The sequence below is a fragment of the Lentzea xerophila genome (genome assembly GCF_051094245.1).
Lineage (GTDB): Bacteria > Actinomycetota > Actinomycetes > Mycobacteriales > Pseudonocardiaceae > Lentzea > Lentzea xerophila.
The window spans coordinates 564,483-619,890 of the sequence record NZ_CP194934.1; the positions used below are offsets into that span (position 1 = coordinate 564,483).

Annotated in this window: 64 protein-coding genes and 1 pseudogene (1 of these 65 running past the window's edge); 44 read left to right on the forward strand and 21 right to left on the reverse strand. The window is 68.5% G+C overall.

Annotated elements, in window-relative coordinates; translation table 11 throughout:
- The 9 genes from ACRSBM_RS02740 to ACRSBM_RS02780 form a co-directional block, all read right to left on the reverse strand.
- A protein-coding gene (locus ACRSBM_RS02740) for an ESX secretion-associated protein EspG (protein ID WP_434439374.1) crosses the window boundary here: on the reverse strand, positions 1–75 show its 5' end (the start). 678 nt of this gene lie to the left of the window's left edge; 75 of the gene's 753 nt are visible here — the first part of the coding sequence; it begins with the start codon at positions 73–75; its stop codon lies off the left edge, out of view.
- Positions 72–1,268, reverse strand: coding sequence for a hypothetical protein (locus ACRSBM_RS02745; protein WP_434439377.1), 1,197 nt, complete (start codon positions 1,266–1,268; stop codon positions 72–74). Before ACRSBM_RS02745 ends, ACRSBM_RS02740 begins: the two co-directional genes overlap by 4 nt.
- Before the next feature lie 91 nt (positions 1,269–1,359).
- On the reverse strand, positions 1,360–1,896 hold the full coding sequence (locus ACRSBM_RS02750; protein WP_434439380.1) for a DUF3558 domain-containing protein: 537 nt from the start codon (positions 1,894–1,896) through the stop codon (positions 1,360–1,362).
- Complete coding sequence (locus tag ACRSBM_RS02755) at positions 1,896–2,339, reverse strand: type VII secretion target (RefSeq protein ID WP_434439383.1); 444 nt, start codon at positions 2,337–2,339, stop codon at positions 1,896–1,898. Before ACRSBM_RS02755 ends, ACRSBM_RS02750 begins: the two co-directional genes overlap by 1 nt.
- 100 nt (positions 2,340–2,439) lie before the next feature.
- On the reverse strand, positions 2,440–2,604 hold the full coding sequence (locus ACRSBM_RS02760) for a DUF397 domain-containing protein (protein ID WP_434439385.1): 165 nt from the start codon (positions 2,602–2,604) through the stop codon (positions 2,440–2,442).
- A gap of 30 nt (positions 2,605–2,634) precedes the next feature.
- A complete protein-coding gene (locus tag ACRSBM_RS02765) occupies positions 2,635–3,438 on the reverse strand; it encodes a helix-turn-helix domain-containing protein (RefSeq protein ID WP_434439388.1) in 804 nt (267 codons plus the stop codon).
- Between the two features lie 65 nt (positions 3,439–3,503).
- A complete protein-coding gene (locus ACRSBM_RS02770; protein ID WP_434439390.1) occupies positions 3,504–4,697 on the reverse strand; it encodes a hypothetical protein in 1,194 nt (397 codons plus the stop codon).
- Positions 4,697–4,834 (reverse strand): hypothetical protein, encoded by a 138-nt coding sequence (locus tag ACRSBM_RS02775; protein WP_434439392.1) that lies wholly within the window; start codon positions 4,832–4,834, stop codon positions 4,697–4,699. The genes ACRSBM_RS02770 and ACRSBM_RS02775 overlap by 1 nt, the downstream gene beginning before the upstream one ends.
- 24 nt (positions 4,835–4,858) lie before the next feature.
- The gene (locus ACRSBM_RS02780; RefSeq protein WP_434439394.1) at positions 4,859–5,014 is read right to left on the reverse strand and encodes a hypothetical protein; all 156 of its coding nucleotides are present in this window, start codon (positions 5,012–5,014) and stop codon (positions 4,859–4,861) included.
- A gap of 605 nt (positions 5,015–5,619) precedes the next feature.
- Here ACRSBM_RS02780 and ACRSBM_RS02785 point away from each other — a divergent pair.
- From ACRSBM_RS02785 to ACRSBM_RS02860, 16 genes and pseudogenes are all read left to right on the forward strand, one after another.
- Positions 5,620–5,769, forward strand: coding sequence for a hypothetical protein (locus tag ACRSBM_RS02785; protein ID WP_434439396.1), 150 nt, complete (start codon positions 5,620–5,622; stop codon positions 5,767–5,769).
- Positions 5,766–6,302, forward strand: a complete 537-nt coding sequence (locus tag ACRSBM_RS02790; protein ID WP_434439398.1) for a DUF3558 domain-containing protein — start codon at positions 5,766–5,768, stop codon at positions 6,300–6,302. The genes ACRSBM_RS02785 and ACRSBM_RS02790 overlap by 4 nt, the downstream gene beginning before the upstream one ends.
- A gap of 346 nt (positions 6,303–6,648) precedes the next feature.
- Positions 6,649–7,299, forward strand: coding sequence for an L-threonylcarbamoyladenylate synthase (locus ACRSBM_RS02795; RefSeq protein ID WP_434439401.1), 651 nt, complete (start codon positions 6,649–6,651; stop codon positions 7,297–7,299).
- A gap of 80 nt (positions 7,300–7,379) precedes the next feature.
- Positions 7,380–8,519 carry a glycosyltransferase family 4 protein gene (locus tag ACRSBM_RS02800; RefSeq protein WP_434439403.1) on the forward strand — a complete coding sequence of 380 codons (1,140 nt, stop codon included), beginning with the start codon at positions 7,380–7,382 and terminating at the stop codon, positions 8,517–8,519.
- Positions 8,520–8,575: 56 nt separating this feature from the next.
- Positions 8,576–9,022, forward strand: a complete 447-nt coding sequence (locus tag ACRSBM_RS02805; protein WP_434439406.1) for a hypothetical protein — start codon at positions 8,576–8,578, stop codon at positions 9,020–9,022.
- Positions 9,023–9,172: 150 nt separating this feature from the next.
- Positions 9,173–9,949 carry a F0F1 ATP synthase subunit A gene (gene atpB / locus ACRSBM_RS02810; protein ID WP_434439409.1) on the forward strand — a complete coding sequence of 259 codons (777 nt, stop codon included), beginning with the start codon at positions 9,173–9,175 and terminating at the stop codon, positions 9,947–9,949.
- 64 nt (positions 9,950–10,013) lie between these two features.
- Positions 10,014–10,259 (forward strand): ATP F0F1 synthase subunit C, encoded by a 246-nt coding sequence (locus ACRSBM_RS02815; protein ID WP_191301339.1) that lies wholly within the window; start codon positions 10,014–10,016, stop codon positions 10,257–10,259.
- Between the two features lie 31 nt (positions 10,260–10,290).
- Positions 10,291–10,836: a F0F1 ATP synthase subunit B gene (locus tag ACRSBM_RS02820; protein ID WP_434439411.1), complete on the forward strand. Its 546-nt coding sequence runs from the start codon at positions 10,291–10,293 to the stop codon at positions 10,834–10,836.
- Between the two features lie 9 nt (positions 10,837–10,845).
- Complete coding sequence (locus ACRSBM_RS02825) at positions 10,846–11,673, forward strand: F0F1 ATP synthase subunit delta (protein WP_434439414.1); 828 nt, start codon at positions 10,846–10,848, stop codon at positions 11,671–11,673.
- A gap of 46 nt (positions 11,674–11,719) precedes the next feature.
- Positions 11,720–13,366: a F0F1 ATP synthase subunit alpha gene (gene atpA, locus ACRSBM_RS02830; protein WP_434439416.1), complete on the forward strand. Its 1,647-nt coding sequence runs from the start codon at positions 11,720–11,722 to the stop codon at positions 13,364–13,366.
- Between the two features lie 8 nt (positions 13,367–13,374).
- Positions 13,375–14,289: a F0F1 ATP synthase subunit gamma gene (locus ACRSBM_RS02835; RefSeq protein ID WP_319987399.1), complete on the forward strand. Its 915-nt coding sequence runs from the start codon at positions 13,375–13,377 to the stop codon at positions 14,287–14,289.
- Positions 14,282–15,718, forward strand: coding sequence for a F0F1 ATP synthase subunit beta (gene atpD, locus ACRSBM_RS02840; RefSeq protein ID WP_434439419.1), 1,437 nt, complete (start codon positions 14,282–14,284; stop codon positions 15,716–15,718). The genes ACRSBM_RS02835 and atpD overlap by 8 nt, the downstream gene beginning before the upstream one ends.
- A 191-nt stretch (positions 15,719–15,909) precedes the next feature.
- Positions 15,910–17,063 (forward strand): annotated as a pseudogene (locus tag ACRSBM_RS02845) (MFS transporter).
- 16 nt (positions 17,064–17,079) lie between these two features.
- Positions 17,080–17,862: an ABC transporter transmembrane domain-containing protein gene (locus ACRSBM_RS02850; RefSeq protein WP_434439422.1), complete on the forward strand. Its 783-nt coding sequence runs from the start codon at positions 17,080–17,082 to the stop codon at positions 17,860–17,862.
- A gap of 48 nt (positions 17,863–17,910) precedes the next feature.
- Entirely contained in the window at positions 17,911–18,585 is a 675-nt protein-coding gene (locus ACRSBM_RS02855) for an ATP-binding cassette domain-containing protein (protein ID WP_434439425.1), read from the forward strand.
- Positions 18,582–20,339, forward strand: a complete 1,758-nt coding sequence (locus tag ACRSBM_RS02860; RefSeq protein ID WP_434439426.1) for an ABC transporter ATP-binding protein — start codon at positions 18,582–18,584, stop codon at positions 20,337–20,339. The genes ACRSBM_RS02855 and ACRSBM_RS02860 overlap by 4 nt, the downstream gene beginning before the upstream one ends.
- A gap of 44 nt (positions 20,340–20,383) precedes the next feature.
- On the opposite strand, the gene ACRSBM_RS02865 is transcribed toward ACRSBM_RS02860, so the two are convergent.
- Complete coding sequence (locus tag ACRSBM_RS02865; protein WP_434439429.1) at positions 20,384–20,584, reverse strand: hypothetical protein; 201 nt, start codon at positions 20,582–20,584, stop codon at positions 20,384–20,386.
- 56 nt (positions 20,585–20,640) lie between these two features.
- Between ACRSBM_RS02865 and ACRSBM_RS02870 the strand changes: the two genes are divergently transcribed.
- Together ACRSBM_RS02870 and ACRSBM_RS02875 are read left to right on the forward strand one after the other, a co-directional pair.
- Positions 20,641–21,006 carry a F0F1 ATP synthase subunit epsilon gene (locus ACRSBM_RS02870; protein ID WP_434439432.1) on the forward strand — a complete coding sequence of 122 codons (366 nt, stop codon included), beginning with the start codon at positions 20,641–20,643 and terminating at the stop codon, positions 21,004–21,006.
- A 22-nt stretch (positions 21,007–21,028) separates the two neighbouring features.
- Complete coding sequence (locus ACRSBM_RS02875) at positions 21,029–21,460, forward strand: DUF2550 domain-containing protein (RefSeq protein WP_434439434.1); 432 nt, start codon at positions 21,029–21,031, stop codon at positions 21,458–21,460.
- Positions 21,461–21,512: 52 nt separating this feature from the next.
- On the opposite strand, the gene ACRSBM_RS02880 is transcribed toward ACRSBM_RS02875, so the two are convergent.
- Complete coding sequence (locus tag ACRSBM_RS02880) at positions 21,513–22,919, reverse strand: transposase (RefSeq protein ID WP_434439437.1); 1,407 nt, start codon at positions 22,917–22,919, stop codon at positions 21,513–21,515.
- Between the two features lie 186 nt (positions 22,920–23,105).
- On the reverse strand, positions 23,106–23,678 hold the full coding sequence (locus ACRSBM_RS02885; RefSeq protein ID WP_434439438.1) for a cob(I)yrinic acid a,c-diamide adenosyltransferase: 573 nt from the start codon (positions 23,676–23,678) through the stop codon (positions 23,106–23,108).
- Between the two features lie 35 nt (positions 23,679–23,713).
- On the opposite strand from ACRSBM_RS02885, the gene murA reads away from it, so the two are divergent.
- Positions 23,714–24,979 carry a UDP-N-acetylglucosamine 1-carboxyvinyltransferase gene (murA, locus tag ACRSBM_RS02890; protein WP_434439439.1) on the forward strand — a complete coding sequence of 422 codons (1,266 nt, stop codon included), beginning with the start codon at positions 23,714–23,716 and terminating at the stop codon, positions 24,977–24,979.
- Positions 24,980–25,019: 40 nt separating this feature from the next.
- On the opposite strand, the gene ACRSBM_RS02895 is transcribed toward murA, so the two are convergent.
- Positions 25,020–25,307 carry a hypothetical protein gene (locus ACRSBM_RS02895; RefSeq protein ID WP_434439442.1) on the reverse strand — a complete coding sequence of 96 codons (288 nt, stop codon included), beginning with the start codon at positions 25,305–25,307 and terminating at the stop codon, positions 25,020–25,022.
- 104 nt (positions 25,308–25,411) lie between these two features.
- Between ACRSBM_RS02895 and ACRSBM_RS02900 the strand changes: the two genes are divergently transcribed.
- The gene (locus ACRSBM_RS02900; RefSeq protein ID WP_434439445.1) at positions 25,412–27,406 is read left to right on the forward strand and encodes a protein meaA; all 1,995 of its coding nucleotides are present in this window, start codon (positions 25,412–25,414) and stop codon (positions 27,404–27,406) included.
- A 165-nt stretch (positions 27,407–27,571) separates the two neighbouring features.
- Positions 27,572–28,330, forward strand: coding sequence for an enoyl-CoA hydratase-related protein (locus ACRSBM_RS02905; RefSeq protein ID WP_434439446.1), 759 nt, complete (start codon positions 27,572–27,574; stop codon positions 28,328–28,330).
- Here ACRSBM_RS02905 and ACRSBM_RS02910 read toward each other — a convergent pair.
- A complete protein-coding gene (locus tag ACRSBM_RS02910) occupies positions 28,245–29,099 on the reverse strand; it encodes a helix-turn-helix transcriptional regulator (protein WP_434439448.1) in 855 nt (284 codons plus the stop codon). The two genes, ACRSBM_RS02905 and ACRSBM_RS02910, sit on opposite strands and share 86 nt — an antisense overlap.
- 102 nt (positions 29,100–29,201) lie before the next feature.
- Between ACRSBM_RS02910 and ACRSBM_RS02915 the strand changes: the two genes are divergently transcribed.
- On the forward strand, positions 29,202–29,900 hold the full coding sequence (locus ACRSBM_RS02915; RefSeq protein WP_434439449.1) for an SDR family oxidoreductase: 699 nt from the start codon (positions 29,202–29,204) through the stop codon (positions 29,898–29,900).
- A gap of 8 nt (positions 29,901–29,908) precedes the next feature.
- On the opposite strand, the gene ACRSBM_RS02920 is transcribed toward ACRSBM_RS02915, so the two are convergent.
- Positions 29,909–30,316, reverse strand: coding sequence for a hypothetical protein (locus ACRSBM_RS02920; RefSeq protein ID WP_434439451.1), 408 nt, complete (start codon positions 30,314–30,316; stop codon positions 29,909–29,911).
- Complete coding sequence (locus ACRSBM_RS02925) at positions 30,313–30,891, reverse strand: DJ-1/PfpI family protein (protein WP_434439453.1); 579 nt, start codon at positions 30,889–30,891, stop codon at positions 30,313–30,315. Before ACRSBM_RS02925 ends, ACRSBM_RS02920 begins: the two co-directional genes overlap by 4 nt.
- 109 nt (positions 30,892–31,000) lie before the next feature.
- Here ACRSBM_RS02925 and ACRSBM_RS02930 point away from each other — a divergent pair, with 109 nt between their 5' ends.
- A complete protein-coding gene (locus ACRSBM_RS02930) occupies positions 31,001–31,918 on the forward strand; it encodes a GlxA family transcriptional regulator (protein WP_434439455.1) in 918 nt (305 codons plus the stop codon).
- Here the strand turns inward: ACRSBM_RS02930 and ACRSBM_RS02935 are convergent.
- Positions 31,915–32,451, reverse strand: coding sequence for an NUDIX domain-containing protein (locus tag ACRSBM_RS02935; protein WP_434439456.1), 537 nt, complete (start codon positions 32,449–32,451; stop codon positions 31,915–31,917). The genes ACRSBM_RS02930 and ACRSBM_RS02935 overlap by 4 nt on opposite strands.
- A 54-nt stretch (positions 32,452–32,505) precedes the next feature.
- On the opposite strand from ACRSBM_RS02935, the gene nucS reads away from it, so the two are divergent.
- From nucS to ACRSBM_RS03005, 14 genes are all read left to right on the forward strand, one after another.
- The gene (nucS, locus tag ACRSBM_RS02940) at positions 32,506–33,165 is read left to right on the forward strand and encodes an endonuclease NucS (protein ID WP_434439458.1); all 660 of its coding nucleotides are present in this window, start codon (positions 32,506–32,508) and stop codon (positions 33,163–33,165) included.
- Between the two features lie 212 nt (positions 33,166–33,377).
- The gene (locus ACRSBM_RS02945; RefSeq protein WP_434439460.1) at positions 33,378–33,944 is read left to right on the forward strand and encodes a toll/interleukin-1 receptor domain-containing protein; all 567 of its coding nucleotides are present in this window, start codon (positions 33,378–33,380) and stop codon (positions 33,942–33,944) included.
- Positions 33,945–33,977: 33 nt separating this feature from the next.
- A complete protein-coding gene (locus ACRSBM_RS02950) occupies positions 33,978–34,583 on the forward strand; it encodes a hypothetical protein (protein WP_434439461.1) in 606 nt (201 codons plus the stop codon).
- Complete coding sequence (locus ACRSBM_RS02955) at positions 34,565–36,124, forward strand: hypothetical protein (protein ID WP_434439463.1); 1,560 nt, start codon at positions 34,565–34,567, stop codon at positions 36,122–36,124. Before ACRSBM_RS02950 ends, ACRSBM_RS02955 begins: the two co-directional genes overlap by 19 nt.
- The gene (locus ACRSBM_RS02960) at positions 36,121–37,128 is read left to right on the forward strand and encodes a hypothetical protein (protein WP_434439464.1); all 1,008 of its coding nucleotides are present in this window, start codon (positions 36,121–36,123) and stop codon (positions 37,126–37,128) included. Before ACRSBM_RS02955 ends, ACRSBM_RS02960 begins: the two co-directional genes overlap by 4 nt.
- Positions 37,128–38,105, forward strand: coding sequence for a protein phosphatase 2C domain-containing protein (locus ACRSBM_RS02965; protein WP_434439467.1), 978 nt, complete (start codon positions 37,128–37,130; stop codon positions 38,103–38,105). The genes ACRSBM_RS02960 and ACRSBM_RS02965 overlap by 1 nt, the downstream gene beginning before the upstream one ends.
- Positions 38,102–39,145 (forward strand): protein kinase domain-containing protein, encoded by a 1,044-nt coding sequence (locus tag ACRSBM_RS02970; protein WP_434439469.1) that lies wholly within the window; start codon positions 38,102–38,104, stop codon positions 39,143–39,145. Before ACRSBM_RS02965 ends, ACRSBM_RS02970 begins: the two co-directional genes overlap by 4 nt.
- Positions 39,142–39,831 carry a vWA domain-containing protein gene (locus tag ACRSBM_RS02975; protein WP_434439471.1) on the forward strand — a complete coding sequence of 230 codons (690 nt, stop codon included), beginning with the start codon at positions 39,142–39,144 and terminating at the stop codon, positions 39,829–39,831. Before ACRSBM_RS02970 ends, ACRSBM_RS02975 begins: the two co-directional genes overlap by 4 nt.
- Positions 39,832–39,842: 11 nt before the next feature.
- A complete protein-coding gene (locus ACRSBM_RS02980; protein WP_434439473.1) occupies positions 39,843–40,565 on the forward strand; it encodes a hypothetical protein in 723 nt (240 codons plus the stop codon).
- Positions 40,562–41,341, forward strand: a complete 780-nt coding sequence (locus tag ACRSBM_RS02985; protein ID WP_434439476.1) for a hypothetical protein — start codon at positions 40,562–40,564, stop codon at positions 41,339–41,341. Before ACRSBM_RS02980 ends, ACRSBM_RS02985 begins: the two co-directional genes overlap by 4 nt.
- Positions 41,342–41,487: 146 nt before the next feature.
- Positions 41,488–43,185: a sodium:solute symporter family protein gene (locus ACRSBM_RS02990; protein WP_434439479.1), complete on the forward strand. Its 1,698-nt coding sequence runs from the start codon at positions 41,488–41,490 to the stop codon at positions 43,183–43,185.
- Positions 43,186–43,196: 11 nt separating this feature from the next.
- The gene (locus tag ACRSBM_RS02995) at positions 43,197–43,433 is read left to right on the forward strand and encodes a hypothetical protein (protein WP_434439481.1); all 237 of its coding nucleotides are present in this window, start codon (positions 43,197–43,199) and stop codon (positions 43,431–43,433) included.
- Positions 43,434–43,660: 227 nt separating this feature from the next.
- Positions 43,661–44,671 (forward strand): hypothetical protein, encoded by a 1,011-nt coding sequence (locus ACRSBM_RS03000; protein WP_434439484.1) that lies wholly within the window; start codon positions 43,661–43,663, stop codon positions 44,669–44,671.
- Positions 44,672–44,749: 78 nt separating this feature from the next.
- Positions 44,750–46,255, forward strand: coding sequence for an aldehyde dehydrogenase family protein (locus ACRSBM_RS03005; protein WP_434439487.1), 1,506 nt, complete (start codon positions 44,750–44,752; stop codon positions 46,253–46,255).
- A 22-nt stretch (positions 46,256–46,277) separates the two neighbouring features.
- On the opposite strand, the gene ACRSBM_RS03010 is transcribed toward ACRSBM_RS03005, so the two are convergent.
- The gene (locus ACRSBM_RS03010; RefSeq protein ID WP_434439488.1) at positions 46,278–47,270 is read right to left on the reverse strand and encodes an ABC transporter substrate-binding protein; all 993 of its coding nucleotides are present in this window, start codon (positions 47,268–47,270) and stop codon (positions 46,278–46,280) included.
- 145 nt (positions 47,271–47,415) lie between these two features.
- On the opposite strand from ACRSBM_RS03010, the gene dhaK reads away from it, so the two are divergent.
- The 5 genes from dhaK to ACRSBM_RS03035 all read left to right on the forward strand — a co-directional run bounded on the left by dhaK (position 47,416) and on the right by ACRSBM_RS03035 (position 53,037).
- Positions 47,416–48,408 carry a dihydroxyacetone kinase subunit DhaK gene (gene dhaK / locus ACRSBM_RS03015; RefSeq protein WP_434439491.1) on the forward strand — a complete coding sequence of 331 codons (993 nt, stop codon included), beginning with the start codon at positions 47,416–47,418 and terminating at the stop codon, positions 48,406–48,408.
- A 1-nt stretch (position 48,409) separates the two neighbouring features.
- Positions 48,410–49,036: a dihydroxyacetone kinase subunit DhaL gene (dhaL, locus tag ACRSBM_RS03020; RefSeq protein WP_434439494.1), complete on the forward strand. Its 627-nt coding sequence runs from the start codon at positions 48,410–48,412 to the stop codon at positions 49,034–49,036.
- A gap of 106 nt (positions 49,037–49,142) precedes the next feature.
- A complete protein-coding gene (gene dhaM / locus ACRSBM_RS03025) occupies positions 49,143–49,850 on the forward strand; it encodes a dihydroxyacetone kinase phosphoryl donor subunit DhaM (RefSeq protein ID WP_434439495.1) in 708 nt (235 codons plus the stop codon).
- A gap of 780 nt (positions 49,851–50,630) precedes the next feature.
- Positions 50,631–52,406 (forward strand): 3-hydroxyacyl-CoA dehydrogenase family protein, encoded by a 1,776-nt coding sequence (locus ACRSBM_RS03030; protein WP_434439497.1) that lies wholly within the window; start codon positions 50,631–50,633, stop codon positions 52,404–52,406.
- Between the two features lie 43 nt (positions 52,407–52,449).
- Positions 52,450–53,037, forward strand: coding sequence for a DUF3558 family protein (locus ACRSBM_RS03035; protein WP_434439500.1), 588 nt, complete (start codon positions 52,450–52,452; stop codon positions 53,035–53,037).
- A gap of 32 nt (positions 53,038–53,069) precedes the next feature.
- On the opposite strand, the gene ACRSBM_RS03040 is transcribed toward ACRSBM_RS03035, so the two are convergent.
- On the reverse strand, positions 53,070–53,276 hold the full coding sequence (locus tag ACRSBM_RS03040) for an FmdB family zinc ribbon protein (RefSeq protein ID WP_434439502.1): 207 nt from the start codon (positions 53,274–53,276) through the stop codon (positions 53,070–53,072).
- A 33-nt stretch (positions 53,277–53,309) separates the two neighbouring features.
- Here ACRSBM_RS03040 and ACRSBM_RS03045 point away from each other — a divergent pair, with 33 nt between their 5' ends.
- Entirely contained in the window at positions 53,310–53,603 is a 294-nt protein-coding gene (locus tag ACRSBM_RS03045; RefSeq protein WP_434439504.1) for a hypothetical protein, read from the forward strand.
- Between the two features lies 1 nt (position 53,604).
- Here ACRSBM_RS03045 and ACRSBM_RS03050 read toward each other — a convergent pair whose 3' ends face one another.
- Positions 53,605–54,297, reverse strand: a complete 693-nt coding sequence (locus ACRSBM_RS03050; RefSeq protein WP_434439507.1) for an alpha/beta fold hydrolase — start codon at positions 54,295–54,297, stop codon at positions 53,605–53,607.
- On the reverse strand, positions 54,297–54,842 hold the full coding sequence (locus ACRSBM_RS03055) for a GNAT family N-acetyltransferase (RefSeq protein ID WP_434439509.1): 546 nt from the start codon (positions 54,840–54,842) through the stop codon (positions 54,297–54,299). The genes ACRSBM_RS03050 and ACRSBM_RS03055 overlap by 1 nt, the downstream gene beginning before the upstream one ends.
- Positions 54,843–54,856: 14 nt before the next feature.
- On the opposite strand from ACRSBM_RS03055, the gene ACRSBM_RS03060 reads away from it, so the two are divergent.
- Entirely contained in the window at positions 54,857–55,393 is a 537-nt protein-coding gene (locus ACRSBM_RS03060) for a histidine phosphatase family protein (protein ID WP_434439512.1), read from the forward strand.
- The last annotated feature ends 15 nt before the right edge of the window (positions 55,394–55,408 follow it).

The window sequence follows — 55,408 nt, forward strand, 5'->3', positions numbered from 1 at the left end:
CGGGATGCTCCCCGCCCGCAGGTCCTCCCAGAGGACCTCGAACGCGGGCAGGGAAAGCTGCGCGATCTGCTTCATCCGCCGATCACCGGCGGCGCGACCATGCGATCGTCGTCGAAGAACTCATCGGTGGGGATGAGGTAGTTCGACTTGTGTTCCTTGTCCTCTTCACCGCCCCTGCCGGCACCAGCGCCGGCGCCACCGGCGCCCATACCGCCCGCGGCACCCGCACGGCCTGCCGCACCAGCCCCCGCACCCGCACCGGCACCGCCTGCCGCACCAGGTCCGCTGCCCATGACTCCGGCGCTACCACCGGGGTTGGCGGGCCCGAAGCTGCCCATGCCGCGCCCCGCACCCATGCCACCGGCGCCCATCCCGCCGGGCCCCATGCCGCGGCCGCCGGCCGAGCCACCGCCCCCTCCAGGGCCGCCGCCCGGGCGCATGCCTGGACCGCTGCCCGGAGGCCGGTTCTGCATGCCGCCGCCGGGCGGTCGCATACCGGGAGGAGGCAGCATGCCGGGCGGAGTGAACGGGGGCCGGTTCTGACCGCCGGGGTTGTTCTGGTTGTTACCGCCGGGTTGCAGCGACGGGTCCTTGACCTGAGGCGCGACCCACGCGGTGTTGGTGGTGCCGTTGTTGGTTCCCGGAGGCGTCGACGGCATGCCGGTGCTGCTGTTGTTGCTGAACCGCTGGTTGGTGTTGACGTTGCTCAGGCTGCTCGTGCTGGTGGTGCTGCTGGTCTGCGTGACGCCCTGGTCCTGGGTGACCTGCGGGGTGGATTCCATGGTGGGCATGGACATCGCGGCGGCCATCATCGTGTTGTCACGCGTCTGCATGACCTGGACGGCTTCTTCTTTGGCGCCCTGTTGCTTGTTGTACGTCGACATCATTTCGATGGGCGCACCCACCATCATGATGGGGCTCACCATTCCGCCCTTGTTGGTGAACCAGTCACCGGCGATCGCCATAGGATCGAACTTGACCGGGTCGGGCATGCTTTTGTTCGCCTGAACCGCCGCGTCCCGCTGTTGCTCGATGGCGGTCGAGGTGCGCGTGAAGCTTTCGCCGGTCTGGTCCGCGAACGTGCCCACCTTGTTGAGTGCGGCCCGAACTCCCTCGGCGGCCTTGCCGGTCCACGCCGTCTGCGAGCCGTTGACCAGGATGTTGAAGTCGGTGGCCAGTTCCTTGAACGTGTTGCCTATCGTCTTCCACGCGTCGCTGACCGCGGTCGCCGTGTCGGGAGCGTAGTTCTGGGTGACCTGAGCCTTCATCTGCTCATGAGGCTGGCCTGGATAGTTCGCGTTCGGCGTTGGAACAGTGGGCTGGACGACGGGTGCCATGAGAATCCCCCCTCGGGCGTCGTTACGGCAGCTTCGGTGCGATCAGCTCGGCGGCCTTGGACGACCGTTGGCAAGCGGCTGCGGTGTCCTCTGAGGCGGCAGTCAGGTTTCCGATCACCACGATTGATGACGTCTCGCTGACCGAGATTGCGAACGTGCAGATGTTCTTCGCTCCGTCCTGCGCCTCGACCTTGGTTGCGTCGTATTTGCCGACTCTGGTCTGCGAGACCTTGTCGCCGTCGAGGTTCAACTCTTTGAGACCAGAGTCGGTGCGGATGCCCACGCGGAGCCCTCCGTTGCCGCTGACCGCCCAATCGCAGCCATCAGAGGTACCAACCTTTTCTGCTTCGCCTGGGTACTTGAGGCCGAGGCTGGTGACCTCGGCTTCGGTGAGCAGGTCGCACGGCTTGACCGCCTCTAGGCCTGAGGCCGTGTTGGAGCTGCTGGTCGGAGTTGCGCTGCCGTTCGTCGGCGTCGGCGTACCCGTCGTACCAGTGCTGCTGCAGCCAGCGGAGAGGACAGTCAGGCTTACCGTCGTGGCGATGAGGATGCGCTTCATTAATTCCCAATTTTCTTGAGCGAGTCGGCACCTGCTTGGTCGACGTTCTGATAGGTTGCCCGGCTCTTCTCGATCTGCGTCTTGAGGTCGTTGATCGCCTTGACGAGGTCCTTGATGGTCTGCTGAGCCGCGGTGCCGAACGTCCTGTTGCCTTGGCTGATCGCTTCGGCGTATCCCCCGCCGAGCTTGGTTTGCGTGCTGAGATCCGCTGACTTCCGGCCGACTTTGTCGAGCTCGTCCTGCATCGCGGTCAGCTTTTTGATCATGGCGTCGACCAGTTGTGGATCGACGGACAGTTGCTGCGTCTCCACGGCCACCGCCACGGCCTTGCCGGCGTCCATGATGGCGCTCAAGCCGCCACCGAAGATGTTGTCCCAGGTGCCCCCGGCGGCCTTGTCGGCGAAGCTGCCCACCTTGCCGCTTGTCACCACTTCTTCAGACACAGAAGCTCGACCCTCCCCGATTGCGCTCCGTGGTCGGCTCATGACCATACCGAAGCGCGTCCGTTCGGGGGATGCGTTGAACTACTTAGCCCTGTTTGGGTTAAAACTTTGTCCTGGTCAGGAAGGCTCTGAACGCGCTAAGTGAGAACGAAAGCGCAGGTCCGGAGGGGTGCTTGGAGTCGCGGACACCGGCGTGGGCGGTGGTCAACGCCACCTCGACGCAGTTCTCCTGGCTACCGCTGTAGCTGCTCTTACGCCAGTTCACCCTGTTCCCATCGACGTGCCAGCTTGGTGATCACCTCCATTGATCTTCCGCAGGCAGCGCACGCCGGACCAGAAGCCGAATGGCTGTCTCGTACGACTCGATCTCGTGCGGCTCTTCGAGGAACAGGCTGGACGTAAGGTTCTCCAGGTAGACGACCTTGTGGCCGCCATCTCGCTTGAGTAGCACGAACGCGCCGTTCACGCCCGCGTGAGCTCCGAGGTTGTGAATCACGCGCAACGAGACGTTTGTGAGCTGCGCGGCCTCCACGAGATGGATGAGCTGGCGGTGCATCAAAGCAGGGCTGCCGATCCGCCGGGTCAGCACCTGCTCATCGATGATCGCGAGCAGACGCGCCGGCTTCGGCGGTAGCAGGATCGAGTGGCGTTGCGTGCGGACCGCAAGACGGTTGGGGATCTCGTCGGCGGGGACCAGTTCGCATTCGTGCAGCAGAGCTTCGGTGTAGTCGGGGAGCTGGAGCAGGCCCGGGACGTTCATGCACTCGTAGTTGACGATGAGGTCCGCCTTCTTCTCCAGGTTGAGGAGGGTGCGGACGCGTTCGTCGAACGTCGGCTTGGTGCGCTGCCACCAGCCGCGCCGGTCCACCTCGCGGGCGAGCGTCAGCAGCTCGGCGCGGAGTGGGCCGACGCAGCCGTAGACGGCGAGAAGGGCGGCTACGTCCTCAATGGAGCCTTCGCGCAGGCCGTTCTCGATGCGGCTCATCTTCGCGGCGGAGGCGTCGATGCGTTCGCCGGCTCGTTCCAGCGACAGTCCTGCGGCCTCACGGAGGCGGCGCAGGCCGTCTCCCAGCTCCTCGGCTCGCACGGTGAGGTTCATGCGGAGCATGGTGCCGGGTCGTTCCGGGGCAAAGGTTAGTTGCGCGTACGGCAAACCCGATCGGGTCAGTTCGCGACACCTGCTGCCGCTATCGCCTGTGCCGCAGGCAGGAGCTGATCGCGTCGTTGTCCGGCCGTCAGCTTGTGGTCTCCGAGTGCTGCAGTGAGGCTGATGTTGACGTTGTCGAGCTGCAGGTCCAGCGCCCAGTTGATCTGCAGGTCGGTCATGCAGGTCGCTCCGGTTCCGACGGTGGGTGACACCGCGACCGGAGGTCCGGCGGGGTGTTTGTCCAGCGGATCGCACCGGTAGGCGTTGCGGTCGGCGGCTGCCTGAGGGTTGTCCCAGAATCGCGTCGTGAGGTCGAGTTCGCGGTACTCCGCGCGGTTCGTCACTCCGTCCGGCACGAGGTTGTGCCGCTTGCACAACATTCCGCCTTGCAGCGCGGACTCCGGATGACGGTCCATCGGGGTCATCGCGTGCCTGGGGTGAAACTGGGTCTTCACGGCCGCCGCAGAATGCGTTGAGAGGAAAGACTTGTAGAACGCCTCGGTGCCGGCGATCTCGCACGGGTGCTTCAGCCTGTCGAACGGTGCGGGGTAGGAGTGCCGCATCGGGGCGGTCGGTCCTCTCAGCACGGCGGCTTTGACGAGCGGTTCGAGTTTCGTGGCGAACGTCTTCGCGTCGAACGGGCCGTATGGGCCAGGCTTGTCGGTCGTCAACGACACCTGCACGAGCAGGCCGGACCGCCAGAGGTCGATGTCCCACGAGTCGGTGTCGTGCCACCGCGCGACTGAGAGCTCGTCCTCCACGCGGGCGTCGGCCTGCTTGCGGGCGGCTCGTCCGGACGCGGACTCGACGTCCCCGGCCGAGTTGTACGGCGTCTGATGCACCTCGATCAGCAGCGAGTTCCCGTTCTGCAGGTGGTGGGAGCAGGCGCTGGCGGGGTCGAGTGCCGGTTGGCTGACGGCGGCCGCCGGCGGGACGTCCCGGTCCAGGTAGTCGTGCGCCACCACCCAGCCGTCGTGGAGCGTGACGCCGAGCCGGTCGAGGTCGGCGATCGTGATCAACGAGCACGCGTCGTGGATCGGTGTGCCGCCGTATCTGGGCGCCGGGCCTTCGCCCACGCTCTGGCGCAGGGCGAGGGACGTGGTCACGCTCGTGGCCTTGCCCTGGGTACTGACGCTGTGCTCAGGCAACGGAACGAGTATCGCGATCACGATTGCGGCCACCAGTACCAGCAGGAGACCGAGGACGCGCATCAGTCGTCCTCATCGGACAGAAGCGCGCTGCCCAGGTCCCGGGCGAACTCGCCGGCCTTGTCCAGATCCGTGCCGGGCCACGCGGTGGCAAGCTCGATGATCTCCTCGCCGAGCTTGACGAGGTCTGTTTCGGGCATGAGAGGCCTCCAGTCGTCGAACGCTCAGCCCACGCGGCGGAAGTTCCCGGCACTGATGTGCACGACCAGCCGTTCCAGCAGGTCCATCGGCATCGTGTCGGTGGACCATGCGCAGAGGCACAGCCGGCAGATGGCGTCCAACCGGTCGGGCGGCTCGAACGTGCCGAACACGGCGGTCACGGGATGTGGGCAGAGCACTCGTCAAGAAAGCCCACGGACCGGTCCGTGGGGAAGGAGTTGCCCCGAGCGCAAAACCGATCGGAGGAACAAGCCGGATGTGGGAAGGTCGCCAGCGGACCTCGAACGTGGGCACGGAGCTCAGCGATGCGCTTCATCCGTCGATCGCCGGCGGCGCGACCATGTGACTTGCCGTCCTTGGGCACCGGCACCATGCAGAGCTTCAACCCAACAGAGCTGGTTAGTTCAACGCGTCCTCAATCGGACACGCAACTGTAAGATCATGCTCGACCACAGAGCGCGTTCGGGAGGGTCGAGCAGCTGCGTTAGAAGAAGTGATGACAAGCGGCAAGGTCGGCAGCTTCGCTGCGAAGGCCTCCGAAGGTGGCTGGGACAGCATCTTCGGTAGCGGGCTCCACGCCATCGCTGACGCGCGGCAAAGCAGTCGCGATCGCCATCGAGACCGAGTCTTGTCCGTCGATCCACACCTGGTCGACACGGTGATCATAAGCTCACTGCAATCGTGATCACGGAGCGCAAGGCGGAACTCAGCGCGGACAAGAAGCTCGGTGATGGATACGCGGCTGCAGTGACCTCAGACGAACGTGATGTTCGGTCAGCAGCCCTCGGCGCAATTGACCGAGGTCAACAGCGCGATTACCTCACTGACGAACCAGATCGAGAAGAGCTTCGCCTCGTACGAGAACGTCGACCAGGCCGGCGCCGACTCGCTCAAGAAAATCAACGGGAAGTCATGAAGCACATCCTCATCGCCACCCTGATCGGAATCGCCGCATTCACCACGGGTTGTACCGGAACCACGGGTAACGCCAACCCGACGCCGGCAGAAGGTGGAAACACTTCAACGACCAGTTCAGAGGCCGCATCCGGGCTGGAGGCGGTAAAGCCTTGCGATCTGCTCACGGACGCCGAGGCGACCAGCCTGGGCATGGAGGTCCCCGGCAAGGCGGAGAAGGTCGCCTCCTCGGACGGTTGCGGTTGGCTCAAGTCTGGTGGCGGTCGAATTCGCGCGGGCATCCGCACCGACTCGGGAGTCAAGGACCTGAACCTGCAGGGAGACAAGGTCTCCGAGATCAAGGTCGGAGAGTTCGACGCGACCAAGGTCGAAGCCCCGGACGGTGCCAAGTCCCAGTGCACCATCGTGATCTCGGTGACTGACAAGTCGACCGTATCGGTCATTTCAACCTTGAACCTCTCCAATGAGAACACCGCAGCCTCCTGCGAACGCGCATCCCAGGCTGCTGAACTGATCGCATCCAAGCTGCCGTAACGACGCCCGAGGGTGGAAACCTCATGGCGCTCGTTGGCCCCACCGTCCGCACGCCGACTACCCAGGCCAGCAGCAGCACGACGAGATGAAGCGACTGGTCAACGACATGCACAGCCAAAATGCCGCTTACGGATGCCAGTGAGACATCCTGATCAGCGGATCGCAGCAGTGCGCGGGGTTGGACTGGAAGGCGGATCCAAAGGTGCGTAGAGGTCCGGCTGCTGTTCGCCCATGATCTCCCTAGAGCTGCGCAACCCACCGACGGCAGCGCTCCAGGAAGGCTCACGCAGGGTTGTCGGATGGGTCTTGCGTCGCCCTGTCAGGCTGCGGGGCTAGGCTCAGCGAGGTGAGCACGGTCTACGACTGCAGCGAACCGGGCAACCGCGCGGCGGGACTTGCCGCTGCCGCCGGTGCGGTGCGGAGCGGGCGTCTTGTCGTCCTGCCCACCGACACCGTCTACGGGATCGGCTGCGACGCGTTCGACGCCGAAGCGGTCCGGAGTCTTCTCGACGCCAAGGGACGCGGGCCTGACATGCCCGTGCCGGTGCTGGTCGGGTCCTGGACCACGATCGACGGGCTGGTTCTCAGCGTGCCCCGGCAGGCTCGGGCGCTCATCGAGGCGTTTTGGCCCGGTGGGTTGAGCATCGTGTTGCCGCACGCGCCGAGTCTCGCGTGGGATCTGGGGCAGACGCGCGGCACGGTGATGCTGCGCATGCCGTTGCACCCGGTCGCGCTGGAACTGCTCCGCGACGTCGGTCCGATGGCCGTGTCCAGTGCCAACAAGACCGGGCATGCCCCCGCGGCCAGTGCGCAGGAGGCCCAGGACCAGCTCGGTGACGCGGTGCCCGTCTACCTCGACGGTGGGCTCAGCGGTGAGAACATCGCCTCGACCATCGTCGATCTCACCGGACCTGACGCGCTGATCCTGCGCGAGGGCGCGGTGAGCAGGGAAGAGGTCAACGAGGTGCTCGGCATCGAGGTCGAGGTCGCGCGCTGAGCAGCGGCTGCCAGAATTGATCATGTCGCCGCGAGTACCGTGGCGAGCACCCCGAACACCCCCGATTGATTGGTAGGCCCGTGGGGCCCGCATCCTCGTTCGTCCTTCCCGTGCGCGAGTACCTGCTCGTCGCGCTGGTCGCTGCCGTTGTGACGTTTCTGCTCGTGGGTCTGGTGCGCGCGATGGCGTTCCGGCTCGGGGCGGTGGCGTATCCGCGGCAGCGTGACGTGCACGTGCAGCCGATGCCGCGTATGGGCGGTGTCGCCATTTACGGCGGCGTGTTGTGCGGAATGTTCATGGCGCACCAGTTGCCGGTGCTGCGGGCGGCGTTCGACTTCTCCAACGATCCGTGGGGCGTCATCGTCGCGGGTGGCGTCATCGTGCTCGTGGGGGCGATCGACGACAGGTTCGAGCTGGACTCGCTCACCAAGCTCGCCGGGCAGGTCACCGCGGCGGGCATCCTCGTGTTGTTCGGTCTGCAGTGGATGATCGCGTGGGTGCCGTGGGACGGCGGCGCGACCATCTCGCTCGACCAGAACCAGGGTGCGCTGCTGACCGTGCTGCTTGCGGTCACCATGATCAACGCGATGAACTTCGTCGACGGCCTCGACGGGCTCGCCGCGGGCATCGGCCTCATCGCCGCGGCGGCGACGGCGGTGTTCTCGATCGGTCTGCTGGTCGAGCGCCAGGGCGCCGTCGAGGCCTACCCGCCGGCCCTGATCGCCGCCGTGCTGGCCGGCGCGTGCCTCGGGTTCCTGCCGCACAACTTCAACCCCGCGCGCATCTTCATGGGCGACTCGGGTTCCATGCTCATCGGCCTCATGCTCGCCGCGGCCACCACCAGCGCGTCCGGCAAGATCAACCAGGCCACCGGCAGCGCGGCCGACCTGCTTGGTCTGCTCTCGCCGCTGATCGTGGTCGCCGCGGTGCTGTTCGTGCCGCTGCTCGACCTGCTGATGGCGATCATTCGGCGGACGCGCCGCGGTGAGAGTCCGTTCTCGCCGGACAAGATGCACCTGCATCACCGATTGCTGGAGATCGGCCACTCGCAGCGGCGCGCGGTTCTGCTCATCTATTTGTGGGCGGGCGTGCTTGCGTTTGGAGCCGTAGCTTTGACGCTGTTCGATCCCATCATCGTGGGGACGTGCTTCGTCATCGGGTTGATCGTGACGTTCGTCGTCTCCGTCATTCCCCGGCTGCGCGAGGCCCGCAAGTCCTGACGGTTTCGAAGGGGCTGCCTGCGCGGCGTGAAAAGCGGGTTCCTACACTTCGGGACATGAGCGACGCGGACAAGGCCGTCACGCACGAGCTGACCGTCCAGCGACTCGCCGGGGAAATGTTCCGCGAGGCGGCGTGGGCCGCACTCGCCACGTTTGTCCTCGGCGTCGTCGTGTCAAGTGTGATCTGGGGGAGCGCTGGTCTCTTCGGGTCATTGATCGGTGGTGCGATCGCCATCGGTTCGAGCCTTGCCACGCTGTTGTTGATGCGCAAGACGGCGGCGCTCGATCCGATGTTCGTGATGGTCGCCGCACTCGGCGGATTCATGGGCAAGCTGATCGTCCTGCTACTCGCCGTGATCCTGCTGCGCAACCAGTCGTGGCTCGAACCCAAGGCACTGGGAATCACCCTGGTGGCGACGGTGCTCGTGACGTCGTTCCTGGAGGCCAGAGCCTCCAAGCGCAGCCGTAGTCAGATGGTGGTCCCCGCCTCCGAAGGCACCTGAGACCTGCTGATATGGTCCGCGCAGTCCAGGGACACCCGATAGCAGGGGTGCCTCTGGCAGTCGCTTGCGAACCGTAAGGTACGTTAAGTCCAGATCGTGACGATTCCCCCGGCGGAGTGAACGCCGGCCGGGAGAACCGGAAGGAACACAGTGACCAAGTTGCTGGCCTCGGGGGGCGAGTTCGTCGCTCCCGGTGTGAAGGACTTCTTCCTCCCGCCGATCTTCGGCTCGGTCACGAAGCCGATGGTCCTGCTGGTGCTGTCGATCGTGATCATCGGCGTGTTCTTCATCGCCGCCACGCGCAACCTGAAGCTGATCCCCGGCAAGTTCCAGTTCGCCGCCGAGTCGCTTTACGACTTCGGGCGCAACAACATCGCCCGGGAGCAGATCGGCGCGAAGGACTTCAAGCCCTTCATCCCGCTGATCCTCACGATCTTCACCTTCATCCTCGTGAACAACCTGTTCGGGCTCATCCCGATCGTCCAGTTCCCGACGATGTCGCACATCGGCTTCCCGCTCGCCGTTTCGTTGCTCGTTGTTTACCCGGTGTACCACTTCGTCGGGTTCAAGCGGCACGGCTTTGTGGGGTACTTGAAGCACCAGACGGTTCCGCCGGGCGCGCCGTGGTTCGTGCTCCCGCTGCTGATCCCGATCGAGTTCTTCCAGAAGTTCATCCTGAACCCGCTCACGCTGGCGATCCGAGTTTTCGCTGCCATGTTCGCGGGTCACCTCTTGCTGCTGGTGTTCACCCTGGCCGGTGAGTTCCTGCTGCTCAATGGCGGGCTGACCGTCATCGTGGCGCCGGTGTCCTTCGCCTTCGCCATCGCGCTGACCTTCCTGGAGGCACTGATCATGTGCCTGCAGGCCTACATCTTCGCGCTGCTGTCTGCCAGCTACATCGGCATGGCGCTGGCAGAAGAGCACTGAGAAACAGCAGAAAGCCTCCGATCCGCGAACTCTCGCGGACCGAGTTGGAAAGGGAACAGCAACAGTGAGCGCTCTCCAGATCGCCCAGGACGCCGTCAACCTGAACCAGGGCCTCGCGGCCATCGGTTACGGCCTCGCGGCCATCGGCCCGGGCATCGGCGTGGGTCTGATCTTCTCCTCGGTCATCAGCGGCACCGCCCGCCAGCCCGAGGCTCGCGGCGTGCTGCTCGGCCTCGCGTGGACCACCTTCGCCATCGTCGAGGTCCTCGCGCTGATCGGCTTCGTCGTCTACTTCATCGCGACTGCCTGACCGAATCCAGATCGCGTTAGGAGAAACCGTGATGGACACCCTCATCCTGGCGGCGGAGGGTCCGGTCAACCCGGTCATTCCGCACACCTCGGAGATCATCCTCGGTCTCGTCGCGTTCCTGCTCCTCCTCTTCGTCATCAAGAAGTTCGTGTCACCGCGCTTCGAGACGTTGTACGAGGAGCGGACGGCCAAGATCGAGGGTGGCATCGAGAAGGCGGAGCAGGCGCAGGCCGAGGCTCAGCGCACTCTCGAGCAGTACAAGGAGCAGCTGGCCGAGGCTCGCGCCGAGGCCGCGCGCATCCGCGACGACGCCCGGGCCGAGGGCCTGCAGATCGTCGAGGAGCTGCGTGAGCAGGCGCAGGCCGAGTCCGCGCGCATCGTCGCGCAGGGCCAGCACCAGCTGGACGCTCAGCGCGCCCAGATCGTCGCGGAGCTGCGTGCCGACCTCGGCCGCACCGCCGTCGAACTGGCGAGCAAGGTCGTGGGCGAGTCGCTCGAGGACGAGTCCCGCCGCCGCGGCACCGTCGACCGCTTCCTCAACGAGCTGGACGCCGTCGCGGCGCCGGCGAGCAAGTAGAGGCAGCCGATGACGTTGCATGCCGCAAGTCGTGAAGCTCTGGCAGCCGCGGAACTGCGGCTGCTGGAGCTGGCCGACGCCACCACGTCGACGGACGACCTCGCCAAGCTGGGCGAGGAGCTCTTCGCCGTGCTCGGCCTGCTGATCGAGCAGCGGACGCTGCGCGGTGCTCTCGCCGACGCCTCGTCCGAGGCGGCCGGTCGCGAGCAGCTGCTTCGTGGTCTGTTCGCGGGCAAGGTGCGCGAGGAGACCCTGCAGGTGCTGGTCGCCGTCGTCACCGCGCGCTGGTCCAGCCCGCGTGAGCTCGTCGACGGCGTCGAGTCGCTCGCCCGCACCGCGCTGCTGGTGCGTGCCGAGCGTGACGGTCAGCTCGACTCGGTGGAGGACGAGCTGTTCCGGCTCGGCCGCATCGTGGCGGGTTCGAACGAGCTCGAGCTCCTGCTGGCGGATCCCGCCGGTGCCGTCGACGGCAAGGTCGCGCTGGTCGACACCCTCATCGAGGGAAAGGTCAGCCCGGTCACCAAGACGCTGGTCGACCAGCTGGTCCGCCACCCGCGCGGTGTTCGCGTCGCGAACGGCCTCGGCGAACTCGCCGACCTGGCGGCCAAGCGCCGTCAGCGTTCCGTCGCGCACGTCCGGTCCGCGGTGGCGCTGACCGCGGAGCAGGTCGACCGCCTGACCGCGACGCTGACCACGATCTACTCGCGCCCGATCGCCCTGCACGTCGAGGTGGACGCCTCGCTCGCGGGTGGTCTCCAGATCAAGATCGGCGACGAGATCATCGACGGAAGCATCGCCGGCCGGTTGGCGGCACTGCGCCGCAATCTCGCCAGCTAGCCCCCGAGCCCTTTCCCAAGAACGAAGAAGTGAGAGCAGGAACGACATGGCGGAGCTGACGATCTCGTCGGACGAGATCCGCAGTGCGATCGAGAAGTACGTCTCGAGCTACTCCCCGGAGGTCAGCCGGGAAGAGGTCGGTACCGTCTCCGAGACCTACGACGGCATCGCCATCGTCGAGGGCCTTCCGGGCACGATGACCAACGAGCTGCTCGAGTTCCCCGGTGGCGTCCTCGGCGTCGCCCTGAACCTCGAGGTCCGCAACATCGGTGCGGTCATCCTCGGTGACTTCGACAAGATCGAAGAGGGCCAGGAGGTCCGCCGGACGGGCAAGGTCCTCTCCGTGCCGGTCGGCGACGGCTTCCTCGGCCGCGTCGTCAACCCGCTGGGCCAGCCCATCGACGGTCTCGGCGACATCGTCGCTGACGACACCCGCGCCCTGGAGCTCCAGGCGGCTTCGGTGCTGCAGCGCCAGCCGGTGTCCGAGCCGATGCAGACCGGCATCAAGGCCATCGACGCGATGACGCCGATCGGTCGCGGCCAGCGCCAGCTGATCATCGGTGACCGCAAGACCGGCAAGACCGCGGTCTGCATCGACACGATCATCAACCAGAAGAAGGCCTGGGAGTCGGGCGACCCGAAGCAGCAGGTCCGCTGCGTCTACGTCGCCATCGGCCAGAAGGGCTCCACCATCGCGGGCGTCAAGACCGCGCTGGAGGAGGCGGGCGCGCTCGAGTACACGACGATCATCGCCGCCCCGGCTTCCGACTCCGCCGGCTTCAAGTGGCTGGCGCCGTACACCGGCTCCGCCATCGGCCAGCACTGGATGTACGAGGGCAAGCACGTCCTCATCATCTTCGACGACCTGACCAAGCAGGCCGAGGCGTACCGCGCGATCTCGCTGCTGCTGCGCCGCCCGCCGGGCCGCGAGGCCTACCCCGGCGACGTCTTCTACTTGCACTCGCGTCTCCTCGAGCGTTGCGCGAAGCTCTCGGACGAGCTCGGCGGCGGTTCGATGACGGGTCTGCCGATCATCGAGACCAAGGCGAACGACGTGTCGGCGTACATCCCGACCAACGTCATCTCGATCACCGACGGTCAGTGCTTCCTCGAGTCCGACCTGTTCAACGCCGGTGTCCGCCCGGCCGTCAACGTGGGTATCTCCGTCTCCCGCGTCGGTGGTGCCGCGCAGATCAAGGCGATGAAGGACGTGGCGGGCTCGCTGCGTCTCGACCTGTCGCAGTTCCGTGAGCTGGAGGCCTTCTCCGCGTTCGCGTCCGACCTCGACGCCGCGTCGCGCGCCCAGCTGGACCGCGGTGCCCGTCTGGTCGAGCTGCTCAAGCAGGGTCAGTACTCACCGGTCCCCGTCGAGGAGCAGGTCGTCGAGATCTTCGCCGCGACCAAGGGTCACCTGGACGACGTCCCCGTCGCGGACATCCGCCGGTTCGTCGCGGACTTCAAGGACTCGCTGCGCCGCAACCACGCGGACGTGCTGAGCAGCATCGTCGAGACCAAGAAGTTCCCCGAGGACTCGCAGAAGCGCGTTGCCGCCGCCGTCGCCGACTTCAAGAAGCAGTTCACCGCTTCGGACGGCACGACGATCGTCAACGAGGCGCCCGAGAAGGCGATGGACGCCGACAAGGTCGCCCAGGAGTCGGTGAAGGTCCACAAGCCCGAGCCCACCAAGAAGTGATCTGAGCCATGGGCGCACAGATTCGGGAGCTCCGCCAGCGGATCCGAACGGTCAACTCGACCAAGAAGATCACGAAGGCGTACGAGCTCATCGCCACGTCTCGCCTCGCCAAGGCGCAGACCAGGGTCGCGGCCTCGCGTCCCTACGCGGACGAGATCACGAACGTGCTCTCCGCGTTGGCCGAGGCCTCGGCGAACCTCGACCACCCGCTGCTGTCGGAACGCGAGAACCCCAAGCGTGCCGCCGTCCTGGTCGTGACCAGTGACAAGGGCATGTGCGGTGGTTACAACGCGAACGTGCTCAAGGCCGCTGAGCAGCTGATCCAGCTGCTCAAGTCCGAGGGCAAGGAGCCGGTGCTGTACGTGACCGGCCGCAAGGCGATCGGGTACTACAACTTCCGCCGTCGCGAGGTCACCGCGTCGTGGAGCGGGTTCTCCCAGACCCCGCACTACGTCAACGCCGTCGAGGCGGGTGACGCGCTGGTGGAGGCGTTCCTGGAGGGCACGGAGAACGGTGCGCAGGGCGTGGACGAGATCCACGTCGTGTACACGGAGTTCAAGTCCATGCTGAGCCAGACGCCGACCGCCAGGCGGATCGCGCCGATGGACGTCGAGTACACCGGTGAGACCCCCAAGGGCCCGCGCGCGGTGTACGACTTCGAGCCCAGTGCGGAAGCGCTGCTCGGTGCGATGCTGCCCAAGTACGTGAAGACGCGGCTGTTCTCGGCCATGCTGGAGGCGGCGGCTTCGGAGTCGGCGGCTCGTCGTACGGCCATGAAGGCGGCGACGGACAACGCGACGGAGCTCGTGCGCAACCTCAGCCGGGCGGCGAACTCGGCCCGTCAGGCCCAGATCACCCAGGAGATCAGCGAGATCGTCGGTGGCGCCTCCGCGCTTACCGGTGGCGCAGGAAGTGATGACTGACATGAGTGCTACTGCCACCACCACCCGCACCGGCCGTGTGGTCCGGGTGATCGGTGCGGTCGTCGACGTGGAGTTCCCGCGCGGCGCCGTGCCGGAGCTGTTCAACGCCTGCCACGCCGAGATCACCTTCGAGGCCGTCGCCAAGACGCTGACCCTCGAGGTCGCTCAGCACCTCGGCGACAACCTGGTCCGCACCATCTCGATGCAGCCGACCGACGGTCTGGTGCGCGGTGCGACCGTGACCGACACCGGCAAGGCCATCTCGGTCCCCGTCGGCGACGTCGTCAAGGGCCACGTCTTCAACGCCCTCGGTGACTGCCTCGACACGCCGGGCCTCGGCCGCGACGGCGAGCAGTGGGGCATCCACCGCAAGGCGCCCGCCTTCGACCAGCTCGAGGGCAAGACCGAGATCCTCGAGACCGGCATCAAGGTCATCGACCTGCTCACCCCGTACGTCAAGGGCGGCAAGATCGGCCTGTTCGGCGGCGCGGGTGTCGGCAAGACGGTGCTCATCCAGGAGATGATCACCCGTATCGCGCGTGAGTTCTCCGGTACGTCGGTGTTCGCCGGCGTCGGTGAGCGCACCCGTGAGGGCACCGACCTGCTGCTGGAAATGGAAGAGATGGGTGTTCTCGGGGACACCGCTCTCGTCTTCGGTCAGATGGACGAGCCGCCCGGCACGCGTATGCGCGTCGCGCTGTCCGCTCTCACGATGGCGGAGTACTTCCGCGACGTGCAGAACCAGGACGTGCTGCTCTTCATCGACAACATCTTCCGGTTCACCCAGGCGGGTTCCGAGGTGTCGACCCTGCTGGGCCGCATGCCTTCCGCCGTGGGTTACCAGCCGACGCTGGCCGACGAGATGGGTGAGCTCCAGGAGCGCATCACCTCGACGCGCGGTAAGTCGATCACCTCGCTGCAGGCCATCTACGTGCCCGCGGACGACTACACCGACCCCGCCCCGGCGACGACCTTCGCCCACCTGGACGCGACGACGGAGCTTTCCCGTCCGATCTCCCAGAAGGGCATCTACCCGGCCGTCGACCCGCTGTCGTCGTCGTCTCGAATCCTCGAGCCGTCGATCGTCGGCGAGGAGCACTACCGGGTCGCCCAGGAGGTGAAGCGGATCCTGCAGAAGTACAAGGAGCTGCAGGACATCATCGCCATCCTCGGTATGGACGAGCTCTCCGAGGAGGACAAGGTCCTCGTCGGTCGCGCGCGTCGTCTCGAGCGCTTCCTCGGCCAGAACTTCATCGTGGCCGAGAAGTTCACCGGTCAGCCCGGTTCGTTCGTGCCCATCAAGGACACGATCGAGGCGTTCGACCGCGTCTGCAAGGGCGAGTTCGACCACTTCCCGGAGCAGGCGTTCTTCTCCTGCGGCGGGTTGGACGACGTCGAGGCCAACGCCAAGAAGCTGGCCGGCAACTGAGCTAGCTCTCTGGCTTTCGAAGGGCCGTTCCTCCTTTGTGGAGGGACGGCCCTTCGGGCGTTTCCGGGGTGTGCGGCGCTGGTTTTCCGTTGAACGGAAACCGGTCTCGTTTCGTGGTGCTCCGCGTCGCACGATGCACGGCAACTCATGCCTGTGCCTCGTCGAGGAGGAGACCGCGCGTGAACAAATGGGTGTTGCCGCTGTGCTGGACCGCTGTCCTGCTCGACGGCTTTGACCTCGTGGTGCTCGGCACGGTGATTCCCGTGCTGTTGCAGGAGAAGCTGCTCACCACCGCGTCCGCCGGCGCGGTGTCGACGGCGGGACTGGTCGGGATGATGCTCGGCGCGCTGGTCATCGGGACCATCACCGACGTCATCGGGCGGCGCAAGGTGATGATCTACGCGGTGGCCGGGTTCTCCGTGTTCACGCTCGCCTGTGCCGCGGCGCCGGACGCGACGACGTTCGGGATCCTCAGGTTCCTCGCCGGGCTCGGGCTCGGCGGGTGCCTGCCCACGGCGATCGCGTTGGTCAACGAGGCGCGGCCGCGGCAGGGTGGACGCGCCACCACGCTCATCATGACCGGGTACCACGTGGGCGCGGTCATCACGGCGCTGCTCGGGATCGTGCTGATTCCCGAGCTCGGCTGGCGGTCCCTGTTCGTGGTGGGGGCGTTGCCCGCGCTGGTGCTGATTCCGTTGATGGTCAAGCACTTGCCGGAGACGGCGGTGCGCAAGGCACCCGCGATGGAGGCGGTCGGGTCGCTGTTCCGGCCGGGGCTGCGGAAGGCGACGATCGCGTTCTGGGTGGCTTCGTTCATGGGGCTGTTGCTCGTGTACGGGCTCAACACCTGGTTGCCGCAGATCATGCGCAGCGCGGGGTATGAGCTCGGTACCGCGCTGGCGCTGCTGCTCACGCTCAACGTCGGCGCGGTCGTCGGCCTGCTGATCGCCGGCGCGGTGGCGGACCGGATCGGGGTCAGGCCCGCGGCCATCGGGTGGTTCGCGGCCGCTGTGGTGTTCCTGGCGTTGCTGAGCATCAAGCTGCGGGCGTCGGGGTCTATGTCGCCGTGCTTCTTGCCGGGTGCTTCGTGTTCAGCGCGCAGGTGCTCGTTTATGCCTATGCGGGGCGGGTTTACGAGGAGAACCGGGCCACCGGCATCGGGTGGGCCGCCGGGGTCGGGCGGTTGGGTGCGATCAGCGGGCCGCTGCTCGGCGGGGCTCTGCTGACGGCTGGATTGGCGCATCCTTGGGGCTTCTACGCGTTTGCGTTCATTGCGGCGTTGGGCGCAACGGCCGTTGGTGCGATTGGGCTGAAGGCGAAATCGGTCGTCGCGACCGGCGGGTGATGGCAAGGTCGGGTTCATGGCCCGACATGTCCCGTACGCCGATCCCGGTACCCCCGACCTCCGGTCGCCCTGGCGGTACCTGTGGTGGCTCGTGCTCGCGCAGCGGGGGCGGGTGCTCGCCGGGGCGTGGTGGGGGTCGTTGTGGATGTGCGGGCTGATCCTGCCGCCGTACCTGATCACCAGGGCCATCAAGGACGGTCTGCGGGGCGGGGATCGCGGCGCGCTGGTGTGGTGGTGCGTGGCGCTGGTCGTGGTGGCCGGGCTGTTGTCGCTCGTCGGGATCGCCCGGCACCGCACGATGACGCTGGTGCGGACCGATGCCGCGTTGCGCACGGCGCAGGTGGTGGTCCGGCACGTCACGCGGCTTGGCGGTGTGGTGCGGAGGAAGTTGTCCACCGGCGAGCTGACGTACCTGCAGAACGGCGACACCACGCGGATCGCGCACGCGCTCACCAGTACCGGGCCCGGTGTCGGTGCGGTGATCGCGTACGCGGTGACGGCGGTGTTGCTCGTGCGGATCTCACCGCTCGTCGCCGTGGTCGTGTTGCTGGGCGTGCCGGTGCTGGCCGTGGTCACCGGGCCGGTGTTGCGGCGGTTGCACGCCGTGGAGGCCGGCTACCGGCAACGGCAGGGGGAGCTGAGCTCGCGGGCCGGGGACATCGTGGCCGGGTTGCGGGTGCTGTCGGGCATCGGCGGGAAGCCGGCGTTCGAGGAGCGCTTCCGGGCCAAGTCGCGTGAGGTGCTGCGGAACGGCTACCGGGTGTCGGTGTGGCTGAGCTGGGTGCACGCGCTCACGTGAGGGCTGCCGGCGCTGTTCCTCGCCGTCGTCACGTGGATCGTGGCGCGGATGGCCGTGACCGGCGCGATCTCCGTCGAGGAGATGGTCGCGGTGTACCTGTACGTCACGACGTTGATCGTGCCGGTCAGCTTCTTCATCGAGGGGGCGGACGACATCCCGCGGGCGCTGGTGTCGGCGGGACGGGTGGTGGGCCTGCTGAGGTTGCGGCCGGACGACGGGGAGGGCGACGCCGAGCCGTTGGAGGTGAAGAGCGGTGAGCTGACGGTGGTCGTGTCGGCGAACGCGGCGTTGGCGCGCGAGGCCGTGGAACGGTTACCGGGCGTCGTGGCGGACAACGACGACTACCTGTTCTCCGGGTCGGTGCGCGAGGCGGTGTCGGTGGCCGAACACAGCGAGGCCGAACTCGAGCAGGCGCTGTGGGCGGCCGCGGCGGTGGACGTCGTGGAGGCGTTGCCGGACGGGCTCGACTCGCACCTGGAGTCGCAGGGGCGCAACGTTTCCGGCGGTCAGCGGCAGCGGCTCAGGCTCGTCAGGGCGTTGCTCAGCGAACCGGACGTGCTGGTGCTCGTCGAGCCGACGTCGGCGCTCGACGCGGTGACCGAGGCGGCGGTGGCCCAGCGCGTGAAACAGGCGCGGTGCGGGCGGACGACGGTGGTCGTGTCGGCATCGCCGCTGTGGGCCGGGCAGGCGGACCAGACGGTGCACCTGGAGGACAGCAGGTGAACCGGCTGCCGATCGCCGGTCGCCGGGAGGTGCGCCGGGCCGCCGTGCGGTTGATGCGGGTCGAACGGCGGGCACTGGCCGTGGTCCTCGTGCTGACCGCGTTGACGGCGTTGACGGGGCTGGTCGGGCCGTACCTGCTCGGCAGGATCGTGGGCGGGATCGAGGACGGTGGACTGACTCTGTCCACTGTGGACCTGATCGCGCTGGGTGTGCTCGGCGCGGCGGTCGCGCACCTGTTCCTGGTGCGGTACAGCGCTTTGCAGACGACGAGGCTCGGCGAACGGTTGCTGGGCTCGTTGCGCGAGGAGGCGGTGCACCGCTCGCTGGCGTTGCCGGCGCGGGTGGTGGACCGGCGGAGCGCCGGCGACCTGCTCACCCGCGTGACGAGTGACGTCGGCACGGTCGGCCAGGCGCTGCGGGACGGCGTGCCCGAGGTGTTCACCGGGGTGGTGCACCTGGTGGTCGTGTTCGTGGCGGTGTTCTGGCTGGATCCGGTGCTGGGGCTGGTCGCGCTGACCGGGATGCCGTTCGTCGTATGGGTTCTGCGCTGGTACCTCGCCCGTGCGCGCGACGCGTACCTCGCCGAGACGCAGGCAGCCGCCGATGTGGCGGAGATTTCGGCCGCGGTGGGCGAAGGCGGCAGGACGATCGAGACGTACGGGCTGCGCGACCGGATGGTGGCCGCGGCGGACGCCGCGATCGCGCGGTCGTACCGGACGCGGTTGCGGACGATGCGGCTGCGGAACGTCCTGTTCCCCGTCGTCACCTTCGTGAGCACGCTGCCGACCGCGCTGGTGCTCCTCGTCGGTGGCGTGGCCTACGCGGCGGACGGCGTGGGCATCGAGGTGGTCGTCACGGCCGGGCTCTGGGTGTGGCGGCTCGTGGAACCGTTGGAGCGGATCATGCTGTGGGTCGAGTTCCTGCAGCGCGGCGGTGCGTCGTTCGCACGCGTCGAGGGGATCGGTGCCGACGTCGAACCGGCGCCCGCCGTCCGCGAGCCGGCGGACGACCGCGTCGAGGCGAGTGGGGTCCGTTACTCCTATGTGGACGGACACGAGGTGCTGCACGGGGTCGATCTCGTGGTGCAGCCGGGAGAACGGCTGGCGATCGTCGGGGTCTCGGGTGCCGGGAAGTCGACGCTGGGCAGGCTGGTCGCGGGTGTCGACCGGCCGGCGGAGGGGTCGGTGCTCGTCGGCGGGGTCCCGGTGGCGGACCTCGCGGCAGCCGGTGAGCAGCGGATCGTGCTGGTGACGCAGGAGCATCACGTCTTCATCGGCACGGTCAGGGAGAACCTGGCCATGGCGGCGCCGGACACCCCGGATGAGCGGCTCGCCGAAGCGCTGCGGACCGTTGACGCGTGCTGGTTCGACGAACTGCCCGAAGGGCTCGACACGGTTCTCGGCGCGGGTGGGGTGGAGCTCGATCCCGCGCAGGCGCAACAACTCGCGCTCGCGCGGGTGGAGGTCGCCGACCCGCACACGCTGGTGCTGGACGAGGCGACGTCCTCGCTCGACCCGGCCACGGCCAGGCACGCCGAGCGCGCGATCGCGGCCGTGCGGGAGAGACGCACGGTGATCGCGATCGCGCACCGGCTGCAGACCGCGCGGGACGCGGACCGGATCGCTGTCGTCGACGCGGGCCGCATCGTGGAACTGGGCTCCCACGACGACCTGGTGGCCAGGGACGGCACCTACGCGACGCTCTGGCGTTCCTGGCACGGCGATCAGGCACCTGGCGGCCGGCCGAGCCCGTGACCGAAGTCTCATCGCGGCCGACCGCGTTTCGCAGGACGTCCGGCTCAGGTCCTGATCCGGCGCCACCTGCCGCAACTGCTCATGAGGACGTCCTGCACAATGTCCTCAGCAGCACCTTTGTCGCCGCCGCGGAGCAGGTGGGCGGTGCGCGACAGCGCCTGCGAGCGCAGCGCCACGAAGTCCTCGAAGTCCTGCAGGTCCCCCTCCGGCGGTTGTCGTAGGTCCTGACACCGGGCGGGCGGCAAGGTCGTCAGGCGACCGTTTAGACTCAGTTCGACTCCAGACGACGAGGGAGATACGCGTGGCCGAGATGACCGTAGAACTGGTCGCCGTTGAACGCCGACTGTGGTCCGGTACGGCCACCTCCGTTTCGGCGCAGACGACCGAGGGCGAGATCGGCATCCTGCCCGGTCACGAGCCCGTTCTCGGCCAGCTGGTCGAGGGCGGCGTGGTGCGTATCCGCACGACGGACGGTGGCCTGGTCACCGCTGCCGTGCATGGTGGCTTCCTGTCCGTGACCGGCACCGGCGTATCGATTCTCGCCGAGGACGCCGAGCTCGCGGGCGAGATCGACGTGACCGCGGCGCGGACGGCGCTGCAGGACGCGGACGACGCAGAGCGCGCACGGGCGGCAGCGCGCGTGCGGGCCGTGGAACAGTCGGCCTGAGACCGGGCGCGAGGGCCCAGCCGTGGGGATCACCGAGATTGCCGGACTGATCCTTCTTGGAGTGGCGATCGTCATCGCCTACTTCGCCTGGCGCCGCATCCGGCTGCTGCGTGAGGGTGGCGTGCACGTCGCGCTGCGCAGTCAGTTCGACGACCGTGGACGTGGCTGGCACCTGGGCGTGGGGCACTACCGGGGCGACAAGTTCGCCTGGTTCCGGGTGCTCTCGCTCGGGTCGGGGCCCAACCAGCTGATCTCCAGAGACGGGCTCGAGATCGACGCGCGCCGTGAGCCCACAGGGCCGGAGGCGTACGCCATGCCGGTCGGTGCCACAGTGCTGCGGTGCCGGTCCGCCTCGGGTGAGGTCGAGATCGCGATGGGCCCGGACGCGCTGACAGGATTCCTGTCCTGGTTGGAGTCAGCGCCTCCGGGCCGTTCCATTCCCTGGGCTTCCTAGGTTGATGAGGGGAGCTTTCATAAACCTGGTGTTTTAACCTCAGGTGAGCTCTTTAGCGGGCCGTCGCGTCAGCGGCGGCTCGTTTCTTGTTGTGTGTCTTGGGTTTGGGTGAGCTGGGGTGTTTGCGGGTCACGGGGTGGCGGGGTGCGGGTGTGGAGGTGCGTCCGGGTGGGCGGCCGGGGCCGGGCTGGGAGGGTTTGCGGGACTTGGCCGGGGTGTCCAGCTCGGGCTGAAGTATCCGAAATCCGCGTTTGACCCGTAGCGGGGACATCAGGCCCGCGCGTTCCCAGGGCAGGCGGTGGTCTGCGACGAGGTCGCGGGCGGCGTGCAGGTGGGTGTAGGAGGCGGCGATCAGCCAGCTCCATCGTTCGGCCTGTTCGGGGGTGCGCAGCCTCGGTGCGGTCCAGCCGAGGTGCTGTTTGATGAACCGGAACAGGTGCTCGATGTGGAAGCGGCGCAGGTAGGCCCGCCAGAGCCGGTCCAGGTCGAACGAGCCGCCCGGTCTGGTCCAGAAAAGCCAGATCGGTTTCTCGTCCGGTGCCGCGGAGTGGATGCGGATCACGCTGCCGCGCACGATCTCCCGTGCCTTGCCTGGGTGCGGGGTCCGGCCGGGTTCGTCGAGTTTCTTGGAGTGCCGCGGGTGCAGGCCGTGCCAGGCCAGTACCGACAGCTCGTGCCGGCGGCCCCGGTCCGGCCGGGGTGGCACGATCCTGATCTCGTCGGGCTCGGGCCAGCTGGCCATCTCCGGCAGTTTCATCGCCGGTCCGTGCACCGGCGGCCGGCCGCGAGCCCCGGCCCGGCGCGGGGGCGGGTCGGTGCGCATCACCGAGTCCGACCGCACCCGGATCAGCATCTGCACCGGCAGTCCGGCCAGCTGCCGGCCGATCCAGGACGCACTGTAGTCACCGTCCAGACACACCACCGGCACGTGCGGCCGGTCGGCGGGCAACCGGTCGAGCGGGGACCTGATCTGGGTCACCGCGACCGCGTGATGGTTGTCATCGGGGCCGATCCGGGCCAGGTCGACCGGCGGCGCCCACGACGAGTGCTCGCTGTTGGTGGCGGCCAGCCACTGAAACCACCAGCCCTCGGTCACCGGTGCCCGCCGGTCACGCCGGTCCTTGGCCGCGTCGTAGTTCAGCGTCCGGCCAGGGCTGGTGACCGCGCCTGGACGGGGCCACTGCGAACAGTCCAGCGCGAACACCAGCGGATCGGCCACGTCCGCGGAGCCGATCACCAGCCGGGTCAACGTCCGCGCGAGCCCCTGGGTGTCGACCCGGCCATGCTTCAACGCCTTGTAGACGCTGCCGTGCCCGCGTCGCAGCGGCGTCTCCAACGTCAGCCACGGCACCGACGACGGCCGCTGCGGACTCACCAGCAACGCGTCCACCAGCTCGAACAACGTGTCCCGCCACGCGCCGAAACAGTCATAGAGCTCGCGCCGGAACCGTTGCAGCACCCGGACTTGGGCACTCAGACCTTGATCAGGCACACTAGGAGACACGGCCACCACTTGTCATGATCGAGTTCTTTGGACGGAACCCGAAGATGATCAAGCGGTGGCCGTGCCTATGTCAAAGATCAGGAGCCTCCTGGTTAAAACACCAGATCAACCTGAGGTTCATGAAAGCTCCCCTCATCACTTTCAGGCGTTCTCGCCCGGCTGCCAGAGCACGTCGCCGTCCGGGTTCGCCACGCGCGCCAGGATGAACAGCAGGTCCGAAAGCCTGTTCAGGTACTTCGCCGTGAGCACGTTCGTGTGCTCCGCGTCGGCCTCGATCAACGACCACGCCCGCCGCTCGGCACGGCGCGCGATCGTGCGTGCCTGGTGCAGCAGGGCCGCGCCGGGCGTGCCGCCGTTCAGGATGAACGAGTCGAGCTTGCCAAGGCGTTCGTTGAACGTGTCGCAGTACCCCTCCAGCCGGTCCACGTACGCCTGGGTGATGCGCAGTGGGGGGTACTTGGGGTCCGGCACGATCGGCGTGCACAGGTCCGCTCCGACGTCGAACAGGTCGTTCTGCACCTTGCGCACGACGTCGTGCACGTCCGGGGCCAGCTGACCGAGCGCCAGGGCCACGCCCAGAGAGGCGTTCGTTTCGTCCACGTCCGCGTAGGCCTCGATGCGAGGTGAGGTCTTCGGGACCCGTGAGAAGTCGCCGAGTCCGGTCGTGCCGTCGTCGCCGACCCGTGTGTAGATCTTGGTGAGATGCACCGCCATGACCGGCACTCTATGACCGTCCGTAGGATTGCCGCGTGAGCGAGCATTTCCGGGTACACGGTGGCGCACGTCTGGTCGGCGAAGTTGATGTCGTCGGCGCCAAGAACAGCGTCCTGAAGTTGATGGCGGCCGCCCTGCTCGCCGAGGGCACCACGACCATCACCAACTGCCCGGACATCCTCGATGTGCCGCTGATGGCGGACGCGCTGCGCAGCCTCGGCTGCGAGGTCGAGCTGGACGGTGACGTGGCGAGGATCACGACGCCCGCCGAGCTCAGCTACCACGCCGACTCCGAGGCGATGGGCAAGCTGCGGGCGTCGATCTGCGTGCTGGGGCCGCTGGTCGGCCGGTGCAAGCGCGCGGTCGTGGCGTTGCCGGGTGGTGACGCGATCGGCTCGCGGCCGCTCGACATGCACCAGAGCGGCCTCGAGAAGCTCGGCGCCAAGACGTGGATCGAGCACGGCTGCATCGTCGCCGAGGCCGAGGGGCTGCACGGCACGCAGATCTGGCTCGACTTCCCGAGCATGGGCGCCACCGAGAACATCCTGATGGCGGCCGTGCTGGCCAACGGCACGACGGTCATCGACAACGCCGCGCGCGAGCCGGAGATCGTCGACCTCTGCCTGATGCTCACGCAGATGGGCGCGAAGCTCGAGGGCGCGGGCACGTCCACGTTGACCGTGCACGGCGTCCAGGAGCTCAAGCCGACCGAGCACCGCGTGATCGGCGACCGGATCGTCGGCGCCACCTGGGGTTTCGCCGCCGCCATGACGCGCGGCGACGTGCGGGTGCGCGGTGTCAACCCGCACCACCTCGACCTGGTGCTCGAGAAGCTGCGCATGGCGGGCGCCGAGGTCACCGTCTACGAGGGCGAGGACGAGGGCTTCCGCGTCGTCATGGACGGCCGTCCGAAGGCCGTCGACTTCGTCACGCTGCCGTACCCGGGGTTCGCCACGGACAACCAGCCGTTCGCGATCGCCCTGTCCACGGTCTCCGAGGGCACCGCGATGATCACCGAGAACCTGTTCGAGGCGCGGTTCCGGTTCATCGACGAGATGATCCGGCTCGGGGCCGACGCGCGCACGGACGGCCACCACGCCGTGATCCGCGGCGTCGAGCGGCTGTCCAGCGCGCCGGTGTGGGCGTCGGACATCCGCGCCGGTGCGGGGCTCGTCCTCGCCGGTCTGTGCGCGGACGGGGCCACCGAGATCTACGAGATCTTCCACATCGAGCGCGGGTACCCCGGGTTCGTGGAGAACCTCCGCAAGCTGGGCGCCGACGTGGAGCGCGTGAGCTCCTGATCGCGCTCGCTGGCTCGCGCGGTTCGCCTGAAAGTCGAACTCACGTCCTGAGCACCAGCCGCGCGTTCGCGACGTCCGCCGGGAACACCATCACCCGGTAGGGCGCGTTCCGCGAACGCGTGGCACGCACCCCGTTGCGCTTCAGCTTCTCCACGAGGACGTTCGCGGCCTGTTCGGTGGGCACGACGGCCACCTCGCTCAGCAACCCGAAGTCCGTGCCGTCGAGATCCGGCACGGCCCGCCTGTCGTTGCCCACGAAGTACCGCAACACCAGCGCCAGCAGGCCGAGGACCGCGAAGACGACCACGGTCTGGTAAATCGCCGTCACCCTTTCATCATGCTCCCATTGGTCTCGATTCAGTGAGCAAGCGCACGCGCGGCAACGGTTACCGGCCAGTACGCTCCGGAGAACCGATGTTGTGGGAGGTTGCTGTGCCGTACCCAGCCGACCGTGAGCGCGACCGCCCCTGGGTGATGCGGACGTACGCCGGTCACTCCTCCGCCGCGGCGTCCAACGAGCTCTACCGCCGCAACCTCGCGAAGGGCCAGACTGGCCTCTCGGTGGCGTTCGACCTGCCGACGCAGACCGGCTACGACCCCGACGACGAGCTGGCGAAGGGCGAGGTCGGCAAGGTCGGCGTGCCCATCAGCCACATCGGCGACATGCGGCAGCTCTTCGACCAGATCCCGCTCGCCGGCGCCAACACGTCGATGACGATCAACGCGACGGCGATGTGGCTGCTCGCGCTCTACGTCACCGTGGCCGAGGAGCAGGGCGCCGACCCGTCGGCGCTGGCCGGCACGACGCAGAACGACATCATCAAGGAGTACCTGTCCCGCGGCACCTACGTGTTCCCGCCGGGACCGTCGCTGCGGCTGATCACCGACATGGTCGCGTGGACCGTGTCGAACGTGCCGAAGTGGAACCCGATCAACATCTGCAGCTACCACCTCCAGGAGGTCGGCGCGACGCCGGCGCAGGAGGTCGCGTACGCGATGTGCACGGCGATCGCCGTGCTGGACTCGGTGCGCGACTCCGGTCAGGTGCCGCAGGAGAAGTTCGGTGAGGTCGTCGCGCGCATCTCCTTCTTCGTGAACGCCGGTGTGCGGTTCATCGAGGAAATGTGCAAGATGCGCGCGTTCGCCCAGCTGTGGGACGAGATCACGCTGGAGCGCTATGGCGTCGAGAACCCGAAGCACCGCCGGTTCCGCTACGGCGTGCAGGTCAACTCGCTCGGCCTGACCGAGGCGCAGCCGGAGAACAACGTCCAGCGCATCGTGCTCGAGATGCTCGCTGTGTCGTTGTCCCGCAACGCCCGTGCGCGCGCGATCCAGCTGCCCGCGTGGAACGAGGCGCTCGGTCTGCCGCGCCCGTGGGACCAGCAGTGGGCCCTGCGCATGCAGCAGGTCCTTGCCTACGAGACGGACCTCCTCGAGTACGAGGACATCTTCGACGGCTCACCGGTGATCGAGGCCAAGGTCGGCGAGATCCTCGCCGGTGCGCGCGAGGAGATCGACCGCGTGCAGGCGATGGGCGGTGCCGTCGCGGCCGTCGAGTCCGGCTACATGAAGTCGAACCTGGTCTCCTCGCTGGCGGATCGCCGTCGCCGCGTCGAGGCGGGCGAGGACGTCGTGGTCGGCGTCAACAGGTTCGACACGACCGAGCCGTCGCCGCTGCAGGCCGAGGGCGCGAAGGCGATCGAGACCATCGACCCGATCGTCGAGCTGCACGCCGTCGAGGCGATCCAGCAGTGGCGCTCCACGCGCGACAACGCGGCCGTCGAGACGGCTCTCGACGCATTGCGTGAGGCCGCGAAGACCGACCAGAACCTCGTGGAGGTCACGCTGGCGTGTGCGCGTGCCGGCGTGACGACCGGTGAGTGGTCGCAGGCGCTGCGTGAGACTTTCGGCGAATACCGGGCTCCCACCGGCGTTTCCGGTGCTTCCGCGTCGGGTGAGGCCGGTTCGGAGATCGCGCGCGTGCGGGACCGCGTGCGCGCGACCGGCGAGGAGCTGGGCGAACGGCTGCGCATGCTGGTCGGCAAGCCGGGCCTCGACGGCCACTCCAACGGCGCCGAGCAGGTGGCCGTGCGGGCGCGCGACGTCGGCTTCGAGGTCGTCTACCAGGGCATCCGCCTCACGCCGTCGCAGATCGTGGCCGCCGCGGTCCAGGAGGACGTGCACGTCGTGGGCCTCTCAATCCTGTCCGGCTCGCACCTCGAGGTCGTGCCCGCGGTGGTCGACGGCCTGCGCGCGGCGGGCGCCGGTGACATCCCGGTGATCGTCGGCGGCATCATCCCGCCGGACGACGCCGCCAAGCTGCGCGAACGTGGCGTGGCACGGGTCTTCACGCCCAAGGACTACGAGCTGACCGAGATCATGGACGAGATCGTCACCGTGATCCGTGGGGTGCGTTTTCCGGCCTAGTGCCACGGCAGGCAACCTTCGCCGCGTCTTCGGCGCTCAGCGGGCCGCCTCGCGGCACCGGCAACCAGTACAGGGACGCCGGGCCGGCACCACGATGCGGCCGTCTGAACGCCGAATACGGGGCAAAGGCTGGCTGCCGCGGCACTGGAGCCTTAGATTCGCGGCATGGTCGACGTTGCGCGTGAGGGTTCGGTAGTCCGCATCACGATGAACCGTGCGGCGAAGCGCAACGCGCTGTCCGCCGAGCATCTGACCGAGCTGCTGGAGGCGTTCCGCGAGGCCGGTGCGTCGGACGCGGCCGGCATCGTGCTGGCCGCCGACGGACCGGTTTTCTCGGCAGGGCACGACTTCGCGGACGTGCACGCCCGTGACGAGGAGGGCGTGCGGCTGCTGCTGGAACTGTGCACGGTGTTGATGAAGACCATCCAGTCCGTGCCGCAGGTGGTGATCGCGCGCGTACAGGGGCTGGCGACGGCCGCCGGGTGCCAGCTGGTGGCGTCGTGCGATCTCGCGGTGGCGGCGGACACGGCCGGCTTCTCGCTGCCGGGTGGCAAGGCCGGCTGGTTCTGCCACACGCCCGCCGTGCCCGTGGCGCGGTCGATCGGGCGCAAGCGGTTGATGGAGCTGGTGCTCACCGGTGACGTGGTCGACGCGGCGACGGCGGTGGAGTGGGGGCTGATCAACCGCGCGGTGCCCGCCTCCGAGCTGGACGCCGCGGTCGACGACCTGCTGGCACGGGCGACGCGCGGCAGCCGGGCGTCGAAGGCCGTGGGCAAGCGGACGATCTACGCGCAGCTGGACCGGCCGGAGGCGGACGCGTACGAGATCGCGCTGGCCGTCATGGCCGAGACCTCGCAGTCCCCGTCAGCCAAAGAGGGACGGGCGTCGTTCCTGGAGAAGCGGCCGCCCGTGTGGCCCGACTAGTCGCGAGGAGCCTCAGCGCGTCGGCGTTCGGGCCCGGCTCCGCCTGGTAGATCACCAGGTACTGGCCGGGCGCCTCGCGCACGTCGAACGAGTGGTAGCTCAGGTTCAGCGGGCCGACCGCGGGGTGCACGAACTCCTTGGCGTCCTGGGTCTTCCCACGCACCTCGTGGTGTTCCCAGAGCTCCTTGAAGACCGGGTTCTGGTTGAGCTCCTCGACCATGTGCCTCAGGCGCGCGGACTTCGGGTCCGCGGTCTGCCGCAGGTGGGCGACGGTGCTCTGCGCGACCCAGTGCCAGCGCGGGTAGAAGCTCGTGGCGGCGGGGTCGAGGAAGGCCATCCTGGCCGCGTTGTCGGCGGGCGTGAACGGCTCGTACAGAGCCTCTGCCAGCGCGTTCGTGGCGAGTATGTCGAGCACCGAGTTCATCACGAACGCCGGCATGTCGTGCATCCCGCTGATGAGCCGCCGCAGTTCGGGGCTGACCTTGTCGGTCGCGTGGCCTTCCTCGGCGACGACCCCCGCGAGGCGGTGCAGGTGGGCGCGGGCGTCGGTGTCGAGCTGCAGCGCGCGGCTCAGGGCGTCGAGGACCTGCGCCGACGGGTTCGTCTCGCGGCCCTGTTCCAGCCGGGCGTAGTAGTCGGCGCTCACCCCGGCGAGCACCGCGACCTCTTCCCGCCGCAGGCCTTTGACCTTGCGCTGGGTGTGACTCGGCAGGCCCGCGTCGCGGGGGTCGACGCGGGCGCGGTGCGCTTTCAGGAACTCACCGAGCATGGTCCCGAGGGTATTCGTGCCCGGCCCCGTCTGCCTGGGTGTGCCACACCTAGGGAGAAGGTGTCCTGGTTGAGCCTGTTCTCGCGGACCATCGTGGTGGCCATGAGCAAAGTTGTGTTGATCAGTGGAGCTTCCAGCGGTATCGGTGAGGCCACGGCCCGTGTGCTGGCCAAGGCCGGGCATCAGGTGTTCCTCGGAGCGCGGCGGGAGGACCGGCTGGCGGCGTTGGCGTCCGACATCGGTGCCGCCTACGCGCCGTTGGACGTGACCTCTCGTGAATCCTTCCAGTCCTTTGTGGATGCGGCGGTCGAGCGGTACGGCCGCGTCGACGTCCTCGTGAACAACGCCGGCGTGATGCCCTTGTCCCTCATGGGCTCGTTGAAAGTCGACGAGTGGGACCGCATGGTGGACGTGAACATCAAGGGCGTGCTGCACGGCATCGGCGCGGTGCTGCCCCGGTTCGTCGGTGGTGGACACGTCGTGAACGTCGCGTCGATCGGCGCGCACATGGTCATGCCCACCGCCGCCGTCTACTGCGCGACGAAGTACGCGGTGTGGGCGCTGTCCGAGGGCCTGCGGCAGGAACGCGACGACCTGCGCGTCACCGTGATCTCTCCTGGTGTTACGGAGTCCGAGCTGGCGGACACCATCACCGAGGACTTCGCGGCGTCGTTGATGGAGGACTTCCGCAAGCTCGCGCTGCCCGCGTCGGCGATCGGTGACGCCATCGCCTACGCGATCTCGCAGCCCGCGGAGGTCGATGTCAACGAGATCGTCGTGCGACCGGTGGCCCAACGTTAGACACAGCGTTAGGCGCCGGTGGTCGAACCCGGCCTGAGGATCATCAGCACGGTGACCGTCGCCCACAACAGGTTGAAGATCCCCGTGTACATCGCCAGCAGCTTGACGTCCCTGGTCTTGAGGGCCTTCTCCTGGCCGGGCAGGATCTTCAGGGCCAGCACGAACGCGGCGGCGGTGGTGAGCGCGATCGACACGAGCACCCACGGGTGACCGGTCACGCCCATCACGCCGGCCGTCGCGAACCCGAAGACCGGCACGGAGATGCCGATCAGCGCGTAGACGCGGCAGATCCGGTGCAGCAGCTCGGGGTTGCCGCCGGTGGTGACGGCCTTCGGGAACATGCTGGCGGCGACCGTGACCGGGCCGATGGCGATGAGCGCGGCCAGGACGTGCAGCGAGAGGAACAGCTTGCTCACGCGGCCCTCCACGCGGTGCCGCGCCGCTCGTGGGCGAACAGCTCCTCGACCTCCACGGCCTTCTGCGCGCCGGCCAGGCGTTCGAGCAGGTGCAGGCCGAGGTCGACGCCGGACGTGACACCGGCCGCGGTGACGAGGTCGCCGTCGTCGACGATCCGGGCGCGGATGGCGTTCACCCCCATGGACTCCAGCGCGTGCAGCCCGAGGTGGTTGGTGGTCGCGTTCCGTCCCTTGATCAGGCCCGTCATGGCCAGCAGCAGCGATCCGCCGCACACCGTCGCGATGATCGCGTTCGTCTCCTTCAACTGTGGCCCGAGCGTGGCGGCACCTGCGCTGAGCAGCGCGAACGTCTCGTTCTCCTGGAAGGCCGCCGCGCCGGGGACGACGATGAGGCCGGCGCCGGGGTCGAGCCGGGCGGTCGCCCTGAGGGACAGGAGGTTCAGGCCCGCCCGGACCTCACGCGGACCCTCGGCCGTCACCAGTTCGGCCTGGATTCCGCCTGCTGTCAGCGTTTCGTACGGCCCGATCGCGTCCAACGGGTCGAAGCCGTCGAACAACACCACTTGAGCTTTCACTCCACCTACTCCTCGCGTCGGTGATCAAAACGGTAGGAGCGGAAGCCGTCCGGTGGAACTGGCTGGAATGCCATGTTCCAACGGATTCTCGCCAGCTACGGTGGTGGACGTGCACGAGGTGGCAGTGGTGGCGATGGACAGCGTGGTCCCGTTCGACTTCGCGACGCCGGTCGACGCGTTCAACTGGGTCGGGCGGTACCGGGTGCGGGTCTGCGGTCCGAAGAGGACCGTCGACGCGGGCTGTTTCGAGATAAAAGTGCCGCACGGCTTGAATATCCTGTCCGAAGTGGACACGATCGTCCTGCCCGGTCACGATCCGGACATGGTCGTGCCCAAGCCGGTGGTCGAGGCGTTGCGGAAGGCCGCCGCACGAGGCACCCGGATCGCGTCGATCTGCACGGGTGCGTTCGTGTTTGCGGCGACTGGGTTGCTGGACGGGCTCCGCGTGACCACGCACTGGCTGGGCGCCGAGGAACTGGCCGCGCGGTTTCCCGCGCTCGAGGTCGACCCGGACGTGCTTTACGTCGACAACGGCCAGTTCCTGACGTCCGCCGGCGCCGCGGCGGGGCTGGACCTGTGCCTGCACATGATCCGGCGCGACCACGGCTCGGCGGTGGCGGCCGACGCGGCGCGGTTCGCCGTGATGCCTCTGGAGCGAGAAGGCGGGCAGGCGCAGTTCATCGTGACACCTCCCGTGGCACCTCAGGGCGCGGAGCTCGAACCGTTGCTGCTGTGGATGGAGGCCAACGCCGCGCGCGACCTGACGCTGGAGGACCTCGCGCGGCAGGCGGGGATGAGCACGCGGACGTTGAACCGGCGGTTCCGCGACCAGACCGGCACGACGCCGTTGCAGTGGCTGCACCGGGCGCGGGTCCGCCAGGCGCAGCACCTGCTCGAGACGACGAGGGACCCGGTCGAGCTGATCGCGAGCAGGGTCGGGTTCGGCTCGGCCACGGCGTTCCGCGACAGGTTCAAGCGGATCGCCGGGACCTCACCGCAGAGCTACCGGGCGGCCTTCCAGCGTTAGGGCTGGGAGTGTTCGTGCAGCAGCAGGAGCGTGTAGGCGGCGATCGACTGCGCGTCGGTGATCTCGCCCGTCGCGATCATCGCCTCGAAGTCGGCGCGCGGGAACCACGCCGAGCGCATGTCCTGCTCCTCGGGCTCCCGCTCGTGGAAGCCCTCGGTGAGCTCCGTGGCGAGGAACACGCGGCCGCGCTGCGACGTCATGCCCGGCGCCACGTCGAGGATGCCGAGCTCGATCAACCTGCCGGCGCGCAACCCCGTCTCCTCGCGGAGCTCACGCCGGGCGAGCTCCAGGGGATTGGAGTCGGCGCGGTCCGGCGCGGTGCCCTGCGGGAACTCCCAGCGGCGCAGGCCGAGCGGGTAGCGGAACTGCTCGACGAGGCGGATGCGTTCGCCGTCGAGCGGGATGACCAGCGCGTAGTCGGGCTTGTCGACCACGCCGTAGATGCCCTGGGTGCCGTCCGCGCGGCGGATCGGGTCTTCCCTGACGGTCATCCACTGGTTTGCGTACACCTGACGGGTGCCGAGGCTTTCCACGGCACGGACCGTACCTAACGTCCGGATTCTGGACACACCCCGTAGCCTGTCGCGGTGCGTCTCGTCATCGCTCGCTGCCAGGTCGACTACGTCGGACGACTCACCGCCCATCTGCCGATGGCGCAGCGACTGCTGCTCATCAAGGCCGACGGCTCGGTGTCGATCCACTCCGACGACCGCGCGTACAAGCCGTTGAACTGGATGAGCCCGCCCTGCTGGCTGATCGAGGACCCGGACATCTGGACGGTGCAGAACAAGGCGGGGGAGAAGCTGATCATCACCCTCGAAGAGGTGCTGCACGACTCCAAGCACGAGCTCGGCCCCGAGCCCGGCCTGCGCAAGGACGGCGTCGAGGCCGACCTGCAGAAGCTGCTCGCCGAGCACGTCACCACCCTGGGCGACGGCTGGACCCTGGTGCGCCGCGAGTTCCCGACCCCGATCGGCCCGGTCGACCTGATGTGCCGCGACGCCGGCGGCGTCTCGGTCGCCGTGGAGATCAAGCGCCGCGGCGAGATCGACGGCGTCGAGCAGCTGACCCGGTACCTGGAGCTGCTGAACCGGGACCCGCTGCTGGCTCCGGTGCGGGGTGTGTTCGCGGCGCAGCAGATCAAGCCGCAGGCCCGCACGCTGGCCGAGGACCGCGGGATCCGGTGCGTGGTGCTGGACTACGACGCGTTGCGCGGGATCGAGCCGGACGAGTTCCGCCTGTTCTGACCTGTCTTTCCACGGGGAACGCGGTTGCCGCGTTCCCCGTTTGTATGTGCAAGTAGATCCTCGCATTTCAAATCATTCCTATTCGCCTGGAATGGAAGAATGGACAGATAGTTGACGAGTTCCGGCTACTTGCGAGTAAGGACTCGACAAAGCTGTGTTCCATTGTCTAGGTTCGGACCCCTCGTTCCGGCGCAATAGTCGAGGGTCGATCCTTGGGCAAGATTTTCATCAGCTACCGCAGTGCAGACGTGCCGTTCGGCGCCTCGCTGCTGGACGCTGCCCTTTCCGGCTATTTCGGCGCCGGCTCCGTGTTCCGCGACTCCAGATCGCTGCGACCCGGTGACGTCTTCGATCCCGAGATCATGCGTGCGGTGCGGGAAGCGGCCGTCATGCTCGTGCTCATCGGCCCCGGCTGGTGGGGCGAGCCGCCGGACGGCAGCGGTCCGCGCAAGATCGACTCGCCGGACGACTTCATCCGGCGGGAGCTCGTCGAGGCGTTCGACCACAACGTACGGGTGATTCCCGTGCTGATGGGCGTCGACCGGCTCAAGCCCGCTGACCTTCCCAAGGAGATCCGCGCACTCGCCACGCTGCAGTACTGCGTGGTGCGCTGGCGGCACAGCCATGTCGACCTCGAGTCGCTCGTCGCATCGCTGCGGGACATCGTTCCCGGCATCGAGGCCGCCGGGCCGCCCGCGCCGGAACGCTGGCAGGCGCATCGAGTCGGTGCCGTCTTCCACGGCAGGGTCGATGTCGCGGGGGATCTGAACATCAACTGACCTGCAACCGCAGGTCCACAAATGTGAGTGACAATGACTACGGCTGTCCCTGAGGGTGAGGCGGGGGCGGCGGAATCGCCGCTGCTGCGAATATCTGCCAGAACCAGTGTCGACGGCGCTTTGTCCGCGTTGGGTGTGCCGAACGCGGACAAGCTCGACGGCGCGCGTTCCGCGAAAATCGCGGAAAAGTTCGTCGGAACCACCGTGGTGTTCAACGGGCCCGCTTCGTTCGGCGGGAGTCTGCACGCCGGCGGAGGTCGGGCGAAACGCGCACCGCGGTCGTCGGGTGAGCCTCTCGACCACTCGAAGAATTACGTCGAGGAGTTCACCGGTGCCTTCGTCGAACCCGGCTGGTTCGACGACGCGTGCGCGAAGCTGTTCGATCGCAGGCTGCTCGTGCTGTCCGGTCCGAGTGGCACCGGCCGGTACACGGCGGCGCTGAAGCTGCTCGCCGAGGCCCTGCGTGGCACCGGTGCGCCAGTGGTGCGCCAGTTGCGCCCGGACATCTTCGCCGACGCGACCTGGGCCGTGACGGACAAGTCGGTCGGCTACGTCGTGCTCGACAACCTGCCGGAGGCCCGGCGCTACCGCGGGCGAAACCGCCGGTCACCGCCGAAGCCGTGGACGACGTCTGGCTGACCAGGGCAAGACAACAGCTGGAGGACTCCCACAGCTTCCTGGTCGTCGTCACCGGAACACCGCGCGGCCGCCTCGCCACGGCGTCGCGGCGGCACGAGTTCGTGCTGGAGAACCTCACCGCGCCCGACCCGCACCTGGTGTTCGACGCCAAACTCGAGGCAGCCGCGTTGCGCCGGCCGCTCACCGAGGTCCGGCGCCGGCTCGAGGGCACCGACCTGCACGCGCTGCTGACCGAACGGCCGCGGCCGGGGTTCGCGGTCCGGGCGGCCGACACCGTCGTGAACGCCGTGAACAACGGTGACGACCTGGCGACCGTCCTGCGTGAGCTGCGTGATCCCGGCGAGCAGGTGGCCGAGTGGTTCGGCGACACCGTCGACTTCGCGGAGATCTCGTTCGCCGTCGCCACCGCCGTGCTCGAAGGCTGTGGCTACCTCACGGTGTCGGACGCCGCCGCCGAGCTGCACCGGACGCTCGCGGGCAAGTCGGCCGAGCCGGTCACGCACATGCGGCGCACCATGCGCACGGACCACACGTGGATCGAGCTTGCGATCGGCGACGAGCCACTCGACGGTGAGGTCGTCCGGTTCCGCAATCCCGACCTGCGGCTGGCCGTGCTGGAGCACGTGTGGCACGAGCTCGACGGCATGCGCACGGCGATCCAGGAGTGGCTGCGCGGCATGGCGGGCCACTCCGACGTCGAGGTGCGGGCGCGGGCGGCGACCGCGGCCGGGTTCCTCGCAGCCGGTGACCTCTCGCACGCGCTGCACGCGTTCCTGCTGCGGTGGGCGGAAAGCGAGTCCCCGGAGGAACAGCAGAGCGCCGCGATCGCACTCGGCGTGGTCGGTCGCCGGCGTGAGCACACCGGCCGGGTGTGGCATCTGCTGCGGGAGTTCGCGGCGCACGCGCGGCACCGGCCGGAGTCGCCGTTGTCGCACACGGCGGCTCGCGCGGCGGGTGGCCTCATGGGGCTCGACGACCCGGCGAGCGCGTTGCACCTGGTGCGCGAACTGCTCGGCACGGACGACTGGAGCCTGCTGCTGCCGTGCGCGTTCAGCGTCGCGCGCCTGGTCGAGGACGGTGCCGCCCGGCAGACCGTTCCGGAGCTGCGCGCCTGGTCGGACGCCGCGGGTCGCGGTGACCTCGCGGTCAAGGTGCTGACCGCGTTCGTCATCGCGGCGCGGCCCGCTCCGCTGGGAGTGGCGCACCCCGGTGCCCACCGTCCACAGTGGCCGGTGATGATCCGCGACGAGGGGGATCATCCGGACGACATCCCCGAGCTGTGGTCGAGGGCTCTGTCCCACCCGCGGGTCCGGCATCTCGCGTTGAACGCGCTGAGGGACTGGTTGCGGCTCGCCGACCGCGATCGCCGTGCGTACCCGGCAGTGCTCGACGTGCTCGCGGGGATCGCGGACATCGGCGACCACGAGGCGAACGACCTGTTGCACCAGCTGGAGATCTGGGCGACGGACCCGAGAGACCCGTCCGACGCGGCGGCGGACGCGCACGACGACCTGATCGACGCGGAGGAGGCGACGCGATGAGCACGTTCAACCCGATCGTCGAGGAGCTCACGCCGGGCCTCGTGCGGCTGATGGACCGCCTGAAGTCACCCGCGATGGACACGGCGCTGGTGCTGGAACCGGTCAGGGGCGAACCGGTGCTGGTCAAGGCAGGCGAGGTGGTGCCGGGCAGGTTCGTCGGCCGCTACCGCAAGGCCGTGCTGGTCGACCTGAAGACCTACCAGCTCGCCTTCACCGACGAGATGCCGAGCGCGGACTCGTCGATCCTGATCTCCGCCGACGTGGTGCTCAACTGCCGGGTCGCCGACCCGGTCGAGGTGACCCGCAGCGGAATCCGCGACGTCACCGCGGCGTTGCGGCCACACCTCGCCAGGGTGATGCACGGTGTTCTGCGCGATTACGACATCTCCCAGCTGCGCGAGGCCAACGTGGCGGTGCTCGACCAGCTGGACCGCGTGCGCCGCGGGGGAGGGTTCGCGCTGGGCGACTTCCACGTGATCCTCTCGAGCCGGTCCGGGTACCTGGAGGCCACCAGGGACAAGCGCATCGAGGGCGTTCGCCGCAGCGCGATGCGCGAGGTCGTCGACGGCGGGCACGCGGAGCTGATCGCGCAGCACCTGCTGAAGAACGACAACGACCCGACCTCGCTGCTCGCCGCGGAGGCGGAGGCGGCGGACCGGGACAAGGACCGCATGGTCGACATCCTGCGGGTCTCCGCGGAGGACGAGTCCGACCCGGTCGACAGCAGGGAGGTGAAGCGCCGGGCGTTCGGCAAGATCCTCGGCGACCCGGAGATGCTGAAGGGCACGACCGAGGGCCGCCGGCGCCTCGGGTCGCGACGAGAGCACCTGGCCGCGGCCCGCGACGGCGCGCGACCGGCCGAGATCTCTTCGCCGCCACCGGAATCGCCACCACCCGCAGGCGTTGCTGCCGAGCCCGCCGCCGGACGCGGTGAGCCGCCACGACGTGTCAGCAGACTGCGTGGCTCCGCGGTGGACCGGACGCGCGACGGCGGGAGTGGCTGATGGCCATGTGGCACACGGAGTCCGACGGCCTGCAGGCCATCGGCGTGTGGACGGAGAAGAAGCCGGGGCTCGGTGAGGACGCGGACCCGTTGCTGGTGCACCAGATCTCCGCCGCGGAGGGCCTGCTCGCCGTGTTCGACGGCGCGGGTGGTGCCGGCGCGGGCACGGCGGGCAGGACCGAGGACGGCACCGAGCTCAGCCACGCCTGGGTCGGCTCCCGGTTGGCCAGGGCGCTGGTCGAGGACTGGTTCGTCGGCACCGGGCGCGCCGACGAGACGTTGCGCGACCACATCGCCGCCGGCCTCGCGTCGGTGCGCCCGGCCGGCCGCCGCAAGATCCTCGGCACGATGCGGCGTGAGCTGCCCAGCACACTGGCCGCGATCCACTACCGGGTGCGGCCCGACCACGTCACGTGGGTGGCGTCGTGGGCCGGCGACTCCCGTTGCTACCTGCTGGATCCGGAAACCGGTCTGCACCAGCTCAGCCGCGACCACACCGACTCGTCGGACGCCCTGGAACTGCTGACCTCCGACCCGCCGATGACGAACATGGTGTGCGCGGACCGGCGGTTCGAGGTCTCCCAGGAACCCGGTGCCCGCGACCTTCCGTGCCTGCTCGTGTGTGCGACCGACGGCTTCTTCGGTTACGTGACAACGCCGGCGCAGTTCGAGCACCTGCTGCTGCGCAGCCTCGGGAGCGCGCGGAGCCTCGCGGACTGGGCCGCCGCGATCTCCACCGCTGTCACCGGCTACACCGGTGACGACGCCTCACTCGTGGTCCTGGCGCTGGGTTTCCCGACCTTCGAGCACCTGCGGGACGCGGTCCGGGTCAGAGCCGACGAGCTCAGCCGCGCCCTCACCGCGGTCAACACGGTCGCGGAGGACGACCTCGAAGGGCTGGTCCGCGAACGCGAAGCGGCGTGGTCGATCTACCGGGAGAGCTACGAAACCCTGATGCCAGAAGGAGAACCGCGGTGAAGCTGGGTGCGGTGCTGCGCGGTTACGAGATCGTCACCAAGCCGACCAACGCGGACGCGGGCCAGTGCGTCTGGGCGTTCGCGGAGAAGGACGGCCAGGAGTACTTCGTCAAGGAGTTCCTCGATCCCAAGCGTCCCGGCTCGATGGCGGATCCGGAGGACCGGGTGTTGCTGATGGCGCAGTGCGAGGAGTTCGAACGCCGGCACCGGTCGGTCATCGACCGGATCGACCCGGACGGCCCGCACGCGGGAAACCTGGTCGTCGCCAGGGACTTCTTCTTCGAGGGCACTCGCTACTACAAGGTCACCGACCGGCTGCATCCCGCCGAGCTCGACGCGCCGCACGAGCTGACCTCGTTGCAGAAGACGGTCCTGCTGAACACGCTGATCGACAGCCTGCAGCTGTTGCACAGCCTTGACATCGTGCACGGTGACCTCAAACCCGACAACATCCTGATGCACAAGCCTTCGTCGCGCGGTCTCTTCACGGCGAAACTGATCGACTTCGACGACGCGTACCTGTCCGGCGACCCTCGCGATCGCGATGTCATCGGCGGCGACGTGGTGCACGGCGCGCCGGAGTGGTTGCGGTACATGAGGGATCCGTCTGTCGGCCCGGACCGGCTCACCACCGCCGTCGACGTGTTCGCGCTCGCGCTGATCGTCCACCGCTTCCTCACCGGAACGCCGCCGGGTGTCCCGAGCGGGTTCGACTCGGCCGCGGAGGCGGTCAACGGCGGCGCCTCCCTCGCGTTCGACCCGCGGCTGCACCCGGTGTTGCTCGCGATGCTCCTGCGGGCGACCGACGCCGATCCGGCCCGCCGCCCGAGCGTGCGGGAGATCGGCGACGTGCTGGGCACCGACGGGGCGGTCGAACTGGTTGCCCACGCACCGACAACGGTCGTGGCGGCGCCGGCGAAGACGGGACGGTTGCGCATCAACCTCAAGGGCGCGGCCGCACCAGACCACATCGAACCCGCGACGCGCCCACGTGCGTCGCGGCTGCGCATCAACCTCAAAGGGAAAGGCCCGGCCAGTTGAACCAGAGTCTGCAGTACGCCGTCGACATCGTGATGTGCATCGACGCGACCGCGAGCATGGGTCGCACGCTCGACCGGGTGAAGGAGAGCGCTCTGTCGTTCCACACCAGGCTCGCCGCGTCGATGGAGGAGAAGGGCAGGTCGATCAGCCAGCTGCGGCTGAAGGTCATCGCGTTCCGCGACTTCGGCGACCGTGCCGACGACGCGATCGAACAGACTGGCTTTCTGACCTTCCCCGACGGGGCGACGGAGTTCGAGCGGTTCGTCCGCGGCCTGACCGCCACCGGCGGCGGTGACGTGCCCGAGTCGGGGCTGGAGGCGCTCGCACTCGCCGTGCAGGCGCCGTGGGAGACCGGCCTGGACCGGCGCCGGCACGTCATCGTGCTGTTCACGGACGCGCCCGCGCACGAGCTGGGCGACCCGCGGCAGACCTCCGCGCGGACCTATCCGCAGAACGCACCGGGATCGCTCGCCGAACTCTTCCAGCAGTGGGGCCACGCGCGCAGCCAGAACGCCCTGATGGAGAACTCGGCGAAGCGGCTGCTGCTGTTCGCGCCGGAGGACCAGCCGTGGGAAGCCATCGCGGAGGAGTGGAACCACACGCTGTTCTTCCCGTCCGAGGCCGGGGAGGGGCTGGAGGAGTGGGAGATGGACGAGATCATCAACACCATCGCCAACAGCCTCTGACGGGCGGGCGGATGGTGTTCGGTTTCGCGAGGAGACCCGAGGACGACGAACCGGTGCCGCCCGGCTGGTTCGCCGACCCCCTCCGGCTCTTCGACCGTCGGTACATCGACCAGGACGAGCGGTCGACAGGGCACGTGATGGTGCAGTTGTGGGATCCGAAGCACGGACCTGATCCGCAGGCCGAGTTCTGGCTCAGCGGCCGCACCGCGGCGTTGAGCCTCGTCGGCGACCGGCTGGTGGTCCTGTCGCACGCGGACCGGCACCGGCGCGGGTCGGCACGGCTCACCCTGCCGAGCGACGCGTGTCAGTTGCTGGTCGAGCCCGACGGCGACGACCTGCGGGTCATCGTGCGCTTCGAGCTCGGCTTCGGTGAGTCGCCGACGATGGCGCGGGGCATGGTGTACCTGCTGTTCCATCCAGACCAGGAGGCGGCGCTGCGGCGGTGCGCACGACTCCTGCACGGCGGGACGGCCGAAGTCGAGGAGATGCCTCCGTTCCTTCGCGTGGAGGAACCTTCCGGGGCGGTTGAGGTCGCGCCGGTGGTGGTCGAGGTCGCGCCGGTGGTGGTCGAGGAGCCGGTGGTGGCGAAGCCGGTTGCCGCGCCGCCGTCAGTGAGCTCACTGCCGCGGCTGGTGACGCGCACCGCACCGGACTCCGCCGACTGGATCTGCTTCCGGCCCGGCCCGGCACACGCGCTCGTCACGGTGGACCGCTGGGAGGTGGAGCGGTCGTGAGCGCCTGGCAATGCGGGGACTGCCACACCAACAACGTCGCGGGAGCAACGAAGTGCAGGACGTGCACGGGTACCACGCGCAAGGTCGAGGTGCCCAAGCCCGTACCCAAGCCGGTACCTCCCGCCGTGCCGAAGAAGCCGCAACCCGTGGCGACACCGTCCACGGTGCGGCGGTCCACGGTGCCGATCTCCGTGACACCAGCGCCACCGCCACCGCCACCACCGCCTCGGCCCGCGCCGCCGCCGTTGCGGTCGGCGCCGCCTGTCCGGCCGCCGACCCTTCCTCCCGCGCCGCCGGTGTACCGGCCACGCGGGCGGAGGCGGTCGTTCTGGACCATCCGCCGCAAGCGAACCGCGAGGCTGGTCATCGGCGGGTTGCTCGCCCTGATGTTCGGGCCGTCGCTGCTCAACCACCTGGCCCGGATCGAGCTGCCAAGCACGGCCTCCGACGCGACGACGGCCGCCGGTGCCGCTTGTCCGGCCGCGGTGACCCAGTTCCTGCCCGGAGGCGGTTACGGCGCGACCCTCGTCACAGCGGGGCAGACGAACAAGCACGTGATCACGGTGTGCCGCACCGCCGCGGGCGCGTTGTACTACGACGGCCAGGTCAAGGGGATGCCCGCCGACGCCACGAACCACATCATGCTCGCCGCGACAGCCACTCCCACCGGCTGTGTAGCGCACAACGCGCCGTACAGGTACGAGATCAACGGCGGGCGAATCATCGTCACCAAAGCAGGATCGGTGATCATGGAAGAGACGCTGCGCCCCCTCTGAGGCCCTGCCTGCTCCTTCGATGAGCGCCCCGGATCAGCTCATGGTTTCGTGATCACGAACACCGGGTAAGAACTCGCGCACCTGGAGTACTGTCCTCTCCTGGTCGGTGATGTTCGACTTTGTTTGAAATTCGGGGAGGTGGGCTCGTGCCGACGTCGGTGTTGGCCGAGGCGGACCTGCGGCTGGACGCGGGACCGATCGACTACGCGTTGCTCGTCATCTATTTCGTCGTGGTTCTCGGCATCGGCGTGATGGCGCGACGATCCGTCTCCTCCAGCCTCGACTTCCTGCTGTCCGGGCGGTCGTTGCCGGCGTGGGTCACCGGTCTCGCGTTCATCTCCGCGAACCTCGGCGCGCTAGAGCTGATGGGCATGACGGCGAACGGCGCGCAGTACGGCATGGCGACCGTGCACTACTACTGGATCGGCGCCATCCCCGCGATGGTGTTCCTCGGTCTGGTGATGATGCCGTTCTACTACGGCTCCAAGGTGCGCAGTGTTCCCGAGTTCATGCGCCGCCGGTTCGGCAAGCCGGCTCACCTCGTCAACGCCATCAGCTTCGCCGTCGCGCAGATCCTGATCGCGGGCATCAACCTGTTCGCGCTGGCGGTGATCATCGACGCGTTGCTCGGGTGGCCGTTGCCGGTGTCGATCTGCGTCGCGGCGCTCGTGGTGCTCGCGTACACGACGCTCGGTGGCCTGTCCGCCGCCATCTACAACGAGGTCCTGCAGTTCTTCGTCATCGTGGCCGCGCTGGCGCCGCTCACGATCATCGGCCTGATCAAGGTCGGCGGCTGGCAGGGGATCGTCGAGAAGGTCACGGACCAGGAACAGCTCTCGGCCTGGCCCGCCACGGAGCTCACCGGCATCAACAGCCCGGTGTGGAGTGTCATCGGGCTGGTGTTCGGTCTTGGGTTCGTGCTGTCGTTCGGCTACTGGACGACGAACTTCGCCGAGGTGCAGCGCGCGATGAGCGCCAAGTCGATGTCGGCGGCCAAGCGCACGCCGATCATCGGTGCGTACCCGAAGGCGCTCATCCCGGCGATCATCATCATCCCCGGCATCATCGCCGCGGTGATCGTGCCGGAGATGGCACAGCTCAAGGCCGGTGACACGAGCGGTGGTGTCGCCTACAACGACGTGCTGCCGTTGTTGATGCGCGATCTGTTGCCCAACGGCATCCTCGGCATCGCGATCACGGGTCTGCTGGCCAGCTTCATGGCCGGTGTGGCGGCGAACGTCAGTTCGTTCAACACCGTCTTCACGTACGACCTGTGGCAGGACTACATCAAGAAGGACAAGCCGGACGAGTACTACCTGCGCATCGGACGTCTCGCCACGGTCGGTGCGTGCGTTCTGGCGATCGGCACGGCGTTCATCGCGGCGGCGCTCGGCGGGTCCAACATCATGGACTACATCCAGGCGCTGTTCTCGTTCTTCAACGCGCCGCTGTTCGCGACGTTCATCCTCGGCATGTTCTGGAAGCGGATGACGCCGACCGCCGGCTGGGTCGGTCTGCTCGCGGGTACGTTCACCGCGATCTTCATCTACGCGATCTCGGAGCCGTCGTTCGGCATCGAGCTGCTGGAGCTGCCCGGTCAGGGTGCGAGCTTCCTCGGCGCGGGTCTCGCGTTCGTGGTCGACATCGTCGTGAGCGTCGCGGTCACGATGGTCACGCGGCCCAAGCCGGACAGCGAGCTCGTCGGGCTGGTCTACAGCCTGACGCCCAAGAAGGACAGGGCGCACTCCACCACCGGTGAGGACGCGGGCTGGTACCGCTCGCCCGCCCTGCTCGGTGGCGGCGTGCTGGCGCTGACCACCGTTCTCTACTTCATCTTCGGCTGAGGGAGGTCGCCATGAGGTTGTTCGACCTGCGATTGATCATCGGTTTCCTCTTCGGCCTGTACGGCGTTGTACTGGTCGTCATCGGCTTCGGTTTCACGACCGAGGAGGACCTGGAGAAGGCCGAAGGGGTCAACATCAACCTGTGGGCCGGCATCGCCATGGTGGTGCTGGCGGCGTTGTTCGCCGCGTGGGCGATGCTGCGGCCTCAGTTCGCGGACAGGGACAAGCAGCCGCTCAAGGAGCTATGACTGCGGACGACCAGGGTAAACAGGGTTGAAGGCCTCGATCGTCCACGCGTCGAGCCAGTTGACTGCGCGGCGAATTCGGTTTCGCACGTCTCTCCTTCTGTCGGGGTCTTCACCCTGTACATCGCGTTGATCTTCTGAATCGTTCCCGTAGCTGTGGGTGACATGTACCACGGCACAACTCGGGGTACCGCCCACGAACGCGCGGAAAGGTCGCTACCGTGCACGTCGTGCCTCGTTTTCGTGCCACCGCCGTGGTCGCCGCTGCTGCGTTGCTGATGGCTGGTTGTGCGACCGGTCCGGGTCTCGCCAAGACCAACTCGCCGCGCCGCACCGTGCAGGCCGGTGCGGACGCGACGTCCACCGACCCGTCGGTCAAGCAGTCCGCGCAGCCGAACAAGCCGGTCGACCCGGCATTCGCCGCCGAACGGCTCCGCTTGATCAACCCGTGCGCGTTGATCGAGAAGGATCTGCTGGAGACGGTCGGCACGCCGTCGCGGTACACGAGCAGCTCCTACACGCGCTGCTCCAACTACATGAAGGACAAGTCCGGCAAGACGCTCAACCTCACGCTGGACATCGGCTACTCGCTGACGTCGACCGAGCTGAGGAACGCGACCAAGCAGATCGCCGGTCTCAAGAGCGGCGAGCAGAAACTGAGCAACTCGTCGTGCTTCATCACGGCCGTGACGCAGGAGAGCCCCGCGCACGCCGTGCGGATCCAGGTGAGTACCGGTAGAGACGGCTCCGAGGCGTGTGCGCCTGGGCGCAAGGTGCTCGAGGGCGCCGTGCGTAAGCTCAGGGGCAACCCGCAGAAGTACACCCCGCCGAAGGGCTCGCCGGTCGAGGTCGACCCGTGCGCGATCGTCGACAAGGCGACGCTCGCGCCCGTGCTCGGTGCCTCGCCGCGCGTCTACCCGTTCGGCCTGCACCAGTGCTCGTGGTCGGGGCAGAGCGCGCAGATGCAGATCGAGTTCAAGACGGCGCGCATCCCGAAGGACGGCAAGTTCGACTCCAAGTCCGTCGAGACCGATCTCGGCGGTGGGGTGAAGGGCTACCAGGCGCTCAAGGAAGGTGCGTTCCCGACGTGCGAGGTGGTCGTCGTGCGCACCAAAGGCCAGGATGACGCGGGTGAGATCGTGGAGTTCATCGTCGCGGCCTCGAAGGAGAAGGAACTGGACCGTTGCCAGGCGGCGCAGGCGTTCGCCAAGGCGGTTCTTCCCAGCCTGCCCCAGGCCTGACCGAGGCCGGGCAGGGGCTGAAAGTTCTTCGAGTACGCGTTAGTGTCGAGGTTACTGGCGAGTACCTGGAGGGCCCCTATGACGCAGACCGCTTCGGACAGCGCGCTGTCGGCCGATGGCGAGCAGCGGCGGTTCGCATCACTGGACCCGCGCACGGGCGAGGTCGTCGCCCACCATCCGATCCACACGGCCGACGAGGTCGAGGACGCGGTGTCCTCGGCGCGTGAGGCCGCAGCGTGGTGGGCGGGCCTCGGTTTCGAGGGACGCCGGACCAAGCTCGACGCGTGGCGCAGAATCCTGTCGCAGCGCTCCGACGAGTTCATCGCGCTGATCAGCTCGGAGACCGGCAAGCCCGCCGACGACTCCCGCGTCGAGATCGCGCTGGTGATGGACCACCTGCACTGGGCCTCGCGGCACGCCGGGCGCGTGCTGGGCAAGCGGCGCGTCTCCTCGGGCATGCTGATGTTCAACCACAGCGCGACGCTCGAGTACCGGCCGTTGGGCGTGATCGGCGTCATCGGGCCGTGGAACTATCCCGCGCACACGCCGATGGGGTCGATCTCCTACGCGCTCGCCGCCGGCAACGCCGTGGTGTTCAAGCCGTCGGAGTTCACGCCGGGCGTCGGCACGTTCCTCGCGTCGACGTTCACCGAGGCGGTGCCGGAGTACCCGGTCTTCCAGGTCGTCACCGGTTTCGGTGAGACGGGTGCGGCGCTGTGCGCGGCGGGGGTCGACAAGATCGCCTTCACCGGTTCCACGCGGACCGGCAAGAAGGTCATGGCCGCGGCCGCCGCGACGCTGACGCCGGTGCTGGTCGAGTGCGGTGGCAAGGACGCGCTGATCGTCGACTCGGACGCCGACCTGGCCGCCGCCGCCGAGGCCGCCATCTGGGGCGCGGTGTCGAACGCCGGCCAGACGTGCGCGGGCGTGGAGCGGATCTACGTGGCCGAGGACGTGGCCGACGAGTTCACCGAGATCGTCGTCAAGCGCGCGAAGAAGCTGAAGCCGGGCGGGGAGGCGACCGCGAACCTCGGGCCGATCACGATGCCGTCGCAGGTGGAGATCATCCGCGAGCACGTGCAGGACGCGCTGGACCGCGGTGGCAAGGCGCTGGTGGGCGGGCCGGAGTCGATCAGGCCGCCGTACGTCGAGCCGGTGGTGCTGACGGACGTGCCGGAGGACTCGCTGGCGGTCACCGAGGAGACGTTCGGGCCGACCGTGGTGATCAACCGGGTGCCGAACGCGCTGGAGGGCGTGCGCCTCGCGAACCAGTCGAAGTACGGGCTGGGTGCCGCCGTGTTCTCGAAGTCGCGCGGCGAGGAACTGGCCGCCGAGCTGCGGGTCGGGATGGTGTCGGTCAACTCCGTGCTGACCTACGCGGCGGTTCCCGGGCTGCCGTTCGGTGGCGTCGGCGACTCCGGGTTCGGGCGCATCCACGGCGAGGACGGGCTGCGCGAGTTCACCTACGCCAAGGCCGTGACGAAGCAGAAGTTCGCGTCGCTGATCGACATGGCGACGTTCGACAGGTCTTCCATGGCGGGCAGGCAGATGCTGCGCCTCGCGCGGATGCTCTTCGGTCGCTGAAGAGCACCCGCGCGGCCGCGCCCTACGCGCCGAGCTGCTTCTTGAGGTCGTCGAGGACCACGTTCGCGGCGAGCACGCCGAGGCCGAGGAAGTAGGTCTCGTCGAGGACGGGCTTGGCCTTGCCGGCCTTGACGGCGTTCAGGCCGCTCCACAGCGGACCGCCGAGCACCGAGGCCTGCGCGGTCTTCGCCGGGTCGCCGTAGGTGGAGTAGACGACGAAGTCGGCGTCGGCCTTGGTGATCTGCTCCGCGCTCACCTCGGCGGCCAGCTCGTCCACCTGGGACGGCGACGGCTGCGGGATCTTGGCGTCGATCAGGATCGTGCCGATGAAGGACTTCTTGGCGTACAGGCGGATGCGGCCCGGCATGAAGCGCAGGGCCGTCACGGTCGGGCGCACGCCGAGCTTCTTCTCGATGGCGGTGCCGGTCTCGGTGGCCTTGTTCGTGTAGTCCTCGAGCATCTTCGCGGCGTCGGCCTGGCGGTCGAGCGCGGCGGCGTTGAGGAGGAAGTTCTCCTTCCACACGTAGCCGGGGCGCACCGAGAAGACGGTCGGGGCGATCGCCGCGAGCTTCGGGTAGAGGGCCTCCGCGCGCAGCTGCGAGCCCAGGATCAGGTCCGGGTTCAGCTTCGTGATCGCTTCGAGGTTGAGGTTGTTGGTCGTGCCGACGTTCTCCGGCGTGCCGCCCTTGTCGCCGATGTAGGACGGCATGGTCGGCGAGCCGTCGGTGTAGGCGATGCCGACCGGCTTGATGCCCAGCGCCACGACGTTGTCGAGTTCACCCGTGTCGAGCACGATCACCCGTTCGGGCTTCTTTTCGAGCTTGGTCTCACCCATCGCGTGCTTGACCGTGCGGGGGAACTCGCCGGGCTTCGCGGTCGTGCCGAAGCCGTTGCTCAGCTCGGTGGCCTTGCCGAAGTCCTCGCCGCCCTGCGCGACGGTCGGTTTGTCCGGCGTGCTCGAGCAGGCCGTCAGGGTCAGGGCGACTGCGACCAGCAACGCTGCTGTCTTCGACACGACGTTGTTCCTCCACTACGGAACGTGATGTTGACCTGCGGTTCTTAGGGCGGCCTAACGGTACCGGTGTCCTTTGCCCGTTCCGAGTGTCAGACCCCCGGAGTAAGAAGGAACACGGTCACCGACTCCTGGGAAGGGCAGCTCGATGAAGAAGATCATCAATGATCCGGAAACCGTGGTGCAGGACGCGCTGCGGGGGATGCAGGCCGCCCATCCCGATCTGCTGACCGTGCACCTCGACCCCGCGGTCGTCGTGCGCGCGGACGCCCCGGTGCGGGGCAAGGTCGCGATCATCTCGGGAGGAGGGTCGGGCCACGAGCCGTTGCACGGCGGGTTCGTGGGGCGCGGCATGCTCGACGCGGCCTGTCCGGGCGCGGTGTTCACGTCACCGACGTCGGACCAGGTCCTCGACGCGGTCGTGCGGACCGACGGCGGCGCTGGCGCGTTGCTGATCGTGAAGAACTACACCGGTGACGTGCTGAACTTCGAGATGGCCGGCGAGCTCGCGGAGTCCGAGGTGCGCAGCGTCGTGGTCGACGACGACGTGGCGGTGAAGGACTCGCTGTTCACGGCCGGTCGCCGCGGCGTCGGTGGCACGGTGCTGCTGGAGAAGATCGTGGGCGCGGCGGCGGAACGCGGTGATGATCTGGCGGCGTGTGAGGCGCTGGCCCAGCGGGTGATCGCGTCGGTGCGCTCGATGGGGCTCGCGCTGACCTCGTGCACGGTGCCGCACGTGGGGGAGCCGAGCTTCTCGCTGGCCGACGACGAGATGGAGATCGGCATCGGCATCCACGGCGAGCCGGGCCGTCATCGGGTGCCGGCCGGTACCGCGTCGGAGATGGTGTCGGCGTTGCTCGACCCGATCCTGGAAGACCTGCCGTTCACGTCGGGCGACCGGGTGCTGCTGTTCACCAACTCGATGGGCGGGACTCCGTTGATCGAGCTGTACTTGGCGCATGGCATCGCGGAACAGTTGCTGGCTGATCGGGGGATCACCGTGGAACGCAGGCTCGTCGGCCCGTACATCACCAGTCTGGAAATGCAGGGCATGAGTCTCACGCTGCTGAAGCTGGACGACGAGATGGTCGAGCTGTGGGACGCGCCGGTGCACACGGCCGCACTGCGGTGGGGAGTCTGACGTGGGATGCACGGCAGCGGACGTCGTGGCGGCCCTGCGAGCCGCCGCTCTCGTGGTGCAGGAGCACCGCGACGAGCTGGTGCGCCTCGACCAGGCGATCGGCGACGCGGACCACGGCGAGAACATGAAGCGCGGCTTCACCGCGCTGCTGTCCCGTTTGGACGCTGAGCCGCCCGACACCCCGGGCAAGGTGCTCAAGCTGGCCGCCACGACGCTGATCTCGACGGTGGGCGGCGCGGCAGGCCCGTTGTACGGCACCGCATTCCTGCGCGCGTCGGCCGCGGTGGGCGACGCGGCCGAGCTGGACCGCGAGACGGTGTCCCGCGCGCTGCAGGCAGCGCTGGACGGCGTGGTGGCCCGTGGCAAGGCCGCGGTGGGCGACAAGACGATGATCGACGCGCTGACCCCGGCCGTGGCCGCCGCCGCGGGCGTGGACGGCTCGGTGGCCGCGGTGCTGTCGGCAGCCGCCGACGCGGCCGAGGAGGGCGCCTCCTCGACCGTGCCGATGGTCGCGCGCAAGGGCCGCGCCTCGTACCTCGGCGAGCGCAGCGCCGGCCACCTCGATCCGGGTGCCAGGTCGACGGCGCTGCTGCTGCGCGCCTTCGCGGACGCGGCGGCCAAGGCATGACGGCGCCGGGTGTGGTGCGTTGCGAGGCCGGTGCGGCAGTCGCGCGCTTCGAGTCTGACGTGTTCCGCCGATCTTGCGGTCGTCCGGCCGGGGCGGAGGTGTCGTCATGACGGCGGCGTCGAACACCAGCCGGGTCGGCCTGGTGGTCGTCTCCCACAGCGACATGCTCGCGAACGGAGTGGCCGAACTGGCCGCCCAGATGGCCCCCGACGTCTCCGTGCTGCCCGTGGGCGGCACGGAGGAAGGCGGTCTGGGCACCGACTACGGCGCGGTCGTCGAGGCACTGGCCGACGCCGACTCCGGCGCAGGCGTAGTCGTGCTCTACGACCTCGGCAGCGCCAAGATGACAGCCGAGATGGCCGTGGAGTCGGCGGACGACCCGTCCCGCTACGCCGTGGTCGACGCACCGCTGGTGGAAGGCACGGTGGCCGCAGCCGTCGCCGCCCAGGGAGGCGCCTCGTCGGCGGACGTGGCGGCGGCGGCCGAGGGCGCGTCCGGCGAGGCCCCGGTGGCCGCCCCGACACGGCCGGCCCTGCACCTGGTACCGGACGCGGTGTCGGCGGAAGTGCTGCTGACGAACGAAGTCGGCCTGCACGCACGCCCAGCGGCCCTCCTGGCCCGCACGGTCGCCGAACTGGACGCCGACGTCGTCGTCCGCTACGGCGACGAGGAGGCGAACGCGGCCAGCGTGCTGGCCTTGATGGGCCTGAGCGCGCCAGGCGGCACATCGATCACGGTGGTGGCGACGGGCAAGGACGCCGGCGAGGCGGTGCGGCGCATCGAGGAGCTGGCGGAGAGGGGGTTCGACGACTAGACGCTCACCCGCCGCGAGGAGGCACGCGGCATCCGGCATCGAGCGGCTTCCGCACTCGCCGCGCCTGGTCCTGCCTGGGACTCGGCCTGCCTGGACCTCGGCGTGCCTGGGTTCGGGCGTGCCTGAGGGTCGGGCCTCCCCGGAACCTCGGCCCACCAAAGCCCGGCCCGCCAGAGCGGGGAGCCCCCGGCCTGCCCGCGAGCCTGGGAGTCCGCGAGCCCGCCAACCAGCCGGTCCGGCAACCCAGCATCCCGCCGGTTCCGGCATCCCGCCGGTCCCGGCATCCCGCCAGTCCGGCATCCCGCCAGCCCGGCATCCCGTCGGCCCGGCATCCCGTCGGTCCGGCATCCCGCCAGTCCGGCATCCCGTCGGCTCGGCATCCCGTCGGCCCGGCATCCCGTCGGCCCGGCCGCCAGCCCGCCAACCCGTCGGCCCGCCAGCCTGGGAGCCCGTCAACCCCGGGAGCCCGCTAACCCCAGCCGGCCCCGGCCCACCCGGAGCCCCGACCTGCCCGGTTCCGCGCCTCGCTTGCTCATCCCCGGCTCCCCCAGAAAGGAGCGCGACCACCCCGACACCGGACCCGGATGGCGCAGCAACGCGTTCCCCCACAAGGGTTGAACAGGCAAAATGCCAGCTCCACCAGGCCGCTGGACCGATTACTGTCTCGATCCCGATGGCGAAGCTCACGGCCGCTGTTCGCGCTCGGAGTGGCATAGTCGCCCGCAAGTTACTCCCAAGTAGCCCAGGTAGCCCACGTTTTACCCCGCAGGGAGGTCTGCAGTGGCGCGCGAGATCAAGACCGTCGGAGTCGTCGGCTTCGGAACCATGGGCGCGGGCATCGTGGAGGTACTCGCGCGCACCGGGCTCGTGGTGAAGGTGGTGGATGTCGACGCGGCAGGCGTCGAGCGCGGCCTCGGGCACCTGGAGCACTCGACGCTGCGGGCCGTCAAGCGCGAGAAGCTCACCGAGGCTGAGAAGACCGCTCTCCACGAGCGCATCAGCACGTCGCTCGACCTGCGCAGCCTCGCCGGGTGCGACCTGGTGATCGAGGCGGTGCCGGAGAACGTCGGACTCAAGGCGCGGATCTTCAAGGAACTCGACGAGATCCTCGAGCCCGAGGCGATCATCGCGTCGAACACGTCGTCGCTGTCGATCACCGAGATCGGCGTGCACACCGGGCGGCCGGGCAAGGTCGTCGGCCTGCACTTCTTCAACCCGACGCAGGTGCTCAAGCTCGTCGAGGTCGTGCGCACGGTCGTCACGGAGCCGGACGTGATCACGGACGTGGTCGCGTTCACGGAGCGGCTGGGCAAGTCGCCGGTCGTGATCGGTGACAGGGCGGGCTTCATCGCGAACGCGTTGCTCTTCCCGTACCTGAACCACGCGGTCAAGATGCTGGAGTCCAAGTACGCGACGCGCGAGGACCTCGACGCGGCCATGCGGTACGGCTGCGGTTACCCGATGGGGCCGTTGGCGCTGCTGGACCTCATCGGTCTCGACACCGCGTACGAGATCCTCGACACGATGTACCACCAGTCGCGCAACCGTCTGCACTCGCCGGCGCCGCTGCTCAAGCAGATGATCACCGCGGGCTTGCTGGGCCGCAAGAGCGGGCGTGGTTTCTACACCTACGACGGGCCTGATTCGCCGGTCGTCGTCAAGGACGTGCACACACCGTCCGAAGTGGACGCGAACGTCCAGACCCGTGACGTCCAACGGGTCGGTGTCATCGGCACGGGCACGATGGCGACGGGCATCGCGGAGGTGTTCGCGAAGCGCGGGTACGACGTGGTGTTGCGCGCCCGCAGCCTGGAGAAGGCGGAGAAGTCGATCGGCGCCGTGCGCAAGTCGCTGGAGCGCGCGGTCAGCAAGGGCAAGCTCGCCGAAGCCGACCGTGACGCGGCACTGGCGCGCATCAGCCCCGCAGTCGAGTTCGTGGACCTGGCGGACTGCGACCTGGTCGTCGAGGCGGTGGCCGAGGAGATCGGGATCAAGAAGGAGGTCTTCGCGGCGCTCGACGAGGTGTGCAAGCCCGGCGCCGTGCTCGCGACGACCACGTCCTCGCTGCCCGTCATCGAGGTCGCCGCCGCCACGTCCAGGCCGGGGGACGTCGTGGGCCTGCACTTCTTCAACCCGGCGCAGGTCATGAAGCTGGTCGAGGTCGTCGAGACGATCTCCACGAGCGCCGACGTGGTCGCGACGGCCCGCAGGATCTGCCTCGACCTCGGCAAGCACCCGGTGCACTGCGGTGACGTCGCCGGCTTCATCGTGAACGCGCTGCTCTTCCCGTACCTCAACGACGCGGTGAGGATGCTGGAGGCGCACTACGCCGAGGCCGACGACATCGACAACGCGATGAAGGTCGGCTGCGGCCTGCCGATGGGACCGTTCGCGCTGCTGGATGTCGTGGGCCTGGACGTGTCGCTGGCGATCCAGCGCACGCTCTACAACGAGTTCCGTGAGCCCGGGTTCGCCCCCGCGCCGCTGCTGGAGCACCTGGTCACGGCCGGTCGCCTCGGCCGCAAGACGGGCAAGGGCTTCCGCGACTACTCGTGATTCGCTAACAGGGGCACCATGTCGCGTCTGGCATGGTGTGGGCATGCGGCGACTGGTGCTCCTGTTGGCTGTCCTCGTGCTCGCGTCCGGCTGTGCCGGGGCGACCGTCGAGGGCAGTCCGGTAGCGCAGGCACCGCTCGACGCTTCCTCGCCGTTCGACCAGGAGGAGTCCGCGGACCCGAGCGCGTCCGAGGAACCCGACCCCGAGAACGCGCCCATCGACGGCGAGGTGCAGGGCGTCTGCGCGAAGCTGAAGTGGACGGACCTGCCCTACCCCGGGGCGAAGGCCGAGACGCCGCCCACGCAGATCAACTACGACTCGACGTTCGACCAGTCGTGCCGGTGGACGACGAAGGTCGACGACGTCGAAGTCGGTGTCTCCCTGCGGTTCCGCGAGGGCAAGCAGATCACGATCGAGCGCACCACCGGCGAGTGGGACGTGAAGGGCCACAAGGTCTCGTACCTCGACCGCACCGGCGAGGAGGAGGTCGAGCCCTCGTGCGTGCTCGTCGTGCCCTACGACGGCGGTGGGCTCGGGATCATCGTCATCGACTCGTCCGGCAAGTTCGGCACCGTCTGCGACCAGGGCCGCAAGATCGCCGAGGTGCTGATCGACCGCGAGACGTCCTAGCCCGCGAGACGTCCTGGCCGCAGACGACCTGGCTAGCCGCAGCAGCCTCCGCCGCAGCACCCGCCGCCGCCACCACCTGGTGCGGCCTGCTGCGTGCCGCCGATCCCGGCCATGGACAGCAGCTTCACCGTGTCGGGATGGCCCTCGGGGCAGTTCGCCGGTGAGGACGACTCACTCATCGGACGCTGCACGTCGAAGGTGTCGTCGCAGGTTCGGCAACGGAACTCGTAGGTCGGCACGGCCTGATTCTACGAGCGGTTTACCTTGTTGCGGTGCCCCGTCGTAACAGCCCCAAGCCGGAAGAGCCACGACCCCTCGGTGGCGGTGTCGGCTGGGCGCGCGCCGAGTCGGGCCCGGACGGCGACTGGCTGGTCCGCGCCATCTCGGGCGCGCAGGCGCAGAAGACCTACCGCTGTCCCGGCTGCGACCACGAGATCCGCCCCGGCGTCGCGCACGTCGTGGCGTGGCCCGCGCAGGAGACCGGCTCGGTGGAGGAGCGCCGCCACTGGCACCAGGCCTGCTGGAACTCGCGCGGCCGGCGAGGTCCGACCGCGCGCCGCTGGTGACCTAGATCCCTGTCTGCTTGCGCCACCGCTCCAGCCGGGCGAGGAACTCCTCCGGCTGCTCGACCGGCGGCAGGTGCCCCGCGTCCTCGATGCGCTCGCTCGTCGCGTGCCGCAACGTCACCGCGAGCTTCGCGGCCACGTCCGGCGGCGTGAGCTTGTCGTGCTCACCGACGAGCACCAGCGACGGGACGTCCAGTGACTCCAGCACGTCCGCGGAGTCGGGCCGCTTCGCCATCGCCCGCTGCCACCACGCCACGTCCTCGGCCCGCTGCTCCAGGATCATGGTGCGCACCAACGCCCGCGCCGTGTCCGAGGCGTTCGGGCTGAGCAGGTTCGGCAGCATCGCGTCCGCGAGCCACGCGCCGACGCCCTCGCGTTCGACGCGGTCCGCCATCGCGTGCCTGGTCTCGACCGCCTCCGGCGGGTCCGCGGTGTGCTTGGTGTCGACGAAAACCAGGCCCCGCACGCGTTCCGGTGCCCGCCTCAGCAGCGCCATCGCCACGTAACCGCCCATCGAGCACCCGCCGAGGACGACCCTGTCCAGCTTCCGTTCGTCGAGCACGGCGAGAACCTGAGCCGCGACGGTGTCGAGGTCGGGCTCGCCGTGGCCGCGCAACGACGGCGTCAGCGCGCCCGGCACGTCCCACATCCGCGCGTCAAGCGGAAAGGCGTGCAGCAGCACCAGATCGTCCATCAGCTCTCCCACTCCGGCGCCAGCACCGACCACACCTCGAGATCCTGCCGGACCCCGCGGTGCAGGAAGTACGAGCGCAGCACCCCGTCCCTGCTCATCCCGAGCCGCCGCGCGACCGCGATGCTAGGCGCGTTCTCCGACGACACCAGCCACTCAACCCGATGCACGCCGCGCTCGCGAATCGCCCAGTCGATCAGGACCCGGGACGCCCGCGTGATCAGCCCCTTGCCGGTCGCGGACGGCTCGAGCCAGCACCCGGCCTCGGCGCGCCCCTGCGGCACGTCCAGCACGCGCAGCAGCACGCCCCCGACGAGCTTGTCGTCGAGCCAGATCCCACAGATCCGCCCGGTGTCGTTCGCCGCCTTGTCCGCGTAGCCCTGCAACAGGCCGCGCGCACTCTCCAGGTCTTTGGCGGCGTCCGCGAACCCGATGTGCCGCCCGATGAACTCCCTGCCGCGTTCCATGTGCGCGAAGAACTCTTCGGCGTGCCACGGCTCCAACGGCCTGAGCTCCGCACCGTCGGTGCCCAGCGATTTCACGAACATCCTGTTCCCCCAAGATGAGTGTTGTGCCCACACGAATCGTATTGGTGCGCCACGCACAGTCCGTCTTGCCGCGCCTTGGCCACCCCGACGACGACCAGCGCCCGTTGAGCGCGGCAGGCTTGGCGGCGGCGGAGTCGCTGGCCGAGCGACTCACCGCGTACGCACCCGCGGCAGTGCTGTCGAGCCCGCAGCTCAGGGCGGTGCAGACGGTCACGCCCGCCGCTGACGCCCTGGGCCTCGGCGTGGTCACCTGGCCGGAGCTGCGGGAGTGGGAGTCGGGGCTGGTGCCGAGCGCGGACTGGGAGACGTTGTACGCCCACAGCTGGGCGAACCCAGGCTTTGCGCACGGGGCGGGGGAGAGCCTCGACGGGCTGACTGTGCGAGCGGGAACGGCCTTGGCGCGCATGGCAGAGGAATACCCGAACGCCACCGTGCTCGTGGGGTCGCACGGGACGTTCCTCTCGCGCGCGCTGATCGCGGCGGGGCAGCGCGCGGACTGGGCGTCCTGCCGCGCGATGCCGATGCCGGCGATCTACGAAATCACGCGCTGACCTGCGCGGACGCGA

Coding starts and splice junctions, on each gene's coding strand:
- ACRSBM_RS02745 (WP_434439377.1), bottom strand. CDS start 1,268: ATGAAGGCTCAGGTCACCCAGAACTACGCTCCCGACACGGCGACCGCG.
- ACRSBM_RS02750 (WP_434439380.1), bottom strand. CDS start 1,896: ATGAAGCGCATCCTCATCGCCACGACGGTAAGCCTGACTGTCCTCTCC.
- ACRSBM_RS02765 (WP_434439388.1), bottom strand. CDS start 3,438: ATGAACCTCACCGTGCGAGCCGAGGAGCTGGGAGACGGCCTGCGCCGC.
- ACRSBM_RS02770 (WP_434439390.1), bottom strand. CDS start 4,697: ATGCGCGTCCTCGGTCTCCTGCTGGTACTGGTGGCCGCAATCGTGATC.
- ACRSBM_RS02775 (WP_434439392.1), bottom strand. CDS start 4,834: ATGCCCGAAACAGACCTCGTCAAGCTCGGCGAGGAGATCATCGAGCTT.
- ACRSBM_RS02785 (WP_434439396.1), top strand. CDS start 5,620: ATGTTCGGTCAGCAGCCCTCGGCGCAATTGACCGAGGTCAACAGCGCG.
- ACRSBM_RS02790 (WP_434439398.1), top strand. CDS start 5,766: ATGAAGCACATCCTCATCGCCACCCTGATCGGAATCGCCGCATTCACC.
- ACRSBM_RS02805 (WP_434439406.1), top strand. CDS start 8,576: ATGAGCGACGCGGACAAGGCCGTCACGCACGAGCTGACCGTCCAGCGA.
- ACRSBM_RS02820 (WP_434439411.1), top strand. CDS start 10,291: ATGGACACCCTCATCCTGGCGGCGGAGGGTCCGGTCAACCCGGTCATT.
- ACRSBM_RS02825 (WP_434439414.1), top strand. CDS start 10,846: ATGACGTTGCATGCCGCAAGTCGTGAAGCTCTGGCAGCCGCGGAACTG.
- atpA (WP_434439416.1), top strand. CDS start 11,720: ATGGCGGAGCTGACGATCTCGTCGGACGAGATCCGCAGTGCGATCGAG.
- ACRSBM_RS02835 (WP_319987399.1), top strand. CDS start 13,375: ATGGGCGCACAGATTCGGGAGCTCCGCCAGCGGATCCGAACGGTCAAC.
- atpD (WP_434439419.1), top strand. CDS start 14,282: ATGACTGACATGAGTGCTACTGCCACCACCACCCGCACCGGCCGTGTG.
- ACRSBM_RS02850 (WP_434439422.1), top strand. CDS start 17,080: ATGGCCCGACATGTCCCGTACGCCGATCCCGGTACCCCCGACCTCCGG.
- ACRSBM_RS02855 (WP_434439425.1), top strand. CDS start 17,911: ATGGCCGTGACCGGCGCGATCTCCGTCGAGGAGATGGTCGCGGTGTAC.
- ACRSBM_RS02885 (WP_434439438.1), bottom strand. CDS start 23,678: ATGGCGGTGCATCTCACCAAGATCTACACACGGGTCGGCGACGACGGC.
- ACRSBM_RS02905 (WP_434439446.1), top strand. CDS start 27,572: ATGGTCGACGTTGCGCGTGAGGGTTCGGTAGTCCGCATCACGATGAAC.
- ACRSBM_RS02910 (WP_434439448.1), bottom strand. CDS start 29,099: ATGCTCGGTGAGTTCCTGAAAGCGCACCGCGCCCGCGTCGACCCCCGC.
- ACRSBM_RS02915 (WP_434439449.1), top strand. CDS start 29,202: ATGAGCAAAGTTGTGTTGATCAGTGGAGCTTCCAGCGGTATCGGTGAG.
- ACRSBM_RS02950 (WP_434439461.1), top strand. CDS start 33,978: ATGACTACGGCTGTCCCTGAGGGTGAGGCGGGGGCGGCGGAATCGCCG.
- ACRSBM_RS02960 (WP_434439464.1), top strand. CDS start 36,121: ATGAGCACGTTCAACCCGATCGTCGAGGAGCTCACGCCGGGCCTCGTG.
- ACRSBM_RS02965 (WP_434439467.1), top strand. CDS start 37,128: ATGGCCATGTGGCACACGGAGTCCGACGGCCTGCAGGCCATCGGCGTG.
- ACRSBM_RS02980 (WP_434439473.1), top strand. CDS start 39,843: ATGGTGTTCGGTTTCGCGAGGAGACCCGAGGACGACGAACCGGTGCCG.
- ACRSBM_RS02995 (WP_434439481.1), top strand. CDS start 43,197: ATGAGGTTGTTCGACCTGCGATTGATCATCGGTTTCCTCTTCGGCCTG.
- ACRSBM_RS03005 (WP_434439487.1), top strand. CDS start 44,750: ATGACGCAGACCGCTTCGGACAGCGCGCTGTCGGCCGATGGCGAGCAG.
- dhaK (WP_434439491.1), top strand. CDS start 47,416: ATGAAGAAGATCATCAATGATCCGGAAACCGTGGTGCAGGACGCGCTG.
- dhaM (WP_434439495.1), top strand. CDS start 49,143: ATGACGGCGGCGTCGAACACCAGCCGGGTCGGCCTGGTGGTCGTCTCC.
- ACRSBM_RS03035 (WP_434439500.1), top strand. CDS start 52,450: ATGCGGCGACTGGTGCTCCTGTTGGCTGTCCTCGTGCTCGCGTCCGGC.
- ACRSBM_RS03050 (WP_434439507.1), bottom strand. CDS start 54,297: ATGGACGATCTGGTGCTGCTGCACGCCTTTCCGCTTGACGCGCGGATG.
- ACRSBM_RS03055 (WP_434439509.1), bottom strand. CDS start 54,842: ATGTTCGTGAAATCGCTGGGCACCGACGGTGCGGAGCTCAGGCCGTTG.
- ACRSBM_RS03060 (WP_434439512.1), top strand. CDS start 54,857: ATGAGTGTTGTGCCCACACGAATCGTATTGGTGCGCCACGCACAGTCC.